The 57,671-nt window shown below is 69.0% G+C and carries 49 protein-coding genes and 10 pseudogenes (2 of these 59 only partly in view); 37 read left to right on the plus strand and 22 right to left on the minus strand.

Annotated elements, in window-relative coordinates; genetic code table 11:
- Window positions 1-387, plus strand: the 3' portion of a protein-coding gene (locus OG841_RS00275; RefSeq protein WP_328643388.1) for an SDR family oxidoreductase. The gene continues 360 nt to the left of window position 1, outside the view; 387 of the gene's 747 nt are visible here — the last part of the coding sequence; the start codon falls outside the window, past its left edge; the stop codon is at window positions 385-387.
- Between the two features lie 213 nt (window positions 388-600).
- Here OG841_RS00275 and OG841_RS00280 read toward each other — a convergent pair.
- Window positions 601-684: pseudogene (locus OG841_RS00280) on the minus strand (transposase); the annotation flags it as partial.
- Between the two features lie 633 nt (window positions 685-1,317).
- Between OG841_RS00280 and OG841_RS00285 the strand changes: the two are divergent.
- From OG841_RS00285 to OG841_RS00310, 6 genes and pseudogenes are all read left to right on the plus strand, one after another.
- Window positions 1,318-1,686, plus strand: a complete 369-nt coding sequence (locus tag OG841_RS00285; RefSeq protein ID WP_371570496.1) for a WhiB family transcriptional regulator — start codon at window positions 1,318-1,320, stop codon at window positions 1,684-1,686.
- A 618-nt stretch (window positions 1,687-2,304) separates the two neighbouring features.
- The gene (locus OG841_RS00290) at window positions 2,305-2,652 is read left to right on the plus strand and encodes a VOC family protein (RefSeq protein ID WP_328643386.1); all 348 of its coding nucleotides are present in this window, start codon (window positions 2,305-2,307) and stop codon (window positions 2,650-2,652) included.
- 1,286 nt (window positions 2,653-3,938) lie between these two features.
- The gene (locus OG841_RS00295; protein ID WP_328643385.1) at window positions 3,939-4,238 is read left to right on the plus strand and encodes a hypothetical protein; all 300 of its coding nucleotides are present in this window, start codon (window positions 3,939-3,941) and stop codon (window positions 4,236-4,238) included.
- A gap of 175 nt (window positions 4,239-4,413) precedes the next feature.
- Window positions 4,414-7,071, plus strand: a complete 2,658-nt coding sequence (locus tag OG841_RS00300) for an RICIN domain-containing protein (RefSeq protein ID WP_371562404.1) — start codon at window positions 4,414-4,416, stop codon at window positions 7,069-7,071.
- Between the two features lie 27 nt (window positions 7,072-7,098).
- A pseudogene (locus OG841_RS00305) lies at window positions 7,099-7,338 on the plus strand (UDP-N-acetylglucosamine--N-acetylmuramyl-(pentapeptide) pyrophosphoryl-undecaprenol N-acetylglucosamine transferase); the annotation flags it as partial.
- A 77-nt stretch (window positions 7,339-7,415) separates the two neighbouring features.
- Window positions 7,416-9,425, plus strand: coding sequence for a S9 family peptidase (locus OG841_RS00310; protein ID WP_328643383.1), 2,010 nt, complete (start codon window positions 7,416-7,418; stop codon window positions 9,423-9,425).
- A gap of 172 nt (window positions 9,426-9,597) precedes the next feature.
- Here OG841_RS00310 and OG841_RS00315 read toward each other — a convergent pair.
- Window positions 9,598-9,825 (minus strand): annotated as a pseudogene (locus OG841_RS00315) (mycothiol transferase); the annotation flags it as partial.
- 131 nt (window positions 9,826-9,956) lie between these two features.
- Here OG841_RS00315 and OG841_RS00320 point away from each other — a divergent pair.
- The 11 genes and pseudogenes from OG841_RS00320 to OG841_RS00370 all read left to right on the plus strand — a co-directional run.
- Complete coding sequence (locus OG841_RS00320) at window positions 9,957-10,334, plus strand: hypothetical protein (protein WP_328643382.1); 378 nt, start codon at window positions 9,957-9,959, stop codon at window positions 10,332-10,334.
- A 420-nt stretch (window positions 10,335-10,754) separates the two neighbouring features.
- Window positions 10,755-11,399: a DUF5819 family protein gene (locus OG841_RS00325; protein ID WP_328643381.1), complete on the plus strand. Its 645-nt coding sequence runs from the start codon at window positions 10,755-10,757 to the stop codon at window positions 11,397-11,399.
- Window positions 11,396-12,445: a hypothetical protein gene (locus OG841_RS00330; protein WP_328643380.1), complete on the plus strand. Its 1,050-nt coding sequence runs from the start codon at window positions 11,396-11,398 to the stop codon at window positions 12,443-12,445. Before OG841_RS00325 ends, OG841_RS00330 begins: the two co-directional genes overlap by 4 nt.
- Window positions 12,438-13,655, plus strand: coding sequence for a M23 family metallopeptidase (locus tag OG841_RS00335; RefSeq protein ID WP_328643379.1), 1,218 nt, complete (start codon window positions 12,438-12,440; stop codon window positions 13,653-13,655). Before OG841_RS00330 ends, OG841_RS00335 begins: the two co-directional genes overlap by 8 nt.
- 111 nt (window positions 13,656-13,766) lie before the next feature.
- Complete coding sequence (locus OG841_RS00340) at window positions 13,767-15,746, plus strand: S53 family peptidase (RefSeq protein WP_371562409.1); 1,980 nt, start codon at window positions 13,767-13,769, stop codon at window positions 15,744-15,746.
- A 17-nt stretch (window positions 15,747-15,763) separates the two neighbouring features.
- Window positions 15,764-15,925, plus strand: a pseudogene (locus OG841_RS00345) (NAD(P)-binding protein); the annotation flags it as partial.
- Window positions 15,926-16,371: 446 nt separating this feature from the next.
- Window positions 16,372-17,073, plus strand: coding sequence for a phytoene desaturase family protein (locus OG841_RS00350; protein ID WP_365121887.1), 702 nt, complete (start codon window positions 16,372-16,374; stop codon window positions 17,071-17,073).
- Window positions 17,074-17,579: 506 nt separating this feature from the next.
- Window positions 17,580-17,696: pseudogene (locus OG841_RS00355) on the plus strand (ATP-dependent DNA ligase); the annotation flags it as partial.
- A gap of 131 nt (window positions 17,697-17,827) precedes the next feature.
- The gene (locus OG841_RS00360) at window positions 17,828-18,151 is read left to right on the plus strand and encodes a hypothetical protein (protein WP_371570499.1); all 324 of its coding nucleotides are present in this window, start codon (window positions 17,828-17,830) and stop codon (window positions 18,149-18,151) included.
- A gap of 418 nt (window positions 18,152-18,569) precedes the next feature.
- Window positions 18,570-19,097 carry a hypothetical protein gene (locus OG841_RS00365; RefSeq protein ID WP_365121851.1) on the plus strand — a complete coding sequence of 176 codons (528 nt, stop codon included), beginning with the start codon at window positions 18,570-18,572 and terminating at the stop codon, window positions 19,095-19,097.
- 70 nt (window positions 19,098-19,167) lie between these two features.
- Window positions 19,168-19,594: pseudogene (locus OG841_RS00370) on the plus strand (transposase); the annotation flags it as partial.
- Between the two features lie 210 nt (window positions 19,595-19,804).
- On the opposite strand, the gene OG841_RS00375 reads toward OG841_RS00370, so the two are convergent.
- From OG841_RS00375 to OG841_RS00390, 4 genes are all read right to left on the minus strand, one after another.
- A complete protein-coding gene (locus OG841_RS00375) occupies window positions 19,805-20,689 on the minus strand; it encodes a helix-turn-helix transcriptional regulator (protein ID WP_328643376.1) in 885 nt (294 codons plus the stop codon).
- Between the two features lie 99 nt (window positions 20,690-20,788).
- Window positions 20,789-21,733 (minus strand): alpha/beta hydrolase, encoded by a 945-nt coding sequence (locus tag OG841_RS00380; protein ID WP_371562414.1) that lies wholly within the window; start codon window positions 21,731-21,733, stop codon window positions 20,789-20,791.
- A 61-nt stretch (window positions 21,734-21,794) separates the two neighbouring features.
- Entirely contained in the window at window positions 21,795-22,262 is a 468-nt protein-coding gene (locus OG841_RS00385) for a cupin domain-containing protein (RefSeq protein ID WP_069764746.1), read from the minus strand.
- 540 nt (window positions 22,263-22,802) lie between these two features.
- Window positions 22,803-23,687 carry an alpha/beta fold hydrolase gene (locus OG841_RS00390; protein WP_371562418.1) on the minus strand — a complete coding sequence of 295 codons (885 nt, stop codon included), beginning with the start codon at window positions 23,685-23,687 and terminating at the stop codon, window positions 22,803-22,805.
- A gap of 89 nt (window positions 23,688-23,776) precedes the next feature.
- Between OG841_RS00390 and OG841_RS00395 the strand changes: the two genes are divergently transcribed.
- From OG841_RS00395 to OG841_RS00405, 3 genes are all read left to right on the plus strand, one after another.
- Window positions 23,777-24,259 (plus strand): MarR family winged helix-turn-helix transcriptional regulator, encoded by a 483-nt coding sequence (locus tag OG841_RS00395; protein WP_328643373.1) that lies wholly within the window; start codon window positions 23,777-23,779, stop codon window positions 24,257-24,259.
- Between the two features lie 133 nt (window positions 24,260-24,392).
- Window positions 24,393-24,776, plus strand: coding sequence for a hypothetical protein (locus tag OG841_RS00400; RefSeq protein ID WP_328643372.1), 384 nt, complete (start codon window positions 24,393-24,395; stop codon window positions 24,774-24,776).
- On the plus strand, window positions 24,773-24,931 hold the full coding sequence (locus OG841_RS00405; protein ID WP_328643371.1) for a PmrA: 159 nt from the start codon (window positions 24,773-24,775) through the stop codon (window positions 24,929-24,931). The genes OG841_RS00400 and OG841_RS00405 overlap by 4 nt, the downstream gene beginning before the upstream one ends.
- Before the next feature lie 3 nt (window positions 24,932-24,934).
- Here OG841_RS00405 and OG841_RS00410 read toward each other — a convergent pair whose 3' ends face one another.
- The 3 genes from OG841_RS00410 to OG841_RS00420 form a co-directional block, all read right to left on the minus strand.
- Window positions 24,935-25,207, minus strand: a complete 273-nt coding sequence (locus OG841_RS00410; RefSeq protein ID WP_328643370.1) for a hypothetical protein — start codon at window positions 25,205-25,207, stop codon at window positions 24,935-24,937.
- A gap of 94 nt (window positions 25,208-25,301) precedes the next feature.
- Window positions 25,302-26,117: a hypothetical protein gene (locus OG841_RS00415; protein ID WP_371562424.1), complete on the minus strand. Its 816-nt coding sequence runs from the start codon at window positions 26,115-26,117 to the stop codon at window positions 25,302-25,304.
- Window positions 26,114-26,518 (minus strand): hypothetical protein, encoded by a 405-nt coding sequence (locus tag OG841_RS00420; RefSeq protein WP_328643368.1) that lies wholly within the window; start codon window positions 26,516-26,518, stop codon window positions 26,114-26,116. The genes OG841_RS00415 and OG841_RS00420 overlap by 4 nt, the downstream gene beginning before the upstream one ends.
- Before the next feature lie 549 nt (window positions 26,519-27,067).
- Here OG841_RS00420 and OG841_RS00425 point away from each other — a divergent pair.
- Entirely contained in the window at window positions 27,068-28,507 is a 1,440-nt protein-coding gene (locus tag OG841_RS00425; RefSeq protein ID WP_371562427.1) for a hypothetical protein, read from the plus strand.
- 862 nt (window positions 28,508-29,369) lie between these two features.
- Entirely contained in the window at window positions 29,370-29,735 is a 366-nt protein-coding gene (locus OG841_RS00430; RefSeq protein ID WP_328643366.1) for a hypothetical protein, read from the plus strand.
- A 96-nt stretch (window positions 29,736-29,831) separates the two neighbouring features.
- On the opposite strand, the gene OG841_RS00435 is transcribed toward OG841_RS00430, so the two are convergent.
- On the minus strand, window positions 29,832-30,461 hold the full coding sequence (locus OG841_RS00435; protein WP_328643365.1) for a TetR/AcrR family transcriptional regulator: 630 nt from the start codon (window positions 30,459-30,461) through the stop codon (window positions 29,832-29,834).
- A gap of 69 nt (window positions 30,462-30,530) precedes the next feature.
- On the opposite strand from OG841_RS00435, the gene OG841_RS00440 reads away from it, so the two are divergent.
- Window positions 30,531-31,550, plus strand: a complete 1,020-nt coding sequence (locus OG841_RS00440) for an NAD-dependent epimerase/dehydratase family protein (protein WP_371562431.1) — start codon at window positions 30,531-30,533, stop codon at window positions 31,548-31,550.
- Between the two features lie 226 nt (window positions 31,551-31,776).
- Here the strand turns inward: OG841_RS00440 and OG841_RS00445 are convergent, their stop codons facing one another.
- Entirely contained in the window at window positions 31,777-32,292 is a 516-nt protein-coding gene (locus OG841_RS00445; protein WP_371562434.1) for a TetR/AcrR family transcriptional regulator, read from the minus strand.
- 137 nt (window positions 32,293-32,429) lie between these two features.
- On the opposite strand from OG841_RS00445, the gene OG841_RS00450 reads away from it, so the two are divergent.
- Window positions 32,430-34,649: an alpha/beta fold hydrolase gene (locus OG841_RS00450; protein ID WP_371562437.1), complete on the plus strand. Its 2,220-nt coding sequence runs from the start codon at window positions 32,430-32,432 to the stop codon at window positions 34,647-34,649.
- A 402-nt stretch (window positions 34,650-35,051) separates the two neighbouring features.
- Here OG841_RS00450 and OG841_RS00455 read toward each other — a convergent pair.
- Window positions 35,052-35,330, minus strand: a pseudogene (locus OG841_RS00455) (transposase); the annotation flags it as partial.
- Between the two features lie 211 nt (window positions 35,331-35,541).
- Entirely contained in the window at window positions 35,542-36,456 is a 915-nt protein-coding gene (locus OG841_RS00460; RefSeq protein ID WP_371562440.1) for an MBL fold metallo-hydrolase, read from the minus strand.
- 101 nt (window positions 36,457-36,557) lie between these two features.
- On the opposite strand from OG841_RS00460, the gene OG841_RS00465 reads away from it, so the two are divergent.
- The 5 genes from OG841_RS00465 to OG841_RS00485 all read left to right on the plus strand — a co-directional run bounded on the left by OG841_RS00465 (window position 36,558) and on the right by OG841_RS00485 (window position 39,268).
- Window positions 36,558-37,499 carry an AraC family transcriptional regulator gene (locus OG841_RS00465; protein ID WP_328643359.1) on the plus strand — a complete coding sequence of 314 codons (942 nt, stop codon included), beginning with the start codon at window positions 36,558-36,560 and terminating at the stop codon, window positions 37,497-37,499.
- A complete protein-coding gene (locus tag OG841_RS00470) occupies window positions 37,499-37,777 on the plus strand; it encodes a DUF5133 domain-containing protein (protein ID WP_371570502.1) in 279 nt (92 codons plus the stop codon). Before OG841_RS00465 ends, OG841_RS00470 begins: the two co-directional genes overlap by 1 nt.
- A 310-nt stretch (window positions 37,778-38,087) precedes the next feature.
- Window positions 38,088-38,345 (plus strand): hypothetical protein, encoded by a 258-nt coding sequence (locus OG841_RS00475; protein ID WP_328643358.1) that lies wholly within the window; start codon window positions 38,088-38,090, stop codon window positions 38,343-38,345.
- Between the two features lie 23 nt (window positions 38,346-38,368).
- Window positions 38,369-38,698, plus strand: coding sequence for a hypothetical protein (locus OG841_RS00480; protein WP_365121828.1), 330 nt, complete (start codon window positions 38,369-38,371; stop codon window positions 38,696-38,698).
- Between the two features lie 201 nt (window positions 38,699-38,899).
- Window positions 38,900-39,268 carry a hypothetical protein gene (locus OG841_RS00485; protein ID WP_371562446.1) on the plus strand — a complete coding sequence of 123 codons (369 nt, stop codon included), beginning with the start codon at window positions 38,900-38,902 and terminating at the stop codon, window positions 39,266-39,268.
- Between the two features lie 30 nt (window positions 39,269-39,298).
- Here the strand turns inward: OG841_RS00485 and OG841_RS00490 are convergent, their stop codons facing one another.
- The 5 genes and pseudogenes from OG841_RS00490 to OG841_RS00510 form a co-directional block, all read right to left on the minus strand.
- A complete protein-coding gene (locus OG841_RS00490) occupies window positions 39,299-40,603 on the minus strand; it encodes a hypothetical protein (protein ID WP_371562449.1) in 1,305 nt (434 codons plus the stop codon).
- Window positions 40,604-40,640: 37 nt separating this feature from the next.
- Window positions 40,641-41,181: pseudogene (locus tag OG841_RS00495) on the minus strand (transposase); the annotation flags it as partial.
- Between the two features lie 251 nt (window positions 41,182-41,432).
- On the minus strand, window positions 41,433-43,037 hold the full coding sequence (locus OG841_RS00500; protein ID WP_371562452.1) for a carboxylesterase/lipase family protein: 1,605 nt from the start codon (window positions 43,035-43,037) through the stop codon (window positions 41,433-41,435).
- Between the two features lie 139 nt (window positions 43,038-43,176).
- Window positions 43,177-45,585, minus strand: a complete 2,409-nt coding sequence (locus OG841_RS00505; protein ID WP_371562456.1) for a glycoside hydrolase family 3 C-terminal domain-containing protein — start codon at window positions 45,583-45,585, stop codon at window positions 43,177-43,179.
- Window positions 45,586-45,661: 76 nt separating this feature from the next.
- On the minus strand, window positions 45,662-45,811 hold the full coding sequence (locus OG841_RS00510) for a hypothetical protein (protein ID WP_371562459.1): 150 nt from the start codon (window positions 45,809-45,811) through the stop codon (window positions 45,662-45,664).
- Between the two features lie 226 nt (window positions 45,812-46,037).
- On the opposite strand from OG841_RS00510, the pseudogene OG841_RS00515 reads away from it, so the two are divergent.
- Window positions 46,038-46,406 (plus strand): annotated as a pseudogene (locus tag OG841_RS00515) (chitinase); the annotation flags it as partial.
- 217 nt (window positions 46,407-46,623) lie between these two features.
- Window positions 46,624-47,722: pseudogene (locus tag OG841_RS00520) on the plus strand (ThuA domain-containing protein); the annotation flags it as partial.
- A 44-nt stretch (window positions 47,723-47,766) separates the two neighbouring features.
- Here OG841_RS00520 and OG841_RS00525 read toward each other — a convergent pair.
- The gene (locus OG841_RS00525) at window positions 47,767-48,945 is read right to left on the minus strand and encodes a Cmx/CmrA family chloramphenicol efflux MFS transporter (protein ID WP_371562462.1); all 1,179 of its coding nucleotides are present in this window, start codon (window positions 48,943-48,945) and stop codon (window positions 47,767-47,769) included.
- A 509-nt stretch (window positions 48,946-49,454) separates the two neighbouring features.
- Between OG841_RS00525 and OG841_RS00530 the strand changes: the two genes are divergently transcribed.
- The 4 genes from OG841_RS00530 to OG841_RS00545 all read left to right on the plus strand — a co-directional run bounded on the left by OG841_RS00530 (window position 49,455) and on the right by OG841_RS00545 (window position 52,945).
- Entirely contained in the window at window positions 49,455-50,099 is a 645-nt protein-coding gene (locus OG841_RS00530) for an ABC transporter ATP-binding protein (protein WP_371562465.1), read from the plus strand.
- Between the two features lie 29 nt (window positions 50,100-50,128).
- Window positions 50,129-50,911, plus strand: a complete 783-nt coding sequence (locus OG841_RS00535) for an ABC transporter permease (protein WP_371562468.1) — start codon at window positions 50,129-50,131, stop codon at window positions 50,909-50,911.
- A gap of 166 nt (window positions 50,912-51,077) precedes the next feature.
- Window positions 51,078-51,659 carry a hypothetical protein gene (locus OG841_RS00540; RefSeq protein WP_371562471.1) on the plus strand — a complete coding sequence of 194 codons (582 nt, stop codon included), beginning with the start codon at window positions 51,078-51,080 and terminating at the stop codon, window positions 51,657-51,659.
- 5 nt (window positions 51,660-51,664) lie between these two features.
- Window positions 51,665-52,945 carry a wax ester/triacylglycerol synthase domain-containing protein gene (locus OG841_RS00545; protein WP_371562474.1) on the plus strand — a complete coding sequence of 427 codons (1,281 nt, stop codon included), beginning with the start codon at window positions 51,665-51,667 and terminating at the stop codon, window positions 52,943-52,945.
- A 17-nt stretch (window positions 52,946-52,962) separates the two neighbouring features.
- Here OG841_RS00545 and OG841_RS00550 read toward each other — a convergent pair whose 3' ends face one another.
- The 3 genes from OG841_RS00550 to OG841_RS00560 all read right to left on the minus strand — a co-directional run bounded on the left by OG841_RS00550 (window position 52,963) and on the right by OG841_RS00560 (window position 56,655).
- Complete coding sequence (locus OG841_RS00550; protein ID WP_371562476.1) at window positions 52,963-54,033, minus strand: polyprenyl synthetase family protein; 1,071 nt, start codon at window positions 54,031-54,033, stop codon at window positions 52,963-52,965.
- A gap of 87 nt (window positions 54,034-54,120) precedes the next feature.
- Window positions 54,121-55,197 (minus strand): polyprenyl synthetase family protein, encoded by a 1,077-nt coding sequence (locus OG841_RS00555; protein ID WP_371562479.1) that lies wholly within the window; start codon window positions 55,195-55,197, stop codon window positions 54,121-54,123.
- Between the two features lie 735 nt (window positions 55,198-55,932).
- Window positions 55,933-56,655 carry a class I SAM-dependent methyltransferase gene (locus tag OG841_RS00560; protein WP_371562482.1) on the minus strand — a complete coding sequence of 241 codons (723 nt, stop codon included), beginning with the start codon at window positions 56,653-56,655 and terminating at the stop codon, window positions 55,933-55,935.
- 516 nt (window positions 56,656-57,171) lie between these two features.
- Between OG841_RS00560 and OG841_RS00565 the strand changes: the two genes are divergently transcribed.
- On the plus strand, window positions 57,172-57,671 hold the 5' portion of the coding sequence (locus tag OG841_RS00565) for a hypothetical protein (RefSeq protein ID WP_328643344.1). 4 nt of this gene lie beyond the right edge of the window; the window shows 500 of its 504 coding nt (coding positions 1-500); the start codon lies at window positions 57,172-57,174; its stop codon lies off the right edge, out of view.

The raw sequence follows: 57,671 nt of genomic DNA on the forward strand, positions 1-57,671 counted from the left end.
AAGCTCGCTCCGCTGCTGAGCGCGAACGCCGGCATCGTCCTCACCACCTCGATCGCGAACGTCATCGGCATGGTGGACACCAGCGTCTATGCGGCCGGCAAGGCGGCGCTGCGCTCGATGGCCCGCTCCTTCTCCCGCGAGCTGCTTCCGCGGGGAATCCGTGTCAATGCGATCAGCCCGGGTCCCATCGACTCGGGGATTCTGGAAACGATGAACTTGTCCAAAGAGGCCGCTGACCAGTTCAGGGCGGAGCGGACCGCGAGCAACCCCATGAAGCGCTACGGCACCGTCGAAGAGTTCGCCAAGGCGGCCGCATTCCTCGCCTTCGATGCCACGTACACCACCGGCATCGAGCTGGCCGTGGACGGCGGCGAAACCCAGCTCTGAGCTCGTCTGCCGTCCCGCCACGGGCGTAAGGCCCGCTACCCGGCGGTTTCAGGGGGCGCTGCAACACGTGGCCGTGTCGATCAGGCCGCGAGCAGTTCGGCGGGAAGCTGCACATGGTGCACCGCGGCGCGGGCAGCGACAATTCCGTGCGGCACACCACCTTCAACGGCACCTCCTGAAGCCGGGACGAGAGGTTCCGACGGAACGGTGCCGGTTCTTCCAGGCCGTGAGCACCGGCTCGATCAACGCCCATTGCTCGTCCGTCAAGTCGCTCTGGTACGGCTTGCGTTCACTCACCCCACCGATCCCAGCAGGCCACCGGCATCGGACCGGCACGTTCCGCCTCCGTCCATACCATCAGGCGACACCAGAACGACCCATATGCTCACGAACCGCCCACTGAGCACGACCTGCAAGCCGATGACCACCACCCCACACCCCCGCTGGGGCAGCGAACTCGCCGCTGTCCCCCGGAGTCGCGGAGAAGTTGCACGGCCTCCCAGGCAGCAGTCGTACGAGATCAGATAGCGGCTGCTTCTCCGGTCATGATCAGAGCTGGACAGGGACAGCAACGGCGGTGACGGTGCCCGGCTCGTGGCCCGGGACCACGATTGACAGTCGAGGCGAACAGAGGCCAGCCGATGGAACCGGCCTCCACCGCCCGCCCGTCTGGCATCAGCCGCCCTCCTCGCCGGCTGGGTTCGCGGGCCGGTGGCCCAGAGGGCGATCGCCGAGAACGCCTGGCCCAGTCCCGGGCCAATACAGAACAAACCGCCGTGGCCTGAACAGAGTCGAGTAGCCTGCCGTTATCGCCCCGGCCCACCCTGTGGCAAGTCCGCGTCACTCGAAGGAGTTGAGCGCTCTGCCGCTGCTGAACGCTCAGCACCGGGCTCACGTATTGTCACGTGCCTGCCGCATGGCCGGGCGTAGCTGCTGGCGGAATCGGGGAGGGGCGGTGCCGAGGTGATAACGGATACCGACTGGGGCGACCGCGGGCTGTGCAAGAGCGCCGACCCGGAGGAACTGTTCGTTGAGGGAGCTGCGCAAAACCGGGCCAAGGTCGTGTGTACCGGCTGCCCTGTGCGCACCGAATGCCTGTCCTACGCGCTGGATCAGCGCATCGAGCACGGCGTCTGGGGCGGGATGACCGAACGCGAGCGGCGGGCGCTCCTTCGCCGCCGACCGACCGTGACGTCGTGGTGGCGCCTCCTGCACACCGCCCGCGTGGAGCATGAGCAGCAGGCCTCTGTCGCCGTCCCGGCCGAGGACAGCAGTCAGGTCTTGCACGAGGCCTGCTGACCGCGCGGGTTGGCACCATACGAAGAAGAGCACCGCAGGGAGCGCCGCTGCGCGAAGCGGACTGCGCCCTGGACGCGGCAGAGCACCGGGGCACCCGGCTGCGCCGCATCGCCGCCCGGCCGAGCCGGGGCCGCGCCCCCGTCGATGTGCTCGATCCGGCAGTGCCCCAGCAAGATCGTCGGCGGCACGAGGAATTACCTGCTGTGGCACTTCAATGCCCTACGCGAGTTCTACCTTGCTGCATCCCAACGCCGTCTTCTCCTCGTGCTCTGGTGGGACTGACCCGGGATCTCATCGACGGCTCAGGACCCGGTACCCGGGGAATTACGCGACGTTCCGGCTGGAGACCTGCGCGAACGTCCACATGATCACCGGCACGAGCGGCACCTGGTTGTGTGGGCATGTATTCGGGCTCGGAGAGGCGGCCAGCCCGACGCCGCAGCGCAACCGCAGTCGGCCGACTCCTCTCCGGCCGCCCGCTGAGTGCCTGTTCGACGCTCGTGAACTGATGACGCTGTCACGGAGTAATGCGTGTTGGGCAACATGCGATGAGTTCTGTCGCCTCAAGCTGTCTGTAGAAGGGACGCGAATAGCCCGACTCGAAAGATGGTGGCGTTCATGGATACCGCCCGCGTATTGATGGTTGCCCCCGTGCGAAGCGTTGAGGAGGCGGTGGTCTGGTACGAACGGTTGCTGGGACGCCCGGCGAACACCCGGCCGATGCCGTCACTGGCAGACTGGCATCTCACCCCGAGCGGCTGGCTCCAGGTCTTCGAGGACGCCGAGCGTGCTGGTTCAGCACTTCTCAATCTGGAGGTGCCCGATCGGGACAAGGCTTTGGCTCAACTCAAGCAACGCGGTTTGAATACGGAGCCGGTGCAGACAGGTGGAACACGCACCCGGTTTGCTGCCCTGCACGACCCGGACGGCAACCGGATCCCGCTCCTGGAGAATCCGGTGGCCTGACCCAACCCGTGGCGCAACCGAGGAGGTGGCTGCGGCTGCTGTGCCGGAAGTTGGCCGCTCGGCCACTACAGCTAGGCGGCAGGAGGCGGCTGCCCATGCAGCCGCCAGGCGCTGACGACCCCGTCCACTGACCAGAGATCAACCGGCCCACCGGTGTTGTGGTTCTGAAGGAGGAACTCTGCTTCCCCCTCGCCTCGACAGACGAAGATCCCCTCCACCTCGGGCGGCGGATGCCGGCGATTCCCGGTGCGACGGCCACCGGGTCCCATCCAGACCGTGCCGCGGAGGGCCGCTCGAGTCCTGCATCGTCCAGAGCACGAGCGGCTTCCGACCAGGAGGTGACGCCCGGGCAGTCTCCGGTGGACTGGTTGCTGACCTCGCCCACGCCCCACCGGTCTGCCTCGCGCACGGCCCCAGATCCCCAAGGAGCGCCCAAAGCATGGCGTCTCAGAACGGTTGACGACCGCGCTGTGGCCGGGACCGGCATGGGTGCGCAGGCGGGCGAGGACCTCGGTGCCGCGGTTGGTGTGGATGCATCTGCGGGGCCAGGCACTGGGCACGGTCGAGCGGACACACAGCCGTCCACCTCGAAAGAGTTGACCGCTCTCGCCTGTTCTCCTGAGCGAGCCCCCTTTGCGAGAGCCTGGCTCTGTTTCGACCCGAGCCTGCACCCGCTTGCCCACACTGCGAAACGGTCAGCGGTGATCACGCGCGGTGCTGTGGAGGTGTTCCAGGGCGTCGAGCCTCGCACCGCCCTCCCATAGCAATGGACGCGCCGGCCGAACTCAGCGCGGTACTGAGCGCTTTCCTCGCCCGTTAGGGCGCGTACGGGCGAGGACGTACTCACCGCCCCGGACATGCCGATGAGCGAGCGTCAAGCCGCGATGAGTCGGATTCATTTGGCACCTCCGTCGCCCATTACGTAAACGGTCGCCGTCTGGACGCCGATCGGTCCACCGCGGCGAAGATCTTGGAACAGACACATCTGTTGCCCTTGACGTCAATCGTGGCCGAGCGCTGTCATTGGTAACGGAACGACCGGAGTGCTGCGGGGGTCGAACCCGGTTCACGTTGTCGGCCGACGCCTGACCGGCCGGACCGGCACCACTGATGAGTCAGACGTATCCAGGGCCACTAGCTCGTCCAGCTCCGGCCGGCGGGCGCCACAACGTAGTGGAGTAGCTGATGGCAGCCGACGGCTGTGTTCGGTGTGGCGGAACGGCGTCGGGGCCGCGGGCGCGTCGTGTCGCCGGCGGCAGCCCTTCCTGCGGCCACCGGGTCACCCCGTGAACACACCGCCCGCAGCCGGAGACCGGACTGCGGCGCGCACCGCCACACAACGCCGTGGCCGAACAGCGGCCACGCTGCCCGTCGTCCTCCCTGACGACGTCGTGGGCGGCCGGGTCGCCGCGCGCACCCCGCACCTCGACCTGGGCACCCACCCACCGCTGTACCGCACACCCTTCGACATGCAGCCGCAGGCACCACCGGCTGTGCTCGGAGAACAACGAAGCCTCCCGCGCCGGAGGCTGCCCCGGCAGAACCGGATCGTGGTGGCGAGCCGGAACTCGTTCACCGACCGGTAGCCGTGCGACGTCCCGCACTGCGACAACACCTCATCCACCTCGGGCGCGCACCTCGGCCGGGTCGCACCGCGCACAGCACGAAGCAGGCAGTGCGGTCTCCCCCCACCCCGTCAACGAAGGAGCTCGCGTCATGCGACAACACATTCGGCTGCGGAGCCGTCGACGCTTAAGGCCGGTGACAGCGGCCGCCGCGGTGCTGCTCACCGCTGTGGTGGGCATACCCCCGGCCACGGCGGCAGGTCCGCGACCCACGGCGTCCACGGCGGCCGTCCCCGCTGCGTCGGCGGCGGACGTCAACGGCTTCACCGCGGGCAACGCCGCGATCGCCTCGGTCGACCTGGCCGGCACGTGGGGGTTCACCCCGGCGGGCCGGTCGGCGACGTCGATCACCGTGCCGGGCGGCGGCTGGTACAAGCAGGGCTTCACCGATGTGAACGAGGCGGTGTACTCCCGCACCATCACCGTGCCGGACTCCGGGCAGCCGCAGTCGACGTGGATCGAGTTCGGCGCGGTGAACCACCAGGCGACCCTCTCGGTCGACGGGCGGACGGTGGCGACCAGGACCACCGCCTTCACACCGTCGAACTTCGACATCAGCGCGTACGCGGCACCGGGTACCACGCACACCATCACGGTCGATGTGAAGGGCAGGGGCGCCCTGAAGAACCCCGCGAACGGCAGGTATCTGGTGCCCGACGCGGCCGACTGGGCCGAGGCCGTGCCGCAGGGGATCTTCCGTTCGGCGTTCCTGCGCGTGTATCCGGCGGTGTACGTCAGCGACACGTTCGTCCGTACGTCCGTGGCCAATCAGACCCTCACCTACGACGCGTCGGTGACCAACACCTCCGGCGCCGCGCGGACGGTGACGCTGACCGGTTCGCTCGCATCGGACAACGCCACGTCGTTCAACTATCCGGCGCTGCCGAGCAGCACGGTGACCGTGGCCGCCCACTCGACCGTGAAGGTGACGGTCGGGCCCGTGGCGTGGAACCTGGGCTCCTCCTCGTACTGGTGGCCCAACGTCCCCTACCGGCAGGGGTATCGCGCCCAACTGCACCGCCTGACGGTCCACGCGGCGACCGACGACGGCCGCACCAGCGACGCGACCTACCGCTTCGGATTCCGGGAGAGCAGCCAGAACGGCGAGTACTACTACCTCAACGGCGTGCGGGTGAACTTCCGCGGCGACAACCTCCAGGGCGCGGACTTCGACCGCATCAACAACGGCGGCAAGGGCGACGCCTACGACACCCTGCCCGGCTTCCTCGCGCCCTCCTCGGGAAACGGTGGCTGGCCGCAGGCGGTCGACAACTACCAGCGGCTGAACTACAACGTGGTCCGCATTCATCAGGAGCCGGCCAGCCCCTACATGCTCGACGTGGCCGACGAGATGGGCCTGATGATCATCGACGAGACCGGCATCCGCGGCTCCAACAGCCTTCAGGACTTCGTCGCCGGGCACGACAACATGGTCGACCACGCCCGCGCGCTGACCCTGTGCGACCGCAACCACCCGGCGATCATCCGCTGGAGCCAGAGCAACGAGCCCGGCAGCAGCGGTATGGACTCGGAGCAGTTCGAGAAGGACCTGTACGCGGCGATGAACGGCAACGACGGCACCCGGCCGGTCAGCGTCGACGCGTGGGTCGGCGCTCCGGCCAACCCCTACCCCACCATGACGTACGCCAACTTCGATGTCTTCGGGCACTACTTGGACGGTTTCGGCGCCTACGGCGAGAAGGTCGTGTCGGTGCCCGGCCGGCCCGACGGCGAGGGCGAGTACATCTGGCCGAAGTGCAACACCAAGCAGGGCTTCGAGTGGTTCGCCACCACGATGGCGGCCAAGCGCGGCAAGGACGCCAGCGACTTGCGCCCCTACACCCTGCTGTCCGCCTGGGCGGGCGTCATACCCGGCGTCCGCACCACCGACTTCACCCCCGAAGAGGGCGGCCATCCCGTCTACGGCGCCGACAACCTCTCCGACCCGTGGAGCAATCCGCAGTTCCAGCGGGTGCAGGCCGCGTTCAATCCCGTGGCCGCGATCGACCTGCCCTATTGGTCGGCCTCCGGTGTGTCGGACTCCAGCGGCACCTTCCCGCTCCCGCAAGCGGTCCCCGGATACGCCGCCAACAGCACCGTGAACCGTACGATCTCGGTGTTCAACGACGACTTCACCGGCACCGCCGTGGGCTTCGCCTGGAGCGCCCGCCTCGACAGCGCCACCGGCCCGGTGATCGCCTCCGGGAACACCACCCTCACCGTCCCGCTCGGCTCGAAGGCGACGCAGACCGTGTCGTTCACGGCGCCGTCCAGCGGCTCACGGGTCTACCTCGTCCTGTCCACCAGCAAAGCCGGGACGACCGTGTTCAGCGACGCGGTCGAGTACTTCACGTTGAGCGGCGGCGGGAGCACCGGTCCCGCGCCGGGCACGTACCGCATCGTCAACCGCAACAGCGGCAAACCGCTCGCCATCACCGGCAACTCCACGGTCGACGGCGCCAAGGCCATCCAGCAAACCGGGAACGCGACCTGGACCCTCGGTTCCGCCCAGGACGGCGCCTACACCCTGCGATACACCGCGAGCGGCAAAATGCTCGACGTCAACGCCTCCTCCACCACGGCCGGACTGCAACTGCAGCAGTGGTCCGCCAACGGCGGCACGAACCAGGAGTGGTACCTCCGGCCCACCGGCGACGGCTACTACACCATCGTCAGCCGCGCCAGCAGCCTGGCCGCCGACGTGTACGGCCAGTCGACCAGCGACGGCGCCCAAGTCGTGCAGTGGACCGCCAACAATGGCACCAACGAGCAATGGCAACTGACACCGGCCTGAGCCGGCTGCCCGCCTGCAGGATGTGCCGCCGCCTCCGCACGCCATTTGCAGGAGTCCGGGGCCGCGGTGGCACTGGAGGGCCACATGACCGCGCAGCGGATGCGGGACGCGTTGGGCCCGCTCCTTGCCGATGCCCACCGGCGTCAGGCGATGGCGGAGCGGGCCCGTGCACAGGGCCGTCCGGATGCGGCCGACCAGCTCGTGGACGTGATCCTGTCCGCCGCGTCGGGAGCCATGGAAGATGCCGGGCAGCACCGTACTCGATGAGAAGGGCTGCTGACAGACGGGCGCCCCACGTCATGCTCCCTGGCCGTCAGTAACGTGTACGGGCGACAATCGTCCGCATGATCGAGTCCTCCGATGGCCCGTCCATCTTCCGTGACCTGTCCGCCTTCGTCGCTTGCCCCCGCGTCAACTCCCTTGCTCTGTCCGTCGATGGCACTCGTCTCGTCGCCGGCGTGCAGTCGTTGTCCGAGGACGGGACGCGGTTCGTGTCCCGTCTGTGGGAGATCGATCCGGCCGGGGAGCGCGACGCGCTGCGGCTGACCCGGTCCGAACAGGGTGAGTCGGGGCCGGTGTTCGGTCCGGACGGGACGCTGTATTTCCTGTCCGAACGCGCCGCCGCGGACGGTGAGGAGGACGAGGGCGCCGCGCTGTGGGCGCTTCCGCTGCGCGGGGAGGCCGTCGTCGTGGCCCGGCACCCAGGCGGGATCGCCGCGGTCACCGTTGCCCGTACCTCCGGCACGCTGTGCCACACCGCGGGGCTGCTGCCGGGAGCCGCCGACACCGAGGCGCACGGCAAGCTGCGCGCGGCGCGAAAGGACGCGAAGGTCACGGCGATCTTGTATGAGGCCGGGCCGACCCGCGCCTGGGACCACGACCTCGGCCCGGCGGAGCCGCACACCTTTATCCGTGCCGGGGCCGACGCGGAGCCGGTCGTCGCCGGCGGGCAGGGAATCGGTCTGGAGGATCCGGGGGACGCGGCGTTGTCGCCAGACGGCACACGGGTCGCGTACCGCCGGTTCGTGCCCGGGCGGGTCCCGGACGAGAACCGCACCATCGTGGTGGTGGCCGACGCGGAGAGCGGTGAGGAGATCCACGTCCTCGGCGATCTGGAACACCTCTATGAGGCGCCGCGGTTCACCCACGACGGCTCGGCCCTCGTGTGCTGCCGGATGCGCTACCCGACCTACGACGACCCCTGGGACGCGACGCTCGTCCGGATCGACCTGACCGACGGCACGGTGCAGGACCTGCTGCCCGAGTTCGACAACTGGCCTGGTGGCGTGGCCTGTTCGCCGGTGGACGACACGCTCTTCTTCACGTCCGACGAGCAGGGGCACGCGCCCGTCTTCCGGCGCGACCCGGACGGTGTTGTCACACGTCTCACCGCTTCGGGTGCGTACGGCTCGCTGACCGTGGCCCCCGACGGGCGGACGCTCTACGCCCTGCGCCACTCGGTCGACGCGCCGCCGACGCCCGTCCGGATCGCCGCCGACATCGTCGACCAGACTCCGGCCGGGCTGCCCGCGCCGGGCGGCGTCGGGGAACTGCCCGGCACCCTCACCGAGGTGCACGCGGAGGCGGACGACGGGTTCGTGCTGCGCGGCTGGCTTGTGCTGCCCGAGGGCGCGTCCGCCGAGCGGCCCGCTCCGCTGCTCGTCGCCGTCCACGGCGGACCGCAGTTCAGCTGGAACGGCTGGACCTGGCGGTGGAACCCGTGGCCGTTCGCCGCGCGCGGCTATGCGGTGCTGCTGCCGGATCCGGCGCTGTCGACCGGCTACGGGCAGATCAACCACCGGCGCGGCTGGGGGCAGTGGGGCGGGCGCCCCTACACGGATGTGATCGCGCTGACCGACGCGACCGAGGCCCGCAACGACATCGATGCCTCACGTACGGCGCTCGCCGGCGGCTCGTACGGCGGGTATATGGCGAACCGGGTCGCCACCAGCACGGACCGGTTCAAGGCGATCATCAGCCATGCAGGTCTGTGGGACCTGCGAATGTTTCAGGGCGACACCGATGTGCCCTGGTACTTCCAGCGGATCTTCGGAGATCCGCTGACCCGCCCCGAGCGGTACGAGGCCGACTCGCCGCACCTGGACGTCGCGAAGGTCCGCACCCCGATGCTGGTCATCCACGGCGCCAAGGACTACCGCGTGCCCGTCGGGCAGGGCGCCACGCTTTTCCAGGAACTGCAGCGGCACGAAGTCCCCGCGAAGTACCTCTACTTCCCGGACGAGAACCACTGGATCCTCAAGCCGAACCACACGCGCCTGTGGTACGAGACGTTCCTCAACTTCCTCGACCACCACGTCCTCGGCACCGAATGGCAGCAACCCGGCCTGCTGTGACCCGGTCGAACCCGGCAGCCATCACTGCGAGTTCATCGACACCAAGGGCAGAATGGGTTACGGGGCGGGGCGAAGGAGCGTGCCAGGTGAGGCTGGGAAGCCGAGCAGACCGCCGCCGGCTGAGAGCCGGAGCCGGGTGCCTGCGCGGTACTTGCGACCGCGCAGGCACATCTCATGCGCCGGTGGCTCCGTCGATCTGCTCGCGAATGAGATCGGCATGACCGTTGTGACGTGCGTATTCCTCAATCATGTGCACCATGATCCAGCGCAGGGAGACCCCCTGATCGCCGACATAACCCGCTTCCTGTTCAGACAGGCGGCCGGAGTCGTCCAGCGATGCGTCGGCGATCAGCTCACGGCCTCGGGCGACCTCGGCTTGCCAGGCAGCCGTCGCCTCGTCGAAAGGTGCAGAATGTCCGGCCCCCGAGCTTTGCTCGGCGGGTCCGGCATTGGACATCCGCGAACTGCCATCGGGGCGCGGCCTCACGCCGCATGCCGCCGAAAGCATTCCGTACTCGAAAGGAATCCATCATGAACGGCAAACGTGCCGTTTCCGCTGCGGTGATCGCGACTCTTGCCGCGAGCGGTACTGCGGCGCTCACCGCCTCCAGTGCGTCGGCCGCCTCGCTGCCGCACCAGAAGGCCGCGGCCCAGCACTCGGTCGCCACCGCTCAGGTCATAGGCAAGGGCGTGCAGCCGCAGTTCTTGCACGCGATCGCCCAGAGCGTGGCCGCGGCGACCGTCGTGAAGACCGCCGAGTACACCGTGAAGGTGACGACCAAGCTGAAGTCGTCCAGCGACTCCTCGTCCTCGAGCGAGTCCTCGTCGTCCTCCAGCGGCGGTCCCGCCATCAGCGGCAAGACACTGCACGGCGTGATCCCGGGCGACACCGCCTACGACGTCAAGTGAGCGACGGCGTCGACGGTTCCAAGGCTTCGCGTGACGTGCGGAGCCGTGCGAACCCATGGCGTCGGACGACCACCGACGCCGCGTGACCTGCAGCGCCGGCTGACCTCCGGCGCAGGGGGAAGCGCCACGATATCGCCTGACCAGCGGTAGGACGTGGCGTGCGGCATCGACCGACCATCGATGCCGAGTGACGTGAGCCACCACCTGAACGGTGGCGCGAAGTGACTTGCGGTGTCGTGCTACCACCGATGCCGATCAACCCCCCGTGCCGTGCCGGGGCGCCCCGCCCCGGCACGCAGTCTCACGCATATCCACCACCCTCATTGACTTCGATCAACCTGGATGTGGACAGCGATGAGAGTTCTCCCGCGCTCACGCGCCGCAGAGGACGCACCCCGGACGGCGAGCGGGGCGCTTTCCGTGAACGTACGGATCAGTGCGCTGACAGCGCTCGCGGCTGTGACCGTTTACTGCTTGTGCTGCCTGGTGTACAACGCGCCCGGTTCCCCCGCGAAGGACCGTATCAAGGGACCCGTCACGGCCTTCATGGAACCGTACTTCTGGCAGGACTGGCAGCTCTTTGGCCCCACTCCCGGCAGCAGTGACGACCTCATATATCTACGGACCCGGATGAAGCTTCCCGGCTCCGACCAGGTCGTCGAGTCGAGCCCTGTCGAAATCGAGCAGGCCATTGACAGATCGCCGCACGATTTCCCGGTGAACCCGACGAAGCTTCCCGGCGTACTCCTCGCATTCGATGCGGCGGCCAATCGGTATGCAGGCATCGCCATCAAATTCAAGAAGCTCCCGGCGGCCAGACGCGACGCCGCCCGAAAAATACTTGACAAGCAATTCGCACCCGACTTCGAAGAGATGCGGCGCTTCTTCTCCGCGCAGGCGAAGACACTGTATCCGAACGCTCAGATCATCTCTGTGCAGGCCACCTTCAAGAACCGTCCCATCATTCCGTTCTCGGAGCGGTACGAAGTACCCAGGCCCAATGAGCACCAGCAGGGAATTCTGGCGACATCATGGATGGACTACGTTCCGGGAGTTGCGCAATGAGCGGCACAACTGCCCTGCTGGGCAAGGGATGGCGGGCTGGCACGGAGCGGCTGGACACCGTCATACTCCGCTTCGCCACCCGGAAGCACCGGCTGATCGGGACGGCCCTGCTACGCGTCATCATCGGCTTCGCCACCATCCTGTACTGCGTTTCCGACTACTCGAAGCGGCGCTTCCTGTGGGGGCCCGAGTCCTACAATTCGATCTCCACAGCGAGGTCCGCGCTGCCACGCCGGGGTTTCTCGCTCTTTCTGTGGGACCATTCCACGGTCTGGTTCGAGATCGTCTTTCACGCCGTGATCCTGGTGTCCGCCGCATTCATGATCTTCGGCGGCCGTGTCCTCACCCTGGCGCAGGCCGTGCTGATGTGGTCGCTGCACAACAGGAACCAGGACGTGCTCGAAGGCGGCGACAACCTGGCCCAGATCCTCATCCTCTTCATGGTCTTCACCGTCTCAAACGCCTACTTCGCCGTCGGCGCGAAGCGGCGCAGAGCCAGGATGCGGGAACTGGAGCAGCCGACGACGTCCACCGTGCTGCACAATCTGGCCGCCTTCCTGATCGTCTTCCAGACGGCCGTGCTCTACTTCGCTGCCGGCTACTGGAAGATCACCGGCAAGGTGTGGCAGGACGGCGTGGCGATGTACTACATCAGCCGCATCACCGGCCTCCAGATGTCGGCGACCTATACGCACCTGATGAGCAACGCCTTCCTCACCACCGCCACCAGCTACTTCACGATCTTCATCGAGCTGGCGTTGCCCTTCGCGATCCTGTCCGCGCGTTCCTGGATCCGAAAGGCCAACACCCTGGCCCTGGAGGGCATGCACCTCGGCATCATGACGTGCATGGGTCTGGTGTGCTTCGGGCTGTTGATGATCGGCGCGGACTGCACGTGCCTGCGCGACGAGGACTACAAGTCGATCGCGCGGCGCTATCGGTCCGTCAAGGACCGCCTCGTGCAGCGCAGTAGGCCCCTGCTGCAGGCGCGCGGCATGACATCCGTGGCGATGGCGGCGGACAGGGACGGTGCGGCCGGTGCCTGAGAAAGCGGGAACACCGGCGGAACCCCGCCGCACGGGACAGTCGGCGGCCGACCTGCTGTTCAGGTTCCTCACCGCCGAGCGCGCACAGCGGGAGATGCTCGCCCCGCGGGTCGTGGCCGCCGTGGGAGGTGAGCGGCTCGACCAGATCCTGGACGGCACCCGCGAACGCGTCGGCGCGATCACCGGGGTACGGGACCATCCCGACGGGCTGGTGATCGAAGGTACCAGGGGGCGTGCCCTCGCCTTCGCCACCACACACGACGGCCAGGTGCTCGACGGGCTCCTGATCGCCCCGGGCCCGTACCGCGTGCCGCGGCTGCGCGTCCCGCACGGAGCGCGAGCCGCCCTGGTGTGGACCGTGTGGGTGCTGCTGCTCGCCGCGCGCATCGACGCGTGCTGGCAGGCCCCTTCCCGCATCGCCTGGTGCGGCCGTCTGCTCATCGTCGCGGCCGGCTACCTGCTCATGGAAGGCTGGCAGAGCCCGGCTCGGCTGCCGTGGTGGATACGCCGGTCCGTGGAGGCCGGCGCGCTGGTGGCCCTTGCCTCCGCGTGCCGGCTACCCAGGCTGCCCGCGTCGGGCGGCGGTGAGGCCGAACTGGTGGTGGGCGTGGCCCTGCTCGCCGACTTCGGATGGTTCCTGCTCCGGGCGCGCCGCCACCGCTGGGGGACCGCCGTGTCCCGGCCTCTCACCTTCCCCCTGCGGAACGGAAAGTGGTATGTCGCGCAGGGCGGCGGGGCCCGCCTGAACCATCACGCGTCCTTTCCAGAGCAGCGCGGCGCCCTGGACGTGATCCAGATCGGTCCGGGCGGTGCGCGCGCATGCGGCACCGGCCTGCGCGGGGAAAACGAGAGCTATCTCGTGTACGGGCAGAGTCTTTACGCCCCGTGTGACGGCACGGTCGTCTCCGCCGTCGATCACCTCGACGACCAGGAACCCGGCACGATCCGATACCAGCCCCCCTACGGCAACCACGTGTTCATCGACACCGGCGCCGAGATCGTCAAGCTCGCTCACCTGCGCCGCGGCACCGTGACGGTGAAGGCGGGCGATCCTGTGCACGCCGGGCAGCTGCTCGGCGAGGTGGGCAACTCCGGCAACAGCACGGAGCCGCACCTGCACATCCACGCCGAACGCGACGGCCTCGGGCTCGATCTTCAGTTCACGGGCGTCACAGGCCCGCTGTGCCGGGGCCGGACCGTGCGCACGTAAGGCCTCGGCCTCCTTCATCACCACGGCGGGCAGCGCGTTCGAGCAGCCGCGCCGCCCTGCCCTGCCCAGCTCCGCGCGCCGTCCAGCGCCTCGTCCCGAAGGGACCCCTTCTTGTCTTTCCTTGCCCGAATACGTCCTGGGCGTCGCCTGCGCCCTTACGTCGCTGCGGCGGCCTGTTCCGCACTCCTGGGCACGGCGCCCCTCGCCACCGCCCACTCCGCCGACCACCGCCACCCCCTAACCGGGTCCCGGCCGGCATACGCCACCGCGGCCGCCGACGCAGGGCCCGTCCCCGGCGATCAGCACGTCAGCGCCCGCCTCTACCTCAACTCCCGTGACCCGCAGGGCCTCACCGACCTCCTGCGCGACGTCAGCGACCCACACAGCCCCCACTACCGGCACTACCTCACCCCGCAGGCATACCAGCGGCGCTTCGGCCCGACGGCCGCACAACTCGCCAGCGTCACCGCATGGTTGCACGCCTCCGGGCTCACCGTCACCCAACGCACCACCCACTACGTGAAGATCACCGGCACCGCCGGCGCCGTGCGACGGGCCTTCGGCGCGAGCCTGCACCGCTACCGAACCGGCCGCGGCACGAGCCAGGCCCCCGCCGGCGACCTCAGTGTGCCCGCCTCCCTGGCCACCACCCTGCTCGGCGTGTCCGGTCTCTCCACCCCCGGCGCCGCCCGGCCCCTGTCGAACCACACCCCAACCCCCGCCCTCGGTGTCGCCGCCGACGGCGCGGTCTGCTCCGGCCACTTCGGGCAGAAACCCGCCACCGGATTCCCCCAGGCCTACGGCAAGACCCCCGCGTACGCGCCCTGCCCCTACACCCCCGCACAGCTCCGCCACGCCTACGGTGCCGGTTCCGCCCGCGGCGCCACCGGGCGCGGCTCCACCATCGCCATCGTGGACGCCTACGGGTCACCGGACATGCCCGCCGATGCCGACCGCCACGCGAAGATCACCGGCGACCACGCCTTCAGACCACACCAGTACCGCCAGCACGTCACCCCCGCCGACTGGCACGTCAGCGACGCGTGCGCGCCCCCGGGCACCTGGGCCGGCGAGCAGGCTCTCGACATCGACCTTGCCCACGGGCTCGCCCCCGACGCAGACATCCTCTACGTCGGCGCCGACTCCTGCCTCGACAACGACATGATGGACGCTGAGTCGTACGTCATCGACGGCCGCCGGGCGGACGGTATCTCCAACTCGTGGGCAGAGATCATCCACTCCGAGCCCGGACACCTCACACCCGCCCTCATCGATGCGTGGGACCTACTGTTCGAGCAGGTCGCAGCCGAAGGGATCGGCGTCTACTTCGCGGCCGGCGACTGCGGCGACTCCTCACCCGACGCGGCCCAGACCGGCGTCAACTGCGACCCCAAGACCACCCAGGCCCAGGCCGACTTCCCCAGCGGATCCCCGTGGTTCACCTCGGTGGGCGGCACCACCCTCGCCCTCGACCGCCACGGCGACTACGCCTGGGAGACCAGCATGGGCGACGAGCTGTCCATCCTCACCGACAACGGCACCGCCTGGGGACCTGTCCCCGGGGTCTTCACCTTCGGAGGCGGAGGGGGCGTGAGCGACTTCCCGCAGCCCTGGTACCAGCACGACCGGGTCCCGGGGAGCACCGGACACCGCACCACCCCCGACGTGTCGCTGGAAGGCGACGGGGCGCTGCCCGTCCTGATCGGCCTCACCGACGCCGAAACCTTCCACCTCATCGGATTCGGCGGCACATCGGCGGCCACCCCTGCCTTCGCCGCCATCCAGGCCGACGCGCAGCAGGCCTGCGGACACCGACTCGGCTTCGCCAACCCGCTCCTGTACGCCCTCCCCCACGCCCACCTCTTCCACGACATCACCGATCAGCCGGCCAAAGCCGGGACGCCACCTTTGACCGTGGTACGCGACGAAGGCCCCGACACCTCCACCGGCGAACAGCGCCACCTTCTCTACACACTCGGCCACGACTTCGGCCTCCACGCCCACCCCGGTTACGACGACGCCACGGGTCTCGGCTCCCCCACCCCCGGCTACCTGCGCTGGTTCCGGCACACCAAGGGCACCCTGAAGTGAACGCTGACGCCTTCGTCGTGGGAGCAGGCCCCAACGGCCTCGCCGGCGCCGTCACGCTCGCCCAAGCCGGCCTCACCGTCACCGTCCTGGAAGCCGCCGACACCATCGGCGGCGGCACCCGCAGCGGCGAACTGACCGTGCCCGGCCTGCTGCACGACCACTGCGCGGCCGTACACCCCATGGCCCTCGTATCCCCCTACCTGCGCACCCTGGATCTCGAACGCCACGGACTTCGCTGGGCGTACGCCGCAACCGACCTCGCCCACCCCCTCGACGGCGGCTGCACGGCGGTGCTGCACCGCGACCTGGCCGTCACCGTGCGGAACCTGGGTGCCGACGGGCCCGCCTGGCAGCGCCTGTTCGCGCCACTGACCACTCGCTTCGACGCACTGGCTGACGACCTGATGCGTCCCATGACGCGAGGGCCCCGACATCCCGTCCTGACAGCCAAGTTCGCCCTGCTGGCGGCTCCCTCCGCCCTGCGGACCGTCCGCCGATGGCAGACAGAAGCGGCACGCGCCCTGTTCGCGGGGACCGCCGCCCATGCGATGCGCCCCCTGACCGGCACCGCCAGCTCCGCGATCGGCCTCATGCTCCCGCTGCCGCACACCGGCACGGCTGGCCCGTGGCACGCGGCGGCTCTCGGGCCATCACCGACGCCCTCGCCGCCCGCCTCGTCGAACTCGGCGGCACCATCGAAACGCGATCTCCCGTGCGCTCCCTGCGCGACCTGCCTCCTGCCCGGACCGTCCTCCTCGACCTCACCCCACGCGCGGCAGCGGCCGTGTGCGGCACACGCCTGCCCGCCCCTGTGCGACGCGCGTACACCCGCTACCGTCACGGACCCGCCGCATACAAGATCGACCTGGCGGTCGAAGGCCGCATTCCCTGGCGTGCCGAGGTGTGCCGCTCGGCGGGGACCGTCCACCTCGGCGGAACCGCAGAGGAGGTCGCCGACGCCGAAAAGACGGTCGCCAGCGGCCGGATGCCCCGCCGTCCGTTCGTGCTCGTCTGCCAGCAGTACGTCGCCGACCCCGCGCGCTCGGTGGGCGACGCCCACCTCGTCTGGGCCTACGCGCACGTTCCCCACGGCTACGACGACGATGCGACCGCCGCCATCCTCGACCGCATCGAGCAGTACGCCCCCAAAGTGCGCGACCACGTCATCGCCCTGACCGCCCGCTCCCCGGCGGATCTCGAGGCCTACAACCCCAACTACATCGGGGGAGACGTCCTCACGGGCGCCAACTCCCCGGCACAGACGGCATTCCGCCCGCGCCTGGCCCCAGACCCGTACGCCACCGGAATACCGGGAATCTACCTGTGATCGGCAGCCACACCCCCGGGGGCAGGCGTGCACGGAATGTGCGGTCACCATGCCGCGCGATCGGCACTTCGGAAGCTCGGCCTGGCACCCTGGGCCGCCGCCAGGTGACCGCGGCACCCCGTACATCTCGTGCCCGGCACCACCGGTGAACTCGGCCGGCACAAGGGGATGCTCCGCCCCTGGGAGGCAAGGAACGGCCGCCAGCCCGTCACTGGCCCGCCTGGACGCCGCCCGCACAGACGCCTGGCACCGTCAGGCCATCGAAGCCAAGCTTCGACAGCTCCCCAACGCCATGGCCGACCACCTGCAGACCCGGGTCGCTGTCCGCCGCGGAGAGGGCCGCCGCCCCCACCCGCCTGCCGACTACACACGCATCCGCCGCGACCTGCGAGTTCCCCTTTCCGCAGGACCGAGATCCTGCGAACCTGCGCGCTTCCGCCCTCGTTCTGCTGCGCCTGTCCGGGACGGACACGACCGGGTGGCCGTATCGGCGGCGCAGGGCCGCGCTGGAGTCCGTGTTCGCCGTTCGCCGGCCGTCGGCGCCGTGGGCGCTGTGTCCGTCGACCACCGAGGCCGACGTCGTGCGTGAGTGGCTGACGTGGGCGTCGGTTGGGATGGAGGGTGTGGTCTTCAAGAGGCTTGACGATGTCTACCGCCCGTCGGTGAGGGGCTGGGAGAAATACACAAAGTCCGCGAGACGAGCGAGGCGATCGTCGGCGCGATCACGGGATCTCTGTCGGTTCCCCGCACGCTGCTGCTCGGCAGGCACGACGACGAAGGACGGTTTCAGTACGTCGGCCGGACCACCTCCCTCGCTCAGGCGGCAGGCGCGGCGATCGCCGGGCTGCTCACTGCGGGGCGGCGCGGTCATCCGTGGACAGGCTGGTCGTTCTCCGCCGGGTGGGGCAGCCAGGAAAAGCTTGACGTCACGTTGGTGGAACCCGAGCTGGTGGTGGAAGTCGGCGTCGACGTCGCCCGCGACGCCTCCGGCCGGTGGCGACACCCCGCACGCTGGCACCGTGCCCGCCCCGACCTCTCCCCCGCCGACGTCCCCCGCCTGACGTCGCCGCCGCGCTGACGGCGGCCGGGCGCGGAGGCCCCGCCGACGCGCAACGGGTGAGCGCGCCCCGATCCCCGGCTGCGTCCGCTCCGCCCATCCCGCCCTCCCTCATCCTCAACTCCAGCCAGGGCATGGTCGAAGGGGGTCGCACACCGGCGGGGCGACCCGTACGTCGCTGTCGAGGTGGACGCAGTCATGGAAGTCTTGTAGGGCACGACCAGGCACGCGGTCGTGACTGTGACGCGTTCGAACGCATCGCCTGCGTTCCGTGATTCAGCCCGGCCGTCGCAGATAGGACGTCGCGCGCGCAGGGTGTGCCATCCCATCGGCAGCGATCGAGGCTTGAGCTTCGGGGCCCCTCTCGCCGGGCATTGAACCGTCCAGGGCTTCAAGAACCGGGGGAAGTGTTGTGCGCGAACGGGACAAGGCGTTGACCATGGGGAAGGACGCCGACTACGGCAGTTATGTGAGGTTCGCGTGCCCTGCCTATTCGCACGCCTGGGTCTTCTTCGGGCCCCTTGGCGTATTGCAGGGGTGGGGCACCACGGTCGATCTCGTGCACATCTTCAAGGGGGAGGGTGGCTGGTTGCACGGCTGGTTCGCCCCGCTCAGCGGACTCTGGACCGTGTTCATGATCGGCTGCTGTTTCGTGTCCCGGTACGAGCGGCGCACGGGCGGCCCCACCCCTCGGCTGTACTGCTTCCAACTCGGAGTCGTGGTGGCCACCGGCGACGTCCTGCGGGCCTATCGCTGGACCGAGCTCACCATTCACCGCACGAAATGGCGGAGCGGGAGCGGGGAGAGTGCCGACTGGGGGACGCGCATAACCGTGATGGCGCGGGACGGCAGTGTGGTTGTCATGTTCCCAGGAAACGAGCCGGACGCCGCCGGTTGCTGGGAGATGGAGAAGCTCCACGAGGCGGCGGTGCACGGACCCGGGGAACCCAGGCCCGCGACGCCGTGACGGGGGAGCCGCGCCGGTCATGTCATCAACTGTCCGTCGCCTCCCACTCCGTCCACGAACGCCGGCCATGAGGGGGTGGGACGGCGGAAAAGATCAATGGGCGGAAGCGGCACCTCATCTGTGACCACCGCAGCCTTGTCCTGCTGGTCATGGTCACCCCCGCTGACGCCCAAGACTCCTTGGCCGCACGGGAGTTACTGTTCCGCCTCGCGCTGATGCACCCGGAGATCGCCATCGTCTGGGCCGACTCCGCCTACGCCAAGAACGGACTCATCCCCTGGGCGAAGAAGTACCTCGACATCACCGTCAAGACAGTCCGCCGCCCGCCGGACACCAAGGGCTTCATCGTTCTGCCGCGCCGCTGGGCAGTTGAACGATCCTGGTCGTGGATCATGAGGGCCCGCCGCCACTGCCGCGACCACGAACGCCTCCCCGAGATGAGCGAAGCACTCATCACCTGGGCCTGCATCACGCTCATGAGCCGCCGCTTGACCCGCCAGAAGGCCCGCCCCGCCGAACGCCGCGACATCGCCCACGGCTACGTGCTGCCACAGGCCGCCTGACCAGCGCGGCAGATCCCGACGCCCCTCTATCACTCGGGCACGTTCACGCCTCAAGCGACAGCTCTCGTCGACCAGCTCTCAACAACCACCAGGCGGGCCGTCCCCGCCACCTCTGCGGCGCACTCCGTCGCAGCATCAAGCCGCTCACGCAACGATCCCCACCGGGCTCCCACTCGGTACCGGACAGGCAGCGCGCAGCGCATCCAGTTTCTCCGCGTCGGTCGTCTCGGCCGCCGCCGTGTACGTGACGATCCTGAGGTCGGTGCCGGCGGCCAGCAGGACATCGAGGTCGAGCGCGATGTCTCCCATTTGGGGATGCTCGACGGTCTTGCGGTCGCCGACATGGGTGCGGGCGCTGCCGTTGAACCACAGGCGGGCGAAGCGCGGGTTGCTGCGCAGCAGGCGGTCGACGAAGGCCGCCAGTCGTGCGTCCTCGGGATGGGCGGCCGCTGTCACGCGCAGGTCGGCGACGAGGTCCTCCTCCTCGACCTCGTCGCCCTCCCATGACCGAACGGGCCAGCCCGCGATCGGTCCCCGCCCTCGTCCGACCCTCGACCGGAACATGCCGTCGACGAGATTGCGCGCCTCCCAACCGTACGTGCGGGGATCGCCGACCGTGGCGGACCACATCGCGTTCCAGCCGATGAGCGTCCAGTCGGCCGCGAAGACCGCGGTGGGGTTCCCTCCCAACCGGCTCACCAGCCGCTGCACCCGCACGGGCACGTGACGGGAGACGTTCCCGGCGGAGGGCGGCGCGAGGTTGGCGCAGCGAAACAGGTGGTCACGCTCGGACGCGTCGAGGCGCAGCGCTCTGGCCAGCGCGGTGACCACCTGGGCCGAGGGGTGCCGAGCGCGGCCCTGTTCCAGCCGGACCACGTAGTCGACCGACAAGCCCGCCAGCCGGGCGAGTTCCTCCCGGCGCAGTCCGGGGATACGCCGGTCCCCGTCCGCCTCCAGCCCGGTGTCCCGCGGTGACACACGCTCACGCCAGCCCCGCAGCGCGACGCCGAAGTGGTTCGTCGTTGCCATGCAGCTCATCGTCGTCCAGATGTCCTGGACCGCGGGGTGCTTCCGCTGCCGTACAACGGAGTCTTTACTCGACGGTTCCTCGTGCCCGCCTGTGGTGGGTCACGACGTCGCCCCGGCCCGCAGGGCCTCACCGGACGTGTCGGTGGTGGCGCCGGTGGACCAGTGCGCGCGGGTGAACGCGGCGGCGGCGTCGAGTGCGGCATCGGCTTCGTCGAGCATCGGGGCGAACGCCTGGAAGACGTGCGGCACTTGGGGCCAGACCTGCAGCTCCACGTGGACGTCGTGCTCGGCGGCGCGGGCTGCCAGCCGTACGGCGTCGTCCAGCAGGATCTCGTGCGAGCCGACCTGGATGAGCAGGGGCGCCAGGCCGGTCAGGTCGGCGAAGACGGGGCTGGCCCGGGGCGCGGTGGGATCGGTGTCGCGCAGGTAGTCGCGGGCGCGTGTGCGCAGGCCTTCCGGGGTCAGCGCGGGATCGACGGCCGCTTTGCCGACCGCGCTGTCGCCGGACACGCTCAGGTCGGCCCACGGGGAGAAGACCGCGGCCGACGAGGGCTGGGGCAATCCCGCGTCCTTGACGGCGAGCAGGGTCGCGACGGCGAGACCGCCGCCCGCCGATTCACCGACGAAAGCGATCGTGGAGCTGGGGATGCCATCGTCCAGCAGGGCGCGGTAGACGTCCAGGGCGTCGTCCACGGCGGCGGGGAAGGGGTGTTCGGGAGCCAGCCGGTAGTCGACACAGACGGCGCGTGCGGCGGTGCGGCGGGCGACATCGCCGGCCAGCCCCGCTGCGTCGGCCGCCGAACCAATGGCGTAGGCGCCGCCGTGCAGGTACAGCACGACGGTCGCCGAGTCGTTGTCCGGAGTCGCCACGGTGACGACGGGTACACCGCCCAACTCGCCTTCCTTGGTGGAGACGTCGGGGGGCAGCGGTATGGACGTCATCATGCCGTGGAAGACGGCACGCGCTTCGGCGACATCGCCTCCGAGGTCGAGCGGTCCGTGCCGCAGGAGTTCGTCGAGGGCCTGGCGCTGTTGCCGGGACATGGTGGTGCCTTTCGTCGTTCCGATGGGGGCGGCAGGGGGACCGCTGTGGACCCGCCGACGGTCAGCGCGGCGGCCCGACGATGATCTGGCCGTACATGTCGGCCGCTTCGGCCATGAGGTCCCGTGAGATCTCGAAGCCTTCGGGGCGCGGGGTCGACAGGTCCCGTCCGGCGTGGCGGAACATGCCTTCGATGCCGGCCGGGGTGGCGATCATCAGCAGGTCGGCGGTGTCGGAGGTGATCCGGTAGCCGTGGGGGACGTTGCGGGGAAGGAACACGATGCCTCCCTCCGACAGTTCCATCTCCTGGTCGTCGCACCACAGGAGCGCACTGCCCTTGATCAGCATGAAGACCTCGTCCTCACGGGTGTGCGTGTGGTACGGCGGTGCCTCCCCCTTGCTGACGGAGAACCGTCCGACGGTCAACTGGCCGGCGGTGGCCGCACTGTCCAAAAGGACGGCGAACTGCCCGCCGTCCAGCCATTCGAGCTTCTGCTGCTCCTCGGGTTGTGCGAGGTAGGCCATGGTCATGACGGTGTCCGTTCTGCGCGATCGGAGCCGGCTTTCGAGGCGAACACGAGATGCGCGGCGAAAGCGCGGGAGCCATCGCCGCACGTGAAGTGCCGAACGTCAGATGCCCACGGTCGACGATCCCGCCGCGTCCCCCGCTGATCTGATCATCCCCTCGGCAGTACACCGGCCGCCAGCCGCACGGGTAGGAACGGCAGTACCACTCCCCCGTCCCCGCCGCTGCGCCACCGGCTCTCAGAAGCTGTGTCACATCCTCTTTCCGCAGGTCACGGTGTAATTGGATGGGTGGGTAAGTGGCTTTCCGTTCGGTTCAGCGTCCACTGACGCTGAACCGAACGGACGTGGTCCTCACCATTCGTCCTCGTCAAACGGTTCTGGGTGCACATCGCACCGGACTCGGGTCGGATCAACTTGGCCACGGCACCACCATTCACCTGATGGTGAAGCAGGGGGAAGGGGAAGAGTGGCTAGGGCGGCGTTCAGCGGCCCCACCTCGGGTCTTGCGGTGCCAGGGTGGATGTGATCGTGGGCCGGCCCGCGTTACTCCTGGTTGTCGAGTTTCTCGTAGAAGGACAGGAGGCCGTCTGCGAGCCTGTTGGGGGCTTCCATCGCCGCGTAGTGGCCGATCCCGTCGAGGGAGAGGGCGCTGACGTCCTCGGCGACCTGACGCAGGGTCGCCGGAGTGAACTCTCCCGATCTGCCGCCGACGGCGAGCACGGGCGTGGTGAGTTTCCGGCATGCCAGTTGGCGGATTTCTTCGCCTTCGCGGAGCATCGATCGATACAGTCCGGCCGCGCCGTTGAACGCGTCGGGTCGTGCGTAGGAGCGGACGAGTTCGTCGATGTCGTCGTCGGTGAACGCGTCAGGGGCCACGCAGAGCGACGGGATCGCGTACTGCGCGAGGAATGCCCGTTCTCGGCCGGCGAGCAGCATTTCGGGGATGCCCGGGGCGGCGAGCACGCCGATGTGCCAGGCACCGCCGTGGGCGACGTCCGCGAGCCTTTCGACACCGAACCCGGGCAGCCCGGTCTCGATCGCTGCATAGCTTCGCACGAGGTCGGGGCGTGTGGCGGTGACGCGGAACGTGGTGGGACCGCTGATGTCCTGGCCCGTGAGGTGGACGGGGCCCGCGTCGAGCCGCGCGATCAGTTCGCTCAGGTCCTGGGCCGCGGTCACACTGTCGTGCGCTGTGGTCGCGGTGGCGGAGTCGCCGAAGCCGCGAAGGTCGGGGGCGAATACGCGGTGGTGCTCGCTGAGCAGGGGAATCAACTTGCGGAAGACCCACCAGGTCTCGGGGAAGCCGTGGACCAGCATGACGGGAGAGCCGACGGTCCCGGCCGATATGTAGTGCAGTTCGGTCCCGTTCACGCTGACCTGGTGGTGTTCGACGCCCGGGATGGTGGCGCCGCCGGTCATGGGGTCCATCGTTCTCCTGGATTCGATCGACAACATAGTTGTCAATCTACGGGTCGACAACGTGATTGTCGACCTTCACTTCTCGTATGCTTCGCCGTATGGCACGTTCACCGGGCGCTGAACTCGCGCTGCTGCTTCTCGGCGGCTTCCAGTCGATGGTGGACGACGTGCACGGCGAACTGGCGCACCGCGGGCACCCGGGCGTACGTGCATCACATGAGTTCGCCCTGCGCGCCATCGACGAGGGAGCGGACACGGCCTCGGCGCTCGGCCGCCGACTCTCGGTCTCCAAACAGGGCGCCGCCAGGACGATCGCCGCACTGGAGAGGCTCGGATACGTCGAACGGGAGCCCGACCCGAGCGACGGCCGCCTCAAACGGCTCCAGGTCACCGACCGCGGCCACGACATGATGACGCTCGGCGCCTCGCTCTTCGACGAGGTGCGCGAACGCTGGGCGGCGCATATGGGGCCCGAGCAACTCGAGGCTCTTGAAGCACACCTGGCCCGGCTTGTCGCGAGCCGGCCGTCGAGCGTCGAAGCCGCGGCACGGCTCAATGATGATCTCGGCGAGGTCACCTGAGGACGCCCTCGCAGCCGTCACCACGTCCCCACTTCCACCGTCCAAGTGGTCCCAGCTCACATCGCCCTACGATGCCACTTCGCGGATCTGTCAGCGATCACGGGGAGTCGTCACGGCGAGTTGTTTCTGGAAGATGCTCTACGAGTCCGCAGCACGGGCCGACGAGGTGCTGTGCCTGAACGTGGAAGACCTGTACCCGCAGGACAAGCGCGGCAAGATCACCGCCAAGGGCGGCGCGACCGAGTGGATCCACTGGCAGTCCGGCACCGCCCAGCTCCTGCCCCGCCTGATCGCCGGCCGCACCCGCGGGCCCCTGTTCCTGACCGGTCGCAAGGCCCCAGCCGGAACCGCGACGCTGGACGTGTGCGAGGAGACCAGCCGGGCCCGACTCTCCTACCGCCGGGGGGAGGAGATCTTCGAGAGTCCACCCGGCTGCTGGCGAACCCGCTTGCCCGGCCCGAGGACGTCGAGGACCTGGCGGGATGGACATTGCACCGGCTCAGGCACAATGCGTTGACGCACGACGCGGAGAACGGCACGTCCACGCCGATGCTGCTGGCCCGCTCCCGCCACGCCTCCGTACGGTCCCTGGAACGCTACGCTCGCCCCGGCGTCGACGCGGTCGCCCGGCACGTCGCTGAGCGCGACCCCGCCGCCCGCCGTCGGGGTTGATCCCTACGGCACGTTTCTGGCGTATTCCGGCTGCCCTCCCCATACGCCCTCCAATACCGCTGACAGCGGCCGTTCCACGGGCACCGTCAGCAGCGGCAGCAGGCAGAAAGCTGCCGCCAGAACACTGGCCAGCGCCTCGCCGACGACCGTACGACGCTCAGCGGTACGTGCGGCGGCCCAGCCCTCGGCCGCCTCCCGGCGCACCCACCCCGACACGCCGGTCAGCGTGCGCGCCAGCCGCACGGACCGACGCGGCGGCTGTGCGTCTTCGGACACCTGACTCATCATCACCCCTGCCCGGCCACCGTCGATCTCCCGGGCAGAACGGTAGCCGCGGTGGTCGTGGTCGCCGCACGGCGGGCCCCGGGTGTCATGCGTCCAGCCGGAGGCTCAACTCTGCCCGCAGTGCGGCCATGTCCACCTGGCCGGCGGCCAGCAGCCGTACGATCGCACCGCCATCCCCGGCCTCCGCGTCCGCCGCCGGCTCGTCGAGCAGCGCGGACAACAGGTGGAGCGTCCCGACCGTGGGCGAACCGTGCTCGGCGGCGGACAGCCGGGCGACCGCCATGATCCGGTCGGCGGCAGCGGACAGACGCACCGGGTCACCGTCAGGAACGACGGCGGACGGGATCGCCGAAGCCGAGGAGACCACAGAATCCTGCCGCACACCGTGCCGGCGCATAAGGGCCGCGGCAGCGTTGGCGTCCAACAGACTCCGGGGCAGCGACTGCCCGGCAACGGACAGGGCCCGGTCCAGGGCCAGTATCCCCAGCAGAAGATCCACCGGCTCCGCCGCCGCGCGCCCGCACCGTACCGCTTGCCGCACGGCCTCCACCGACACCGCGAACAGTAGCGGTGAGCCGTTCACGAAGGTACCGGAGGTCCACGAAGTCAGCGCGCGTGTCAGGCGGATACCGCTCCTGCCCAGCATTCCGGCCCGGCACAGAAGGGTGACACCGCGGGATTCCGGCCCCTCGGTCCGTGCCGGGGCGCTCGCGTCCAGCGCGTCGAGCTTGGTTGCCGCAGCGGCCGTATCCAGCTTCTGCAGCAGCAGGGCCTCCCGTGCCCTGCTGCCCGGCAGGTCCAGCAGGGCACGGGCAACATCGCGGCAGCGCACCGAGATCGTCCCCTCGGCGCGGGCCGACCTGAGTGCGAGGAGCAGGCATTGGCGCATGGCCCCGGTCATCCCGGGCTCTGCGAAGCGGGTCCGCGCGAGCCGAGGCCGAAGCGCCATCCCGCCTCACGCCAGGCGGCATCAACCTCCACCCCGTCGGCTTCCACGCAGGCCGCGACCGGCGCATCGTAGGCCTCGTCGTGGCTCACCCAACCCCGGCCCGCCCGGCCGGAGATCATGCCGCTGAGTGAACCGGCGTTCCGCATCCCTGGGGCGATCGCCGCACCGGCGTCCGTGTCCCCCATCACGAGCTCTCCCAGCAGCGTGTCCGTCCCCACGGCCGGCAACTCGTGCCTGACCCCACGGCGCAGTGCCCCCACGAGGAGGTCCATGACATCCGGCTCGAACTCGATGGTCGCCCCGATCACGGCCGTGGCGTAGGTGTGTGGTGCGGTCGTCCCTGGCTGATCCATCGAACATTCCCCTCGAAAACGCGGTGGCCTGGTCCGAACGGCGCTAGAGGCACCCACCGCGACACCGCGTCGGCCGACCGGCCACACTCCCGGTCCGATCGGCACACCGGCCAGAGAACATCAGCAACCCGACGCACCCGGTCGTGCGACGACCGGACCACCAGGAGCCTGCTCGCCGGTGCCCTGTCGGACGAGTCCCCCGGCGCGGACGGCCGCCTCGACGAGGTCGAGCAGAACCCACAGCGCCGCTGGTGTGCAGTCGGGCACCGTCTCTGGTGAGCAGATCTCGACCGCGTGGCGGTAGGCGGTCTCGAACTCTCCGGTGCTCCTCCACACAGCCTGGCGCGCGGATTCGTCAACGTCACCCCGCCCGACGTCACTGCCTGACAAGAAATCAACTTGCTTCCCCGTCACGAGAGTTCGGTCTCTGTGGCCGTGTTGCAGGTCACTCCGGATGGAGTGGCGACCCGTCAACCCTCATGACATGCTCACACCCAATTGATAGTTACTCACCGGTAACGATATCCTCCACCCCCCTCAGGACTGATCTTGCGCACTCGCAAGCGGCCCCTGCGCGCCCTCGTGCCCGCCCTGGCCGCCTCCGCCCTGTTCCTCGCAGCCGGCTGCTCCGCAGACCCCGGCTCCCACTCCCCCGCCGCCGAACGGATCCCGGACGCCGGCACCTCCGGGACGGCGGACAAGGACCAGCCCCTCGCCGTGGCCGCCGCCCCCGCGGCGGCGCCCGCCTCGACGGCCGTCGCGCGGCCCGGCACGGTCGGTGGAAGAGCACGCAAGACCTCGCTCAAGGTCAGTTCGTACGACAGCCGTACCCGACGGGCCGTCATATCCGCTGCCGGCGGCGGGGGTTCCTCGCCGTCGCCGAGCGTGACGCCCGGCGGCACCGCGGCCCCCCGCCCTGCCGCCATCGGTGACGTCATCGCCAGCGCACCCGCGCCCGGCGCACCGGACGGGCTCCTCGTCAAGGTCACCAACGTGATCGACGAGACGGCCGAGGGCACCGAGGTGCAGACCGCACCTACGACCCTGGACTCCGTGCTCGGCGACAGCCGGGCCAAGGGCACCGTCCCCGTCGACCCCGCCTCCTTCGACATCGAGCGCCTGCTGCCTGACGTGAAGGTCTCCTGGGCGAAGACGGGAGACATCCACTCAGGTCCCGAGGGCACGAGGATGCCGCTCGGCAGCCTTCGGGTCGACATCTCCGCGAAGGTCGCCACGGCCGAGGGTGCACCGGCCTCGGCGGCGGCATCGGTGTCCGGGTTCGTCCAGGTCGCACCCGAGGTTGACTTCTCCTACGACGGAGGGGCCTCGGCCGGCTCCATCAGTTCCGGACCGGGGGCGGCCTCACTGGGCGTCTCCGGTGACTGGTCTTCGCAGTGGGCGCTCAAGGGGCGCGTCGCCGCCTCCGCGAAGCCGTTCCGGGTGCCGTTCGCCAAGCTGCACGCCGACCCCGTGATCCAGGTAGGCCCCGTTCCCGTCGTGGTGAACCTCGACCTGACCTGCTACTTCGAGGTCAGTGCGGACGGCGGCGTCACCGCCGACGTCCAGCAGAACTTCAAGGGCGACTTCAAGGCGGGCGGCACCTTCGTCACGGGCAAGGGCTGGACACCAGTCAGCGAATCCCATATGGCAAGCGCTCCGGTCCGCACGTCCGTCACGGCCGCCGGACGCGTGAAGGCGGCCCTCGGAGTACAGCCCTCCGTCGGCCTGTACGGCGCCGTGGGCATCTCCGCCGACCTGGCCCCCTACCTGCGTGCCGAAGCCGCGGGCACAGTCACCGGCACCATCCCGGTCGGCTCCGACACCAAGCCCGGTATCGGAGTGACCGGTGCTTGGACGCTCTACGGAGGCGTCGACCTGAGCGGCACCCTGGTGCTCCAGCTGTCCGTCTTTGGCACCCCTGTCCTCCAACACCCCATCCCCCTGGGCGCGTTGCACCGGGAGTGGAAGCTCGCGGACGGCAAGGTGTAGCCCGGGCGAGTTCCCCGTGCGTCGCCGTGTCCGACCGGCCCCGACAGGAGCAGGTCGGACACGGCGCTCGACCGACGGGCATAGCGCACAGCCTTCTGCTGCCGCCAGGGCGCTGTGCAGGCCACCTGTGCCCAGCCGCCAAACGCATCGCCCACTGCTCCTGCGCGCCCACGCGCGACCGACGACGACTTCGCCCGCGCCCGAGACACCGTCGCCGACATCACAGGAGCCCGGCCCACACTCCTCCGGCCCCCGTACGGCGTGATGTCGACCGCCCAAGACCGTCGACGACGCCTACGGACACGCCCGGCAGTTCATCCAGCGCCTGATGCGCCGAAACCGCACAACCAGCAACGACGAAGACACACCGTCTTCCCCGGCCGCCGTCGACGCCGACACGGGCCTTGCCATCGTCCAGGACCCGGATGCAGGCGAACGCGGTGAACATCCCCCGGGTATGGGCGCCGGCTTCGCGTCGTTCGAGGACTTCGGGCCCTTGTACAGTGCCGCCGCGCGGCTGGTGCGTGAGGGGCCGCGGGAAAACCTTCACTCCGCCCCAGCCCCGCGGCGCCGACACCGCATCCTGGCCCGCCCTGCTCCACGAAGACCCCACGCGTCTCTGGCAGCCCCGTGACATCGCCGCCCACTTCGGCGACATCACCCTGGAGACCATGTACAGACAACTGAATCGGTGGGCCGCCAGCGGACCCATCCACAAACTTGGCCCCGGCCTCTACGCCGCAACCCCATGGTCCCCAACCCCACTTGCGTGACCTGCGAAAACGCTAACTACCCGCCCTTGGGTCAAGGCCCACCGCCTGCTGCTCTTCCGGGGCTGCCAGCCGGGCACGCGTTCCTCGTCGTGCGCCGTCACCGATACACCCGCGTACCGTCCTTCCACCGCTGCCACCCCACCACCCCCGTCAGCCTTGCGGTCCTCGTGAACATCATCTGCACCCGCTGGAAGATCGAGGAGGATTTCCAAGGCGCGAAGGGCCTGGCCGGACTCGACCAGGGCCAGGTGACCTGCTGGACCTCCTGGATGCGCTTGAGCCTGGTCAGCCTGTTCGCTGCGGCCGTCCTCGCCGTCACCCGCACCGTCGACGGAATCGAACACGGCCTTCAACTCGCCCCGGCCAGCGGCCGCGAACTCCTGGCCGTCCCGCGGATCACCGCACTCCCCACGCCCCGCCGCGACCTCGAGCACCCCCTGCACTGGTCTGTCTGACGCCGTCACCACCGACACCAGGCCACCGAGGCCCACCGCCGATGGAACAACATCACCGCGGCGGCGACCACATGACCGGAGCCGGATGATCAAGACTTACAGCTGCCGTGGCTGAGGGCCGGACACGTCAAGAAGCGCGAGCATGGTGGGAAGCAGGTCGCTGTTCAGGGGATCCGGGTTGCTGCTGTCGATTGCACCCTCCAAGGCGAGGGTCGTGTATCCGTGCACCATAGACCAGACCGCGTAGCTCGGCAGCAGTGCGGGGTCGGCGTCGCAAGCCGCCGGTTCGGCGTCCTCGCCGCGCAGGCCTCGATCCAGGGCGCGGAGGGCGCGGTGCTTCTGCTCGGCCAGTTCGGGTGCGGTGAAGTCGAACCGCGTCATCCGCCACATCAGGTCGAACAGAGCACGGTTCTCACCCGCGAAGGCGACATACTCCGCAGCGATGCACGTGACGCGCCCTCGCACATCGAGCCCAGCGAGTTCGAGTGATTCGAGCCGATCGCAGAGCTGCCAGTACGCACGGGTCGCGAGCGCACCGAGGAGCCCGCGCGCGTCACCGAAGTGATGCTTGGGAGCAGACTGCGACACCCCGGCCCGCCGTGCGGCTTCGCGCATGCTGAACCCGGCGACACCTTTCTCGGTCAGCACAACGAGCGCGCTGTCGAGCAGCGCAGCGCGCAGGTTGCCGTGATGGTACTGATCCCCGGTGAGTGGTTCCTTGCCCATCCCGTCATCTTGACAGCGAGTAGACGCTTCGTAAACTGCTCACTGTCAAGATGATGGGCGGGAGTGGATATGACGGACATGGTGCTGGTCACGGGCATCTCGGGGTTCATCGGTGGTCACATCGCAGCCGAGCTGCTGCGGCGCGGATACGCGGTACGTGGCTCGGTGAGGTCGCGCTCTCGTATCGGCGAGGTGCATGCGGCGATGGCGGCAGCGGGCGTCGACACCGCAAAGCTCGAGATCTGCCGGCTCGACCTGCTGTCCGATCAGGGGTGGGCGGAAGCGGTCGACGGATGCCGATACGTACTGCATGTGGCCTCCCCGTTCGTGTTGGCAAAACCGAAAGACCCGGACGAGCTGATCCGTCCCGCCGTCGAGGGGGCGACCCGAGCGGTCGGAGCGGCGCTGGACGGGGGCGTGGAGCGAGTGGTCATGACCTCGGCATTGGCGACGATGCAATTCGCCCGCGCACCCAAAGGGCACATCTACACCGACGCCGACTGGACCGACCCGAACGATCCGCGCCTCAACGCGTACACCATCTCGAAGGTCAAGGCCGAGCGGGCCGCCCGAGAGCTCGTGGAGCAACGCGGGGTCCCGGACCGGCTTGCAGCCATCAACCCGGGCGCGGTGATCGGGCCACTCCTGACGAACGATCCTGGCACCTCAGTCACCGCGATCCAACAGATCATGTCGGGGGCACTCCCGATGATCCCCGACCTTCGGCTTCCGTGGGTCGATGTGCGGGACGTCGCCGACGCCCACATCGCTGCGATGACCTCCGCGAGTGCAGCCGGTCGCCGCACGATCATCGCCACCGACCCGATGTCGCTCATCGAGGTTGCCAGAGTGATCCGCGAACGCCTTCCAGAAGCAAGCCGGAAGATGCCCGCACGGGCAATGCCGACTTGGTTCACCTGGCTCGCCAGCGGGTTCGAGCCCCAACTGCGCGAAAACCGATGGCTGATCGGCCAGAAACAGCGCTTGGACCGCACCACCGCCGAGACCCTCCTCGGACACCCGTTGCGATCGATCCCCGACGCGATCGAGCAGACCGCACGCAGCCTGACCGAACACCAGCTCACCTGAGTGGGCGTTCACATAGCTCTTTTTCGGTATATACGTTTTGCCCATGCCTCGCTTTGAGGTGGCTTCGCCGGGTAAGCGCTATTCGTACCCGGTGGGGCAGAGCACTCGACTGTCCGTCTCTGCGGCTTCATACCCTCCGGCGGCGTGGGGCGGTCGATCGCGGTCGGGGGTGGCCCGCAGGCGCACTACACGCTGCCCGCGGGGATGTTCGGAGCCCGATACGGGCTCAGCGGACCATCGCCAGCACATCGTGGACAAGCCGCCGCGCGTACGCAGGATCGGCGTCCAGCGCGAAGACCACGTGGTAATACAGCGGCGCGATGATGTGGTCAAGGATCTGCGGGACTGTCGGTGTGGCCTCTCCGCGTTCGCCGGCACGCCGCACGATCTCCGATGCCTGCTCGCGCCGCCTTTCCGTGACCGGGCAGATCGAAACGATCTCGACACGGGCCGACACCATCGCGCGCAGATATCGGACTCGCTCGGGACGGGTGATGTCGCGGGCGATCACATCCGCCCACTCCGTCAAGTCTTGCTCGAGCGATCCAGTGTCGGGTACCGACTCACCGTCTCGCGTCAAAACGGCGACCGCGACTTCCTCAAGGAGCGCGTTGACGTCGCCCCAGCGTCGGTACAACGTTGTCGGATTGATCCCGGCCCGCTCGGCGATGACGGGAAAGCTGATCTTCTCGGCACCCTCACCCACGAGCTCGCCGACCGACGTGTAGATCGCAGCCAGCACTCGGCCGCTCCGCCCTCCGGGACGACTGGCGGTTGCTCGACTCGACATACGACGAGCATAAGCAAAGATTCTTGCTTTTGCCAGTTCGTGGCCTACAGTGGACAAAGCAAAGATCATTGCTTTTAGGCGGAGGTCTCATGCTCAACCGTCCAGTGTCGTTCTTCGTCGCCGGCGCCGCCGGCGCCGCAGCGCTGACGGCCGCCTCGGCGCCGTCGCCGCTCTATCCCGTCTATCAGCGTCTCTGGGGCTTCAGCCCGTTCACGCTGACAGCCATCTTCGCCGTGTACGTCTTGGCGCTGCTCGCCGCTTTGCTGACCATCGGCTCGCTCTCCGACCGGGTAGGACGTCGGCCGGTCGCCTCCGCAGCCCTGGTGCTTCTCGCGCTGGGCATGCTGCTCTTCGCGACCGCCGGAGGAACCGGCGGCCTGATGGCCGCACGGATCGTTCAGGGTTTCGCCGTCGGCGCCGCCACCGGCACCACGACCGCCATGATCATGGACTCGGCGCCGAACCCGCGGCTGGGCTCGATCGTCAGCAGCGCGGTCCCTGCACTCGGAATCGCTACCGGGGCGGTCCTCGCCGGCGCCCTGGTCGAGTTCGCACCCCTCCCTCGCGAACTCGTTTTCTGGATCCTCGCCGTGGTCTACCTGGTGCTTGCAGCGCTCGTGTGGTTGATTCCCGAACGCGCTCGTCCCGAGTCGACATCCCGGGGATCCGTCTGGCGGTTGCTGCTGCCGAGCGCCGGGCTTCCGCAGGCCACGCGGCCGGCCTTCTTCGCACTGCTTCCGTCGATCGGCGCGACGTGGGCACTTGCCGGACTGTATCTGTCACTCGGGTCATCCGTGCTCGGCATCGTCCTCGATGTGCACAGTCATTTTGTCGTGGGCATCGTGCTGGGAGTGTTCTTCGCCGCAGGGATAGCAGGCACCGCTGTCTCGCCAGTCCTCCCGCCGAAATCTCGCGAGTGGTTCGGCTACGGACCTCTCGCCCTCGGCGTCCTGGTCACGATCGCGGCAATGCTGAACAGTGCGCTGCCCCTTTACGTGGTCGGGTCGGTGATCGCGGGATTCGGATTCGGCGCGTCGTTCCGCTTCGCCATCAACGCCCTCGGTGAGGTGGCCCCGACCCCCCAGCGAGGGCAAGTGTTCGCGACGATGTACATCGTCAGTTACCTCGCGTTCAGTGTGCCGGCGCTCGCGGCCGGGCTTGCCGTCGAACGGTTCGGGCTCAAGCCAACAGCTGTCACTTACGGGGCACTGGAGGTCGCGCTGGTTCTGATCGCGATGGTCGCAGGGATCGTCCGGGCGCGCCGGCGGGTCGGCGAGGAAGAGCACGGGGCGGGCAAGGCCATGATGGTGGTTTCGCGTACTTTCGGCACGCGTCGCCAGACGACGCACTACATCGAGTGCGGGCCGGCCGACGGACCGCTGATGATCTTCCTCCACGGGTGGCCGGGCATCGGTCTGATGTGGCGCGCCCAGATGGACGCGTTCGCCGCCGACGGTTGGCACTGCGTCGCTCCCGATCTACGCGGCTACGGCGGGTCTTCCGCCCCGGCGGCCAACGACGCCTACACCATCGAAGAAGTCGTGGCGGACATGGTGGAGCTCCATGATCACCTCGGCGGCAGGACTGCGGTCTGGGTCGGCCACGACTGGGGGAGCATGGTGGTCGGCGCACTGGCCGCGCACGAGCCAAAGCGCTGCCGTGGCGTCGTGCTGACCTCGTGGGCGTACTTTCCTGACGCGAACAGCCTGGCCACCCTCGTACCGCTGGTCGACCGGGCGATCTACCCGGCCGACCAGTATCCGGATGGCCAGTGGGACTACTACCGCTACTACACGACGCATTTCGAGACAGCGGTCGCCGACCTCGACGCAGATCAAGCGGCGACGCTCGCCTCCATCTATCGGCCCGGCAGCCCCGCCGCGATCGGCAAGGTTTCGCCGACAGCGACGGTCACGCGCAACGGCGGGCGCTTCGGCGCCGCGCACCGCGCCTCGCCGACTCCGGCCGACCGGGCCCTCTGGACGCCGGCGGACTTCGAGGTGCTGGTACAGGCATTCAAGGCTCACGGCTTTCGTCCCCCCTCCGCGTGGTACACGAACGACGACGCCAACATCGCCTATGCACGCAAAGCGCCCAATGGCGGCCGCCTGTCGCAACCGGTGCTGTTCATCAACGGTGAGTGGGACGCAATCTGCACCATCACGGGAAATCGCCAAGGTGACCCGATGCGCGCGGCCTGCGCAGACCTCACGGTGACGGATGTGCCTGCCGGACATTGGCTGCCGCTGGAGCGCAAGACGGAACACATTGAAGCCGTCCGCACCTGGCTCCGAAGCAAAAATCTTTGACGCGGCAATGGATGATCGGCTCATCCGGTTTGAGGTCGCTGAAGCGTCTCGCCTTGTGAACGTCGCGTTGGAGTATGCCGCAAGCGCGGGCCCGCCGGCGGAGTCCCGGATCCTGACCCCGTTCTTGCCTAAGAGCTCGTAACACGTTCGAACTGGTGCAGCAGGGCGAAGGTCTGCTCGACGACGTAGCGGAGTTTGCCCAGTCCGTGGATGTGATTCTCGTCCTCGGAGGAGGGCGCGCCGTCGGCGTCGGTTGGCAGGCCGGCCTGCTTACAGGACTGCGCGCGGCCGGCGTCGACTTGGCAGGAGTCTCGACGTCTCACCGCCAACCATGCACGAGCTCGTTAGGGCGGTTCGGGAGGAACTCCTTGATGAGCTGCGCGCATTCAAGTGGTTCTGCGCCAGCAGCCAGTGCGGGAAGTAACTCCCGGACCGGAGCTTGGGGATGGCGAGCTCGACGGTCCCGGCCCTCGTGTCCCACTCGCGCGGGCGATATCCGTTGCGGTGGTTGACGCGTTCGTCGCTGACCTGCCCGTATTCGGCGTTGCAAAGGGCATCGGCTTCGGCGGACATGAGCGCGTCGGCGAACGTCTTGACCATCGCGCGCAGCAGATCGGGACTCGCCGCAGCGAGGTTGTCTTCGGCGAGGGCGTGCAGGGGCAGACTGTCAGGTGCGGTCATCGTGCTGATCTCCTTCGAGGCTTCGACACTTCGAAGACCAGCCGGTGGCCGTTCATCTATGCGGGCACCATCCCGATGCCGGAGCAAACCCCCGGATCAGGTCGAACCCGTACACCACTTCCCTGGACGCAACCCCCTCCGCGTACTGGATGCGCAATTCCGAGATTGGGTGCGCAATGGTCGCGGCCCGTAGTTGCTGTGACTGACGCGACTACTCCGTACCGTAGGCCGCCCACCGCCCGAGGGTGAACGCGTCGCCCTCTTGCCGGACTTCCACGGCACCCGCCCCGCCGAAGTGTGCGGGGACGACCAGTTCCCCTTCGTCGGCGGCTCGTTGGAGGATTCGCCGGCGACTGGCCACTGCTTGTTCCGCGTCAAGGCAGAAGCAACTGTTGCAGGAGGGTGTGAGGATCTGCACCGGGCTGTGCAGAAGATCGCCGACGAAGACCGCCCGGTCGCTCCCGGATGCGAGCCGAAGTACGGATGAGCCGGGTGTGTGGCCTGGCGCAGACTCCAGAGTGAGGTGTTCATCGATGCGGTGGGTGCCGTCCCACAGGACGGTCTGTCCGGCCCGGTGGACGGGCATGATGCTGTCCTCGTAGATCAGCCGGTCATCCTCGCGGAGGCCGTTCCCGTACGAGTTGTCCGGTCCGAAGTGGAAGTCGTCCGCGGCCGGGATGAGATACCGGGCGTTGGGGAACGTGGGCTCCCACCCTCCGTCCACACCGATGGTGTTCCAACCGACGTGATCACCGTGGACGTGGGTGTTGACGACGACGTCCACGTCATCCGGCCGGACTCCGGCCCGCGCCAGCCGGCCCAGGAAATCGCCCTGCCAGTGGTGGAACTTCGCCGAGCCGGGCCGCTCGCGCCCGTTTCCCACCCCGGTGTCGACCAAGAGGGTCCGTCCGCCGCTGCGCAGCACCCAGGTCTGCAGCGCCACCACCGCCCGGTCGCTGTCCGGTTCCCAGTGATCCGGCGCCAGCCAGTCCTCGTTACCCTTCCACACCTGGGCGCCGGACTCCGGAACCAGGCCGCGTGCCGGCGCGAACGCCCCTTGCCACTCGACGACTCGGATGACCTCGACATCGCCGAGCACGATGCTCTTCAGTATCTCGCTCTTCATGCCGTCGACTCTAGGAGGGGCCAGATGAGCCCCTCAATGCCTGTTTGACTCATTCAGATACGCATCCGCCTCACCATTGACAATATCGGTAGCCTGGCTTGGTGGATGTGGTGAGCGACGCAGTCTCGGCGGTACGTGTCGGTCGGCCTTCCTCAAACCGGGTGCGGGTGAGCGGGAGCTGGTGCACGCGGCTCGCCCCCTACGACGGTGCGGGCTTCCACGTGATCCTGGAGGGCAGTTGCTGGCTGCTGCCCGACGGCGGCTCGCCAGTCTCACTCAGCGCGGGTGACGTGGTGCTGCTGCCGCACGGCACAGGACACGTGCTCGCCGACGCCCCCGCCGATGCGACGACCGTGAAACAGGCGGTGCCGTTCGAGCGATGGCTCGACGACACAGGGCCGCGCCGTCCCCGAGCCACCTTTGTCGAGGTGCAGATGCTGTGCGGCAAGTACCGGCTCGACCGTAATCACATGCACCCGCTCATGGCGGAACTGCCGAAGGTGGTCCACCTGCCGAACCGAGTGGGCGCCCACCCCGAACTGCGCGCCGCCGTCGACCTGCTGGGCCACGAGCTGGCCACACAGGGACCCGGCGCCTGCATCGCGGTACCCAGCCTGCTCGACCTCCTCCTCGTCTATATGATCCGCTCCTGGGCAGCCCAGGGCACGAGCGGCACCTGGCCGACCGTACTGGGCGACCCCGTGGCGGCCGCCGCCCTACGGGCGCTGCACTCGGACCCGGCCGCCCCATGGACCAACGACCGCCTGGCCGCTGAGGCAGGCGTGTCCCGCGCCACCCTGGCCCGCCGCTTCACCACCCTGGTAGGACGCCCGCCGATGGCGTACCTCACCTGGTGGCGCCTGACCTCCGCCGCCACCCTGCTGCGCGACACCCCGGACCCACTGGCCGCCGTCGCTCGCCGCGTCGGCTACGGCACCCCGTACGCCCTCTCACATGCCTTCAGCCGAGAATTCGGTACTACCCCGGGGCAGTACCGGGCACAGGCAGCGGAGCGGTCGGCCTCCCCTGATGAACCCGCCTGATCACGCAGACCCGTCAAGAGATCAGGCGCCAGCTGGAGGACGCGTCGTACACGCTGTGTGTGGTCGCCAGCACCCGCCGGCTGGATACCGCGCTGAACGTGGCCCGCGACTGGCACGGAGCACGCGGTATCTACGCGGCCACTCTGGTGGTCCAGGCGCTGGCCACGGTCGCCCTCGACCGCGGCTCGCCTGCGTGTGGCCCGAGTTGCGCGGGCACCGGCCCTCGCGGACAGCATCCGATCCGACCGCCGTACGCCTCAAGGTGGGCCACGCCTTGACGGTGACCGAGACCGCGCTCGCCTTCTCCAGGACGCGCGCCGCCGTCGCGACCTGTGCCAACCACTGGACTGGATGACCGAGGTCCACCACCCGATCGGCAACGGCGAGGCCGTCATCCCCCGACGCCCTCCTCTACTACCAGCGCGGCCCGGTCAGCAGTGACGGCGGACCGATGCTGCGAGCGTTCGTGGAAGTCGACCGCGCCACGACGGGCCCGAACGGCTCGCCGCCAAGCTGAGCGCCTACGCCCGCCTCCGCTCCTCTGTGCCCACGGTCCCGGGGCGCCGGGCGACCCTCCAGAACCCTGCGATGGAGGAGTGGCGGCGGCGCTACCCGCTCTTCCCGCGGCTGCTGTTCGTCCTCGACGGCATCGGCCCCGCCGGCATCGAGAACCGGATCAGCGCCCTGCGCGCGGCCGCACGGGATCTGGCGCTGTTCGGCTTCCTCCAGGAGGTTCCCGTCCTCACGGCCCCGCTGACCGACCTGCTCCAGCACGGCCCAGCCGAACGGGTATGGAGCCCCGTTCAGACCCCCGACAGCAGAGTGAGCTGGTATCAGTCCTGGTAGTCCGCCCGTCGCGCCTGGCTGCCATGGGCGTGGAAGGTCCCGAAGGCCGCTCAGTGGGTGGTGACGAGGTCCTCGAGTTGGTGGGCGAGATCGGCGTTGGGCCGCGGGATGGCGCCGAGGCCGTCGATGCGGTCGACGGCCAGGTCGTCGACGGCGTCCTTGACGGCGTCTTCGGGGACGGCGGCCGCGTCGACGGGCAGATCGAGGAAGACGGTCAGGGCGCCGCCCGGACCGGTGGTGGTGTCGACGACTTCGTGCGGGATGGGTGCGTACTGGCAGGGTTCGCGTTCGAGGGGTTCGATCTGGCGGGCCCAGAACGTGGCGTCGCGCCATTCGCCGCGGGTCAGGTGTAAGGGGTAGAGGCAGATGGCGCCGGTGGCCTGGCCGCCGCCGGCGGCGAACTGAAGCCAGAACTGGGCGCCTTCTTCTCGGTATCAAGACCTCGCCCAAGGGACAGAAGGGTGAGGGCCAGGCAGCAGCTTCATGGGGCCGGCGACCCTGCGATCTCACAGCTCGGGCCCGAATCGAGACCCCTCGGCACACCGGCCCCCGCGTTGGGGGCCGCCACCGCCGAAGCCCTCGACCCGACCCCGCAGAGCTACGACATCGCCGTCGAGGCCACCGGACGCGTCGACCAGCTCGGCCTGACCGTCAAATCCCTGACCCCGGAGGGGATTTGCGAGTCGGCAGGCAACCACTTCCGCCCCGGCGAGCTGCCCCTGCTCGACATGTACTTCAACGGCGTCACCCTGCGCATCGCCCGCGACAACGTACGCGCCCACATCCCCGACGCCCTCGAACTCGCCGCCTCCGGCACGGTCGCCCCGGAGAAGGTGGTCTCCCACGTCATCGACTGGGAGGACCTGCCGACCGCGCTGCCGGAGAAACACCTCAAGCCCGTCTTCGTCCGGGCCGACACCTGACCCCACCGGCCCGCCGAGTTGCCGCTGCGCTCAGTCCGCCCAGGTCTGCGGGGCGATGTAGTAGCCCTCCTCGTCCACGATGACCTGCACGCTGCCGCCGCTGTGGTTGTAGACACCGATCATCAGGCCGGGGTCGGCGACCGACACCAGGTTCGGCACGGTCGCGCCCGCCGTGAAATTCAGGTTGGAGACGTTCGGCACCGTCTGCTCGTTGGGGTAGACGGTGAGGAACCCGTTCTTCTGCGGCTGTGTCGCGGTCACGTTGAGCACCGCGCCGACCGGCAGGGGGCAGCTGGTACTGCAGGTCTGGTACCAGTGGGGGTAGAAGCTGATGCTGCTGTCCGCCGGGACGGGCGCCTTGGGGACGCCCGTGCCGTAGCGGGTGTCGACGATGCGGGCCGGCCCGTCGGGGACGTAGGACTGGTTCGCTCCGGAGACAGCGGAGCCGAAGTAGCCTTCCAGGTCGGCGACGACCTGGACTGTGCCGCCGCTGCCGTTGAAGATGTCGACCTTGCCACCGGCGACGGGTACGAGGGCCAGGTTGGCGGCCGTCTGGCCGGCGGTGAAGTTGAGGTTCGACACTCCTGGTACGGCGCCCGCGTGGGGGTAGGCGGTGAGGTAGCCGTGATCGGTCGGCCGGGTGACGGTCAGGTTGAGTACCGCGGCCGTGGCATCTGCCGGCAGGCGCCCGGACAGAATGAGGGCCAGGGTGCCGTGGGCGGCGATCGGTCCCGCCGAGGAGGCGCCGAGACCGGAACGGGTATCCAGGACGCGGGCCGGAGAGACGGGCTTGAAGCCGGAACCGCCTCGTCCGTAGAAGCCCTGAAGGTCCGTCAGGAGGTGAACGGTGCCGCTGCTGCCGTTGTGGAACACCACTCCCCCGCCGTCCACCGGCACCGTCACCAGGTTCGGGACCGTCTGTCCGGCCGTGAAGTTCAGGTTCGAAGCCGTCGGAACGCTTGCGCCGTTGTCGGGGTAGACCGTCACATGTCCGCCGGCAGTCGGCTGCGTCACCGTGACGTTGGCGACGACGGCGCTGATGTCGGCGGCGGGGATGCCGGCGACGCTCGGGATGGGCAGGACGAGGTCGGCTCCGGCCGCGACGGGGGTCGTGGTCGTCACCCCGATGGAGTGCCTGGTGTCAAGGAGCCGTACGGGCGGGACCGGCGTGTAGTCGGCGCCGACAACGACATGCCTGGCGGTCTCGTCGTAGGGGCCGCCCCTCGGGTCGTACCGGTCGATCTCGTGATCGCCCGCCCGGTGGAAGGTATAGGTGAACGCACCGTCCGTGTCGACGGGGAGCGCGGTGGCGTCGTCGAAGACGTACGAATACACGCGGTCTATCGGGCCGTTGGCCGTCCAGGTGGGGGTGGGGGCGGTCGTGGTGACGGTGACCTGAAGCGGGTTCGGCGACCCGACCGGGCCGAACCGTGAAGCCTCCGCCGGTCTCCGGGCCCACCACCTCCACCGCGCCCCGGTCGTGGTAGCCGGACGCCGCGTTGGGCACCAACGGGTCGTCCTCGCGACTCCGGTCCACGGGGCTCGGACCTGTGTGTTCGCCCCCTTTTTTTAGCCCGAACGTGGGCGGTGTCGAGGACGACGCGGGTGACGTCGATGAGGCCGGCGTCGTCGAGGCGGTGCAGCACGGCTTCGTGCAGGCGGCCCCAGACGCCGGCTCTCGACCAGATCAGGAATCTGCGGTGGGCGGTCGACTTCGATATCCCGAAGCAGGGCGGCAGTTGGCGCCAGGCGCAGCCGCTGACCAGGACGTAGACGATGGCCGCGAACAGCGTCTCATCGGGCGTGTCCTGCGTTCCGCCACCCTGGGGCCGCACTCTCGACGGCGGGATCAGCGGCTTCGCGATCTCCCACAACCCGTCCGCAACAATCCAACTCCACGTACCCCGCCCCAATACCGAGGTCAACGACGCCTCACCACGTAGGAAACGCCCTCTCAGGCTCAGTTCCCGGTTCGATCCGCCGGGACACAATGGACCGGCGCGCGGACCGACGTCGTGGAGACCACGACCGTCAGCCTCGCAGGGTCTTTGTCGGGTGGTTCCTGTCCCGTGGTCCCTCAGTGGTTCCTCTGTGGTTCCTGCTCCTTGAGCAGGGACGGGGACTGGCACGGTGGCTGATGCTCCGTTTCCAGTCCCCGGCCTACTCAGGAGTGTTGTGTGCCCGGCATCGTCTCCCAGAACGCGCACTGGTGTTCCGTCGAGTACCGGTCGTCGTCGATCAGGGCACTCCTGCCCCCCGCCCGCAGCGCCAGCATCAGGCCCTTGCCGCTGTGATAGCCGGGCCAGATCGTCTGCCCGGCGACGGCCGGCCGGCCGGTCTTCGTGAACGCGCCCCAGTACCGCGTCATCTCGCGGGCGAGCCGGCGCTCGTCGGCGTTGAACAGCGGGGCGATGGGTGTGCCGTTGTTGAAGCTGGGCCAGATGTAGGCGAGTTCCGCGGCGTGGCCGGCCCCCCATACGTAGCCGGGGATCTGCGTCAGGCCAGGCCCGGTCCGGTGGTCGAACTCGTACGCATAGGTGGGGGTGTACCTCTCGAGGGTCCGGGCGAGCGAGCGGAGTCCGCACCCGCCGATCCCCGAGATCATCCCCGAGTCGGTCATGATCCCGCCGATGAGGTACGCCGCGGTGAACCGGTCGGACGTATCGGGCCAGGGGTAGCGGGCGAGGACCTCGTCGGCCCGGGCTCCGGCGATGCCCTGGACGAAGGCGAGGTAGGCCTCCTTGCCCGCGCCTATGTAACCCGCGGCGAAGGTGCGGCCCTCGTCACGGGTGGCGCCGACGACCACGGGCACACGGGCGAACCCCCCGCTGTCCAGCGCCTCGCCCACTCCGGTCGGGAACGTCCCAGTCCCGTCCACGAAGCCGGCCGAGAAGCTCCGGCTTGCGTCGAGGAGCGTACCCACCGAAGCTGACCGCAGACAGTCGAGGACGGCCGCCTGAGCCGTGCCGTCGCAGCCCGCCTGCCGGGCGAACGCCGTCCCGGCGGCCTCCGCCCGGGCCTGCGGTCCGCTGGTGCAGGAGCCGCTCTGGATCATGGCGCGGGCGAACAGCCCTCGCGAGCCGGGCGACACCAGATGCCCGCAGACGGACCAGCCGCCCGCGGACTCGCCGTCGATGGTGACCTCACCGGGGTCCCCGCCGAAGGCGGCGATGTTGCGCTGCACCCAGCGCAGCGCGGCCTGCTGGTCCATGAACCCGTAGTTGCCGGACTCGCCGCCCTCCTCGGTGAGGGCGGGCAGGCCGAGGAAGCCGAAGGCGCCGAGTCGGTAGTTGAGCGAGACGCCGATGACACCCGTCTCCTTGACGAGCTCCGACTCGTCGTTCTGCGAGCCGCTGCCGTTGGTCAGGCCACCGCCGTGGATGAAGACGTGCACCGGAAGGCGGGCGCCGGCCCGTATGCCCGACGGCCGCCACACGTTGACGTCGAGGCAGTCCTCGGTCTCGCTGCGTGGTCCGTTGCCGCTGGGCAGTACGGGGCAGGGATTGCCGAAGTCGGCCGCCTCCCGGACGCCGGTCCACCGCGCTGCGGGCCGCGGCGGCTTCCAGCGCAGGGAGCCGGTGGGCGCCGCCGCGTAGGGGATGCCGAGGAACCTCTCGACGCCCTTCGAGGTGGCGCCGCGCACAGCGCCCTTGTCGGTGGGCACCACGGTCGGCGCACTCGCGGAAGCCGTCGCGGGCAGCAGCCCGACGACGGCGAGGGACATGACTAACGCGCCGCCCAGGACACTGCGGATTCTGCTGACAGTCACGGATGAGAACCTCTCTGGCCGGGTGCCGGCCGCGGCGGCGCGGCCGGCCACTCTAGGTGGTTGGGGAGGGAGCCGGGCCTGGGCGGGCCCGGCATCAGACGCGGCTCGGCACCCGGTTGACAGTGCGAGCCGCGTACGGTCAGTGCGTGACGTCGACCCCGCCGTGCAGGGGGAGCGTCCGCGACGAGGAGCCGACCCACACCTCCCGGTGCCCGGTGCCGAGCACCCAGGCGTGGGAGGACGTCTTCCAGTACTTCAACTGCTGGGCGTCGACCCGGATGCGTACGGTCTTCGACTCACCGGCGCGCAGATGCACCTTCTCGTAGCCGCCGAGCGAGCGCACCGCCTGCGGCGCGGTGGTCTTCGGGCTCGCACCGACGTAGACCTGGGCGACCTCGTCGCCGTCACGGGTGCCGGTGTTCTTCAGGGTGAACGAGACGGTCACCCCGCCGTGACTCTGCCGTACCGCGAGGTCGCGGTAGGCGAAGGAGGTGTACGACAGGCCGTGACCGAAGGGGAACAGCGGGGCGGCCTTCTCCTTGTCGTACCAGCGGTAGCCCACGTAGACGCCCTCGGAGTAGTTCTCCTGGTTGTCCACTCCCGGGTACCTGAGCGGGTCGCCGGCGACCGGTGTGGCGGACTCGCTCGCGGGGAACGTCTGGGTGGTCTTGCCCGACGGGTTCACGTCGCCGTAGAGCAGCCGGGCGGTGGCCTCGGCCCCGTTTTCCCCGGGGTAGTACGTGTCGAGCACCGCCTTGACCTTGGACAGCCATGGCATGGTGACCGACGATCCTGTGTTGAGGACGACGATCGTGTTCGGGTTGGCGTCGGCGACGGCGGAGATGAGCCCGTTCTGGTCGGCCGGCAGGGAGAGGCTCTTCCGGTCGAAGCCCTCGGTACCGTCGTCGTAGGCGAAGACGATAGGGGTCTTCACCTGGCGGGCCAGGGCCACGGCCTGCTCCCGGGCGGCCCGCGCGGCCTGCGGGGTGACCCAGTTCAGCCGGATCTTGGTCGGTGCGCCCTGGATCGCGGAGGCGCCGGCCGCGATGCTGTGCGTTCCCGCCGTCAGGTGCACGTTGGCGGTGCTGGAGCCCAGGAAGCCGGTGATGACGCTCTTGCCGTCGATCTTCAGCGTGCCGTATGCCGCGGGAAGGTCGTAGACGAAGGAATAGTCGCCGTCGGCCGGCACGGTGAGGGTGCCGCTGTAGTTGAAGGAGTCGTCCGGTGTGACGGGGATCGTGCCGTCCGAGCCGACCGGCAGGGCGGGGTTGAGGGCCGTCGCGGGAATGGGGGCGCCGGTGTTGTCGCCGCCGGCGGCGTAGCGCACCCTGGCATTCCGGCCGGCCCGCTGCGTGATGGTGGCCAGCGGCGAGGACGCGGAGTCCGGTACGACGTAGGAGCTGCCGCCGCCGGTGACCTTCGGCGTCTTCGCCGTGGGGCCGATGAGTCCGATGCTGGTGTCCTTGCCGGTCAGCGGAAGGGCCTTGCTGGTGTTCTTCAGCAGGACGGAGCCGGACTCGGCCACCTTCTGCGCGATCTGGGCGCCGCCCTTCGGGTCGCGCGCGGGCCGTCGGCCCGCGGCGCCGTCGAGGAGACCGAATTTATTCATCTGGCCCAGGATGCGGGCGACCGCGTCGTTCAGCTCCGAGACCGGAATGGTGCCGTTCGTGATCGCGGTCTTCAGTTCGTCGCCCAGAAAGACGCCGCTCGGCATCTCCTGGTCAAGGCCGTTCACGATGTCGGTCGTCGCGTGGGCCGCGCCCCAGTCCGACATGACCCAACCCTTGAAGCCCCACTGCTCTTTGAGGATCGAGTCGAGCAGTTCGTCGCTGGCACAGCCGTGCTTGCCGTTCACCGAGTTGTACGAGCACATCACCGCACCGGCGCCGGCCTTGACCGCGGCCTCGAAGGCGGGCAGCTCGATCTGACGCAGGGTCTGTTCGTCGACGTTGACGTTCACCCCCATGCGGTTGTCTTCCTGGTTGTTCTCCGCGTAGTGCTTGACGGTGGCGATCAGGCCCTGGCTCTGCACGCCCGCGATCTCGCCGGACACCATGCGGGAGCTGAGCAGCGGGTCCTCGCTGAAGGTCTCGAAGTTCCGCCCCGCGTACGGCACCCGGATGATGTTCGTCATCGGGGAGAGCAGCACGTCCTGGCCGAGCGCACGGCCGTCGTGTCCGATGACCTGGCCGAACGTACGGGCCAGCCGGTCGTCGAAGGACGAGGCGAGCGCGACCGGCGCCGGCATCGCGGTGGCGTGCGCGTTGACCCGGACGCCCGCCGGCCCGTCGGTGAGCCGCAGTTCGGGGATGCCGAGGCGAGGAACCCCGGGGATGTATCCGGCCTGGCCGAGTTTACGGGGATCGGTGCCTCCATGGACGAAGGACAACTTCTCGTCCAGCGACATCCTCGCGATGAGGGTGGCGACGCGGGGAGACGCGCTGCCGGTGCCCCGGGCGTCACCCGCGCCCGAGGCGCCGGGGGCCACGGCCGTGCCGGCGGCGAGGAGCATCGCGCTCGCTCCCGCGATCAGGCCGGAGCGGCGCAACCGGCCTTTCCTGCGACGTCGTACCGATGTCCGAGTTAACTCCATGCGGGCTCCTCTTCAACGAATGCTCGACGGTTCACATGCACTCGCCCAGATCGTCCGCGAAGCCGCCGATGAGCGCCCCCAGCACCGGAAGCAGGACCAGCGCGACCAGTACCGAGGCCCTTTGGGTCATGGTGACCAGCGGGAGGACGGCGATCGTGGCGAAGCCCAGAACTGCCGGCATGGCGGCGCTCGCTTTCTCGAGGACGGGCCCTCGGCGGCGGGGCGGAGTCGGGCAAGGGCAAGCCGAGGTGTTACGCGAGAGTTTCGAAGCACCACCGGATCGGTGTCCAGCATCAAACCGAGATCTGTCCATGCGATGAACGCATCAATCAACGCGGGCGAGCCCTGCACTCGTCGGCCATGGAGGCCACCGCCTCGCGACAACTGACGGCGTACACGGCCGTCGCGGGCTGACCGTGGACGCCTGGACGATCATGCCGTTCGACTTCGGCGGCCCGGGCCAGAACATGGGCACCCTCACCCAGCGGGCGGCCGAGGGGCTGAAGAACGCGTACGGCTACAGCGACGACGCGGCCTACCGCGCCATGGGCATCTCGTCGATGAACGGCATCACCGACGACAACGAAACCGTCACCACCACCGACTTCCAGACCATCCTCAGCTACGCACAGGCCCACCACCTGGCGCGGTTGACGTTCTGGTCCGCGAACCGTGACCGCCCCTGCCCGGGTGCCTACCCGAACGACGACACCAGCTCAGGCCTGAGCCAGAGCAACTGGCAGTTCACCAGCATCTTCGCCCGGTACACCGGCTGACGCACACACTCCGCACCCGAACCCCGACTCCCCTCACGACGGAAGCGTCCCTGCTCCGACGGAGGGGATCGCCCGGCCTCCATCCCTGCCGAGAGCGCCCATGGCGGCGGTTGCCACCAGGTGAAAAGCAACCGGCCATCAGCGAGCCGTCCGACCACGGCAGCCCACGCCCCCTGAGCAACTCCCCCTTGACCACACGGAAAGGATCGACCAGAAGATGACCACCGTCCGATCCGGCTCCACCCGCGCGCTCCTGCGGGTCCTGCTCCTGCTGGCCACGCTGCTGGGCCTCTCGGCCGTACCGCCCGTTGCGCAGGCGGGCACCGCCGCGACCCCGTTCAAGGTCCTCGCCCTTTACAGCGGCACTTACGACGCGGCGCACATCGACTTCGACAAGGAGGCGAACGTCTGGTTCCCGCAGCAGGCGTCCGCCAACGGCTTCACCTACACGGCCAGTACCAACTGGGACCTGCTCGCCAACGGCGGGGTCAACTCCTACCAAGTCGTCCTGTTTCTGGGCGATCTGCCGCATAGGTCCGCCCAACGTTCGGGTTTCGAGGCGTACATGAGGGGTGGGGGCGGCTTCATGGGCTTCCATGTCTCGGCGTTCACGACCGACGCGGCAAGTTGGTCCTGGTACCACAACACATTCCTGGGGTCAGGCGACTTCGCGTCCAACACCTGGGGGCCGACCGCGGTGACCCTGAAGGTGGAGGACCACACGAGCCCGGCCACCGTGAACCTGCCGGCCACATTCACCTCGTCGGTCAGCGAGTGGTACAGCTGGTCCAAGGACCTGCGGCAGAACCCGGACATCAAGATCCTGGCATCGATCGACCCCAGCAGTTTCCCGGTCGGCACCGACCCCAACCAGTCCTGGTACAGCGGCTATTACCCGACCCTGTGGACCAACACGAAGTACAAGATGCTGTACGCGAACTTCGGCCACAACGCGATGAACTACGCGACCAACACGCGGCTCTCGTCGACGTTCGCGAGCGCGATGCAGAACCGGTTCCTGCTTGACGGGCTCAAGTGGCTGGGCGGAGGCGGCACCACGACGCCACCGACCGGCGACCAGATCTCCGAGACGGCCTGGTACACCGTTCAGAACGGGCGGCAACGGCACGTGCGTGGACGCCCGTTCGGCAGCCACAACGAACGGGACGGCAATCCAGCGGTACGCCTGCAACGGCACGACCGCGCAGGAGCACCAGTTCCGGAGCAAGGACGCCGGGTACATGCAGCTGACCACCCGCGGCAACCCCGCGCAGGCGATCGACGTGCGCGACCGGACGAGTGCGGCAGCGCTCCCCGAGCCTTCGCCCTCCTTTGATGTTCCAGGGGGCGTTCGCGTGTGTCACCGGGGCACCTCGGTGCTCCGGCCGGCCGTGATGGCGGTGAGGAGGGGGAACGCGATGAGCAGCGCGACCGCGACGAGGAGTCCGCTCGCCCAGAGCGGCCCGAGGGTCCCGGCTTCGGTGCTGAGGCTGGCCGCAGCGATGACGGGGCCGACGGCGGCGCCCACGTTGAGCGCCGCGGTCGCATACGAGCCGGCCATGGTGGGGGCTCCCGCGGCCTCGTAGAGGACCCGCGTAATCAGCGTGCTGCCCAGCGCGAACGACAACGCGCCCTGCACGAACACGAGGATGAACAGGGCGACCGGCATGTTGGCCAGCATCGCCAGGGCCGGCCAGCCGATGAGCAGCAGCGGGCCGCCGACTGCGAGGACCGGACCGGGACGCCGGTCGGACAGCCGGCCGGCGACGGTGACGCCCACGAAGGAACCGGCACCGAAGAGCACCAGAGCGACAGAGATCCACAACTCCCCCAGCCCGGCGCTGGCGGTCACCACGGGAGCGAGGAAGGTGAGGCTTGCGAAAGTTGCCGCGTTCACCAGTGCGCCAAGCAGCATCACCAGGATCAATGGCTGGCTTGTGAGCTGGGCGAGCTCCGCTCGCAACGCCGGCCTGCCAGTCGCCCCATCCTCATCACGTCCTGCTGGGATTGCCTTCAGGATGCGGAGAGCCGCCGGCAGGCAGAGAGCGGCGACGGCCCAGAATGTGGTGCGCCAGCCGAGCAACGTGCCGAGCACCGATCCGCCAGGGACACCGGCGATCGTGGCCACCGTCGTGCCTGACAGCAGTACCGCCAGCGCGCGTCCCTTCTTTTCCGGTGAGACCAGCGTGGCGGTAGCCGTCAGCGCGACGGCAAGGAATCCTGCGTTCGCGAGCGCGGCGACGACTCGGGTGGTGAACAGGATGGGGAAGCTGGTGGTGACGGCGCCCACGGCGTGTGCTGCCGCGAAAGTGAGGATGAACCCGAAAAGGCTGGAGCGCTTGGGCCACGTGCGGGCAAGCGCGGCCACAAGGGGAGCGCCGACGATCATGCCGACCGCGAAGGCCGAGCTGAGTGTGCCGGCTGTCGCTACTGGGACATCGAGGTCTGAGGCGATGTCCGGCAGGAGGCCGGCGAGCATGAATTCCGAGGTGCCCATGGCGAAGACGGCCATGGCGAGCAGGTACAGCGGGAGAGGCATCGAGTGGCTCCGAGGTGAGGAGAGGCACGAGAAGGTCATCTCGTCACCGCGGCCAGCCCCAAGGCACACTCGCCCGGCCGCAGAATGCGGCGCGACGTCAGGGCTTACGAGCTCAGTGGTTCAGGGGGCTGACGGCGTGACCGAAAGCCCCCACCTTGTCTGACTCAGGACTCGACATGGCCCGCACGGTACCCGACCGATGCCCGCCGAAGCACCTTGGTTTCACTGACAGCGGCCTGTGTCACCAACGGGCCATGGCGCTGCCCGATGCGACTCCCAGGTTCGGCCCATCACGCCCCCTTCGAACGCACTCAGTCAGCACCGATGCGACGTGTATCCATTCGTGTCCTGTGGGATGTCGTGATCGTTGCAGGACTGGGTTTGGTCCGGGCATCACCGGACCTTGAGTGAGCTGTCGGACCGTTGGAAACCGAGAAGTGACTGCATTCGGTCGGACAGCGGCCTCGAGAACAGCTGGGCCAGGGGAGCGCAACTTTGTGGAGGGTGCGATGGTGAGCTCGCGTGACCCGGTGCTGCGGGTGCGAGGTGTGCGGAAGGGCTACCGGCAGCGTCCTGTCCTGCGCGGAGTGTCGCTTGACCTTCTTGCGGGTCAACTGGCGGGCATCGTCGGTGAGAACGGCGCCGGCAAGAGCACGCTGCTGCGCATCCTGGCCGGAGATCTCGGCGCTGACAGTGGCGAAGTGGAGCGGGCTGGCCTGTTGGGCAGTTGCCCGCAGGACACCGTGCTCCACCAGGCTCTTACCGTCGAGCAGCACTTGCAGTTCTTCCAGAGCGCCTACGGCATCAGCAGCCTGACCAGGGCCTTCGAGTTGTTGGAGCGGTTGAACTTCAGCGACTACCGACACGATCGGGTGGCCGCGCTCAGCGGCGGCACACGCCAGAAACTCAACCTGGTTCTTGCCCTGATGCACGACCCTCAGGTGCTGCTCCTGGACGAGCCGTATCAGGGCTTCGACTGGGAGACCTACCTGCGGTTCTGGGATTTGGCAGCCGACTTGCGGGACCGGGGCTGCGCGGTACTGGTGGTCTCCCACCTTGCCTACGACGCCTCCCGCCTGGACACCCTGTACCGCCTTGAGGCCGGCGTACTGCAGGAGACGGAACAGACCGAAGTGGGGATGGCGCCGGTATGACGCGGTGGTGGTCCTGTTTCCGTACGGCCGTGCGGTTCGCGCTGATCGAGCAGGCGCGGAACCGGCTGGCGCTGCTCATCGTGGTCTTGTTCGTGCCGCTGTGGACCACGCTGGCGTTCACGGTGGTGGCGTCTGCCCCCTTGCGGTTTCGGATCCGTCCGGTCGGCCGCACGGTGGTCCTGGACGGCAACATCCTGCTCCAGATCAACGGTGCGCTGCAGGCCCTGTCGCTGGTCATCGCGTTCATGATGTTCGTCGCCACGGTCCGCTCCGCGCCGTTCGATCAGCGCCTGGTGCGTGCCGGCTTTCCCCGGTCGGGTCTCGCGCTCGCCAAGTGCAGTGCGCTCCTTCTGGTCGCGGCCGTGGTCGCTGCCTACACCACCGTCTGGATGCACTTGTTCTGGCGCCCTGAGCAGCCCCTGGTGCTCGCCGTGGGCATGTTCAGCGGCGCCGTGGTCTACGGCGGAATCGGGATGGTGCTGGCGGCCGTGGTGCGCAGCGAGCTGGCCGGCATGTTCCTCGCCATCATGATCAGTTCTATTGATCTGGTGCTGCAGAACCCGCTGATCAACCCGGACGCGGACAGTCTCGTGGTGCGTTTGCTGCCGGCCTACGCAGCCGTGCAGACCTCGGTGGCGGCCGCCGGTCTGCAGGTGGTGCCGGCCAGTTGCCTCCTGCTGGGGGGAGGCTGGGCGCTGGGCATGGCCGCGCTGGGCATCGCCGCCTTCGCCGCCCGGACCCGCACCCGCGTCCCGCGCGCGGGGGCCACAGCACCGTCGACGGGCGTCGAGCAGGCTGCGCCGGTGTCGTGACCGAACCGCTGCGAATGTCGTTTGGACGGCGAACGCCACGTACGGCGACGGCGTGATCATTCGAGGGACGGGGGCTTTCAGGGTGCCGGACAACGAGGCTGCGGCTGCTTCACCGGTCGCATCAGCCGCGCCGCCCGGCCAAGGGAGCCTGGCGGTGCAGGAGGCGGTGCCTCGAACGGAGGCGCGCTGGGCGTGGCTGCTCAGCGACGGCGGCGAGCCCCGGAACTGGATGCTCCTCCTGGCCCCGCTGCTGGGCTGGCACGCCGAGGGATGGGCCGGCATCGGCTGGGGCGTGGTCGCGGCGGTGTTCACCGCGGTACTGCCCACGCTGATCCTTCGGTTCGGCGAGCACCGCCAGTACTGGGGAGACCGGCATGTGCGCCGTCGGCAAGACCGCATCGTGGCGGCCCCAGGGGTGATGGCCTCGGTCTTCACCGGCACCACACTGCTGTATGAGCTGGATGCTCCCGTCGAGGTGACGGCCCTGGTGACGGCTATGCTCACCGTTCTCCTCGCCCTCCTGGTGATCACCTTCTTCTGGAAGGTGTCGGTGCACTCCGCCGTCGCCTCCGGCGCCCTCACCATCCTCGCCACGGTCTTCGGCCCCTGGTTGCTCGTGCTGGCTCCCGTGGTGGTGCTGATCGGCTGCTCCCGCGTCCGGCTGCGCTGCCACACCGCCGGCCAGGTCGGCGTCGGGTTCCTCATCGGCGCGGCCGTCAGCTCACCCGTCTTCGACCTCGTGAGGTGATGGGCATGAACCCATTCCCGGCTCCCAGCCCCGCCGATCTCGTCCTGGTCAAGGCTGAACAGCTTGCGGAGCATCCGGACGCCAACGCGAGGATCGGGGCAGTACTGCACCTGAGCGGCGCCGTGCCCGATCTCGCCGGCCTGCGCGAGTACGTCACCGCCCGTCTCGACGACCTGCCCTGTCTGACGCACGTCCTGGCCGGCAACGGACCGACCGCACAGTGGAAGCCGGCCGACCCGGACATGACCTGGCACATCCGCGCCCAACACGTCGGCGGCGATCCGCAGGCTCTCGAGGCGGCAGTGTGTCTCGCGCTGAGAGCGCCGTGGCCGGAGGAATCCCCGGCCTGGCGCATGACCCTGCTGCACGGTCACGTGCCCGACGGGTCTGCTCTGCTCTATCTCAGCCACCACGCCATTCAGGACGGCGCCAACATCGTCGCGGTAATGGAGGCGCTGTTCGGTCCGCGCCCGCTGCCCGACCAACTCCCCGCGCCCGCCCGGGACGCCTCCCGGACCCCACGGGCCGGCCTGCGCCAAACCGCCCGCAGCACCCTGACCCTGCTGCGGCACGCGCGCCGGCATCGCGTGTGGCAATCCGCCTCGCACCCGCTGTCGAGCCGCCGCCACCTGCTGTGGGCCCAGGCACCCTCCGCCGGTCTGCGCGCCGCTGCCCGCGCCGGCGGGGCCAGCATCAACGACGTCTACCTCACCACTGTGGTCCACGCGATCACCCAGTGGGCCAAGGATGCCTGGCCCCGCGCCACCGGCACGGCGATCCCTGTGATGGTCCCCGTCAACGTGCGCGCGCCCGACGAAGTCGCGGTGCCCGGCAACCGACTGTTCCTGACCCGGATCGATCTGCCCGGCGGCACCATGCCGGTGCACCGGCGCCTGGCACGCACGCGGGCCGTCACCTCTGTGCTGAAGTCCGCCGGACACAAGACGGTGCTGAGAGCGGCCCTCACTCGGCTTCCCCGGAGGCTGCTCCAGCTCCTCGTGGACGCGAGCACCGTCCCGGGCCGGCTCACCATCTGCGCCTCCTACCTCGTGGTACGCCATCCTCTGCACTACCGGGAGGCGGCGGTGCACCGCATCGACCCCATCATGTGCTGCCCGCCCGGCGTCCCCCTGGCCGTCGTGGCGACGACGTACGAAGACACCACCAGCGTCTCCTTCCGCATCGACACCGCCCTTCCCGGCGCCGACAGCATTCCCGAACGCTGGCGCCAGGCCGTCACGGAGCTGACGCACTCGACCCCGCCACCCCAAGGCAGTACCCCATAGGCGCCTGAACGGGCCGGTCACCTGGTGCGGTTGACGCTCCACAGCGGCAACTGCTCGAAGAAGGTGACCGCCTCCTCCCTCCACCGTGACCGCCAGCCGGCAGCCACCGCAGACGCCTGCAGCGCGTGGCGGTGCATGTCGGTTCTCAGTCGGTCCGCTACACCGCAGCGTTCGCCGATCTCCCGGACGGCGGCGATGGTCTCCGGCGGGCAGGACGGATTGCCGAGTGCGGCCTCCACCACGCGACGCTCGGCGTCCCCGCCGGCGGCCAGCAGGGCGCTGACCGTGTAGCTGTGCTTGCCGTCGCGGATGTCGGTGCCGGTCGGCTTGCCCATGACGGACGAGTCCCCGAACAGATCCAGGTAGTCGTCGCGCATCTGTCCGCAGATCCCCACTAGCCGCGCGTACTCCCGCAGCTCCTTCTCGAAGAGCGCCGGCTGCTCGCCTGCGGCCATGAGCCCGAGCTGCAGGGGCGCGAGAATCGAGTAGCGGGCGGACTTGTAGTCGGCCACGCTGTGCAGGACCTCCTCGTCCGGCGCGGCGGCGAAGTCGCGTTCCAGGTCGACGATCTGGCCCACGAACGTGTCGGCCGCGGCCCGCGTCTGCACTTCGACCATGGCCTGCCGCACCGCCACGGGCACCCTCGCCTCCATCAGCGCCCGCAGCGACAGGGCGAGGGCGAGGTCCCCCGCGAGCACGGTCAAGCCAAGTGCCGCCTGCGGCCGGCCGGGAAACCGCTCACGGTAGGCGTAGTAGGTGGACTGGCCGCCGCGGCGGGTGGGGCTGTCGTCGATGAGATCGTCGTGCACCAGGGCGTGGGTCTGCAGCAGCTCGATACTCAGCGCCGCAGCCTCTAGTCCCTCCAACGGTTCGTCCGTCACCAGACGCGCCGCCTCATGCAGCAAAACGACCCGCATCCGCTTCCCGCCCCGCAAGGACAACTCCCGCAGCAACCGCAGGCACTCCGGGGTAAAGCGGCTGAACGACGGCGCATCCAGCCGGTCGCTCAAGGTGTCGAAGTACTCCGCGAAGAGCGTGTGGAACCAGCGCTCATATCCGGCGACACGATCGAGAACCTGCTCGGTCATCACGAGATCTTCCTGCTCGGGGGTCGGGTGACACTGCTGTAGACGTGGCTGACGTTCGGTGTCCTGGGGCTGCGGTCGCAGCACGGGTCAGGAGGTGTACTGGGTGGCCTTGACCGCCAGGCCACGCAGAGCACGATCCGCGGACTGCGGGAAGCCGGCCCCGTCCAGGACACGCAGGACGTGTTCGTAGCGGGAAGCGATCATCCGCTCGGTCTCCTGTCGTGCACCCGTCGCGAGCAGGAGGTCCCGGATCTCCGCCGCGTCACGCTCCTGGAGGTCGGCACGGCCCACCAGCTGGCCAAGCCGCTTCCGCTGGACCGGGTCAGCGTTCTGCAGGGCCAGGGCCAGCAGCACAGTCCGCTTGCCCTCCCGCAGGTCACTCAGGCCCGGAGCGCATGCGCCGTCCGGGCTGCCGAAGACGTCCAGCAGGTCATCCCGCAGCTGGAACGCCTCCCCCAGCGGCAAGCCCAGCCGGGTGAAGACCTCCATCGTGGCCTCGTCGGCCCCGGCGACGGCAGCCCCCAGTTGCAGGGGCCGCTCGATCGTCGCGGTGGCGGTCTTGTAGCGGATGATCCGCAAGGCGGCCTCGACGTCATCAGCACCATGGCTGCTACCCATGACGTCCAGGTACTGCCCGTACATCACCTCCTCCAGCATCGCGTCATACAGCCCATGGAGCAGCCGCTGCCGGCCGGACTCGATCGGGGTGGTGTGCAGCAGTTCCTGCGCCCACATCAGGGCCAGGTTGCCCACCAGCAACGCGCCGCCCGCACCCAGCCGCGCGGCCCGCTCGCCAGCTCCCAGCCGGGCACGCATCACGCGGTGGACCGCGGGTCGGCCGCGGCGGCTGGCCGAGTCGTCCATGATGTCGTCGTGGATGAGTGCGAAGGCCACGAACAACTCCAGCGACGCCGCCACCCGCACCGCCGACGCCGCATCACCATGGCCACCGGCGGCGTGCCAGCCCACCACGCACAACAGCGCCCGGATCCGCTTCCCGCCGGCTGTCAGGAAGTCGCGTACGGTCTGCACCACCTCCGGCGGAAGCCCCCGGCCAGCCCCCGCACGAGCCTTCTCGGCCAAGAAGTTCTCAAGCACTCCATCGACTTGGCGCCGCACCGCAGGCAGATCGATAGCTCGCGCGTCGACCACGCCCGGCGTCACGACTCACCACTCCCCACCAGGGGGGCCAGCCTCACGAGAACGAACAATAATGCGCGATAGCTGCCCCCTGGCTCAGGGCTCCGACGACAACGGAGGCCACTGACCGGCCGCGTCACCGATTTGGTCTGCATGATCCTTCCAACGATCCACACCGCTGAACAGCACGCGCGACGTGGTCACCGCCCTGACTTCGCGACCATCGGCGGGATCTACGGCCTGCACGGGTGATGGCCAACTTCCAGATCGACGACAACGTCAACCGGATCTCGCGGCGTCCGGCACCACACCGAGCGCACCACACCGCATCCGCGAGGCGCCCCGACGATCCAGTCCCCGCAGCACTCGTGAAGCGCCGCCAGTCACCAGCCGCCGATGCTCTCCCATCACCACCCAATGGTGCACGGGTGCACGGCCCGCCTTGCGGTCCTCGGCCAACCCGCGACTACTTCAACTGGGGCTCCAGTAAGGCATGTTGCGCAGCTCACAACCTCCGCCGGAGTCTGGGCGGGAACAACTCGCGACAGTTGACCGTTCATCCATATGTGGCTGCGGAGGGGACAGTGTCCCCGGGCCTCACCTTCCGCCCATGGGGACGATCGTCCGGCTGAAGCCCCATGGAGCACCCCGCCGAGAGGCGACCGCCCTCCGCACGCCACCACCCACGGCCCCGGCTGGTCTCCCCCGTCCAGCCGGGGCCTTCACGTTCACACCGCGGGTGCCCAGGGGCCGTGGAGCTCAACTCCGCAGACCGCTGATGAGCAGGAAGGGCGGCAGCCCGGCTGGCAGGGGCTGCTCGGCGATCACCTGCGCGTCGGGAACCGGCTCCGCGAGCCTGCCGATGACGAACCCGTGCTCAACCAGGCTGGTCACATAGGTGGAGAGCATGCGGTGCTGGTTGCCGGCCCGACGGGCGCCATCGGGGTTGGCCGAGCGCCAGAATCCGTCCGCGAGGTAGTCCCCCACCACACGGCCCGGCGGCTCGTCCGCGCCATCGTTCCACCGCGCATGCGGCGCTTCGAAGCACGGGTGCGGAACGGTGAAGACCAGATGCCCTCCGGGCACCAGGACCCGCCGCACAGCACGGATCGCGGCTGCGAGGTCGGGCACGTTGTTCAAGGACAGCCCAGCGGTCACCCACTCCACACTGCGCGTCGCGACAGTGGCCAGCGAACCCCCGTCGTCCACGTCATAGCGAGCACCACTCGGGGTGGCCTCCTCGGCGGCCCGGGCATGGCCGACCATGCGAGGGGACGGGTCGATACCGACAACGGACCCACCTCGCAGGGCCAGGGCGCGTGTGATGAGCCCTTCCCCGCACCCGAGATCCACGATGCGCTGCCCCTGAAGGTCGGCAGGAAGCCCATCGAGGAGAGCGTCGACGGCAAATTCGTGCATCGCCGAGCCGGTCCGCACCCGCTCGGCATACCAATCAGCGATCGTGTCCCAGGTCTCCGTCATCAAGACCTTCACGCTACTGACCAATCACCTGACGAACCACCGGATTCAAGCAGAGCCACCGAACTGCTCCAGGCGGGACCGAAACGCGCGATCAGATCATGCTCTGGTGATCGCCAAATGGGTCACCCCACTCGGCCAACTGGGTCTGCTGCACACAGTCGAAGCCAGATCGCCGCAGATGTCCTCGGTCATGAGGCCTCGGGTGTAGACGGCGGGCGGGTGCGGCGGCTGTCGGGTGTACGTCCGATGGAGCGGGCGACGGTGTCGATTTTACTGCTGCCTTAGGCGGTGCGGATGCCGGAGGGGGTTAGCCCGCTGGCTTGGGCGAGAGAAAGTCGTCGCACTGGGCTTCGAGGGCGAACGCGTAGTTTTCGCGGGCCTGTTCGGCCTCTTCGAGGGCGTCGGGGTAGAGCTCCTCCGGTGTGACGTCGCCGGGCTGCGGCGGGGGGATAAGGAGGGCGGTCCGCGCGCGCTGATCTTGTCGGTGGTGGACGCAGGGTGGTCCATCCTGGTGCGATGGATGATGCTGAAGCGACATGGCAGTCGTGGTCGTCGGAGCTAGCGCCGTCGCAACAGGCCGCAGCGGAGACGCTTCGGTCGCAGTTCGAGGCTCTCGGCGCGACAGACGCTCCACACTGGGCGAGGTCGGAGATAGAGGAGAACCAGCCGCAGCTCGCGCGCTTCATGTTGCTGCGCTCCTTGTGGCGTAGCGCGATCGACGGCTGGGCCAGTCCAGGCGCTTTGGAGCAGGTGGCGGCGGCCCGGCGCCTGCTGGACGCAGGTGCGGACAGGGACGACCTGGTGCTTTTGGCTCGGGCCATCGCTTACGAGGCCGTCTTCGCCACGGTGGACGAGCTCGATTGCGGAGCCGACGTGAACGTGGCCGACGTCGACGCCGGCTGGGTAGTCGTGGAGTCCGGCGAGGACGGATCTCCCACCGGCCGCTTCCTCTCGGGTCTTCACGAGGACCTGCTGACGATGGACCCGAGCGGGCGAGACGGTGCGGACTTGTGGCA

It is taken from the genome of Streptomyces canus (genome assembly GCF_041435015.1).
In the GTDB taxonomy this organism is placed as follows: Bacteria; Actinomycetota; Actinomycetes; order Streptomycetales; family Streptomycetaceae; genus Streptomyces; species Streptomyces canus_G.

Coding starts and splice junctions, on each gene's coding strand:
- OG841_RS00290 (WP_328643386.1), top strand. CDS start 2,305: ATGGATACCGCCCGCGTATTGATGGTTGCCCCCGTGCGAAGCGTTGAG.
- OG841_RS00310 (WP_328643383.1), top strand. CDS start 7,416: ATGATCGAGTCCTCCGATGGCCCGTCCATCTTCCGTGACCTGTCCGCC.
- OG841_RS00320 (WP_328643382.1), top strand. CDS start 9,957: ATGAACGGCAAACGTGCCGTTTCCGCTGCGGTGATCGCGACTCTTGCC.
- OG841_RS00330 (WP_328643380.1), top strand. CDS start 11,396: ATGAGCGGCACAACTGCCCTGCTGGGCAAGGGATGGCGGGCTGGCACG.
- OG841_RS00365 (WP_365121851.1), top strand. CDS start 18,570: ATGGGGAAGGACGCCGACTACGGCAGTTATGTGAGGTTCGCGTGCCCT.
- OG841_RS00375 (WP_328643376.1), bottom strand. CDS start 20,689: ATGGCAACGACGAACCACTTCGGCGTCGCGCTGCGGGGCTGGCGTGAG.
- OG841_RS00380 (WP_371562414.1), bottom strand. CDS start 21,733: ATGTCCCGGCAACAGCGCCAGGCCCTCGACGAACTCCTGCGGCACGGA.
- OG841_RS00385 (WP_069764746.1), bottom strand. CDS start 22,262: ATGACCATGGCCTACCTCGCACAACCCGAGGAGCAGCAGAAGCTCGAA.
- OG841_RS00390 (WP_371562418.1), bottom strand. CDS start 23,687: ATGGACCCCATGACCGGCGGCGCCACCATCCCGGGCGTCGAACACCAC.
- OG841_RS00395 (WP_328643373.1), top strand. CDS start 23,777: ATGGCACGTTCACCGGGCGCTGAACTCGCGCTGCTGCTTCTCGGCGGC.
- OG841_RS00400 (WP_328643372.1), top strand. CDS start 24,393: ATGCTCTACGAGTCCGCAGCACGGGCCGACGAGGTGCTGTGCCTGAAC.
- OG841_RS00415 (WP_371562424.1), bottom strand. CDS start 26,117: ATGACCGGGGCCATGCGCCAATGCCTGCTCCTCGCACTCAGGTCGGCC.
- OG841_RS00420 (WP_328643368.1), bottom strand. CDS start 26,518: ATGGATCAGCCAGGGACGACCGCACCACACACCTACGCCACGGCCGTG.
- OG841_RS00435 (WP_328643365.1), bottom strand. CDS start 30,461: ATGGGCAAGGAACCACTCACCGGGGATCAGTACCATCACGGCAACCTG.
- OG841_RS00440 (WP_371562431.1), top strand. CDS start 30,531: ATGACGGACATGGTGCTGGTCACGGGCATCTCGGGGTTCATCGGTGGT.
- OG841_RS00450 (WP_371562437.1), top strand. CDS start 32,430: ATGCTCAACCGTCCAGTGTCGTTCTTCGTCGCCGGCGCCGCCGGCGCC.
- OG841_RS00460 (WP_371562440.1), bottom strand. CDS start 36,456: ATGAAGAGCGAGATACTGAAGAGCATCGTGCTCGGCGATGTCGAGGTC.
- OG841_RS00475 (WP_328643358.1), top strand. CDS start 38,088: ATGGAGGAGTGGCGGCGGCGCTACCCGCTCTTCCCGCGGCTGCTGTTC.
- OG841_RS00480 (WP_365121828.1), top strand. CDS start 38,369: ATGGGCGTGGAAGGTCCCGAAGGCCGCTCAGTGGGTGGTGACGAGGTC.
- OG841_RS00510 (WP_371562459.1), bottom strand. CDS start 45,811: ATGCCGGCAGTTCTGGGCTTCGCCACGATCGCCGTCCTCCCGCTGGTC.
- OG841_RS00525 (WP_371562462.1), bottom strand. CDS start 48,945: ATGCCTCTCCCGCTGTACCTGCTCGCCATGGCCGTCTTCGCCATGGGC.
- OG841_RS00530 (WP_371562465.1), top strand. CDS start 49,455: ATGGTGAGCTCGCGTGACCCGGTGCTGCGGGTGCGAGGTGTGCGGAAG.
- OG841_RS00545 (WP_371562474.1), top strand. CDS start 51,665: ATGAACCCATTCCCGGCTCCCAGCCCCGCCGATCTCGTCCTGGTCAAG.
- OG841_RS00550 (WP_371562476.1), bottom strand. CDS start 54,033: ATGACCGAGCAGGTTCTCGATCGTGTCGCCGGATATGAGCGCTGGTTC.
- OG841_RS00560 (WP_371562482.1), bottom strand. CDS start 56,655: ATGACGGAGACCTGGGACACGATCGCTGATTGGTATGCCGAGCGGGTG.